Below are 57022 nucleotides of genomic sequence, written 5' to 3' on the forward strand. Positions count from 1 at the left end.
CGTGCGGTCCGGTGGCCGGCGCAGGGGCGTCTGCGGCATGGGCGACGCCGAACATCGCGGTGGCGGCAACGATGGCCGACGCGGCGGCGATCTTCAGTTTGCGCATGGTGTTCACTCCTTTCGATACTGCCGGAATTGGCAGTTTCAGAGTAAGTCATCAGCCAGCCTAACAAGTTGCAAAGTGCAACGGCTGTATTACCCCACGTTACCAGCGCCCGCGTTAGCAACATTCGGAAACGACTCGGCCCGCCTTGCGTCCATTTCCGACGCGTAGCGGGCCGCGTGACAATCGCACGGCACGGCGTACGACGATCAGTTCCCCCGGTTCCTCTCCGTGCCTTTCATGGCAGAGAAGGCGGGCAGGGCGGGGCGGATCAGTCCCACGCGCCGCGTCCGCCCGACACGCTGTAGCGGCCCGCGCCGAACAGGATCACGCACAGGCCCATGAACAGATAGAAGCCCTGCAATTCCAGCGCCCAGCCGCCGGTCTTCGACAGATCGCCCAGTTGGCTCAGGTGAACCAGCGAGAAGGCGACGAGCATGTTGCCCACGACGAGCAGGCCGCCCAGACGGGTGAGCACGCCGAGAATCAGCAGCACCGGTGCGAGCACTTCACCCAGATAGGCACCGTAGGCGAGAAACGACGGCAGACCGTGCGACGTGATCATGCCCTCGATAAAGCCCACACCGTTGATGACTTTGCTGACGCCGTGAAACAGCAGCAGGATACCGAGGGTAAGACGCAGGATCAGTTTGCCGAGATCGTCTCTGGTGCTCTGCATGGTGAAGGCTCCTTCTTGACTCGCGTGTTCGCGTAAGGGGGCTGACGGATTCTAAAGTGGCGCGCTTATCCGTCCAGACGGACAGGGCGTGCCGGCCAAATGGGCACCACTGTATCAAATCGTTACGGCGCTGTCTGCGGGTGCCCCAATGATTTCATGGACATAGCGTCGGAGGCCCATCCCAACGCGATTACAAGCCGTTACTTTTCGGACTGCCGCGTTACACGACGGCTGTCGGCGGGCGGCTCGCCGGCTTCGTTAATCCGCATAAGGACGCAGCAAATTCGCCGGCAATCTCGCCGGCAGGCTCGGTCCCCGTCGAATCTCCGACACCGCTTAATCGCCAAAAGACATAAGGATTCCATCATGAACGTCCGTAAAACCCTGATCCTGAGCGCTGTGACCCTGGCCTTCGGTGGTGTGTTCGCTTCGCAGGCGTTCGCACAGAGCACCACGACCGAAACGTCGCGCGACATCAATCAGCAGCAGCGCATCGAGAACGGCTTGAAGAGCGGCCAGTTGACGACCAAGGAAGCGTCGAGCCTGGAGAAGGGCGAAGCCAAGATCGACAAGATGCAGGCGCACGCCGACAAGACCGGCGACACCGCAGAGCAGAAGGCTCGCATCGCCAACGCGCAGAACAAGGAAAGCGCGAAGATCGAACAGCTCAAGCACAACGATCGCGTGGCGAACCCGACGTCGAAGTCGTCCGAGCGTTTGCAGTCCGATGTACAGCGCAACGTGAATCAGGAAAAGCGTATCGCGCAAGGTCAGGCCGCCGGCACGTTGAACAACAGGCAGGTCGGCAGTCTCGAGAAGGGGCAGGCCCATGTCGACGCCGCCGAGGCCAACGCGGCGAAGAACGGACACGTGGGCGCGGGCGAGCAGGCCGGGGTTCAGCATCGTGAGAACAAGCAGAGCCAGCGCATTCATCAGGACAAGACCAACGGCTAAGCGTTCGGTATTGCCCCTCCCTTCGTAGTCCCCAGCGCCACCCGCCGAGCGGGTGGCGCTGTTGTTTTGCGGCTATCATCGGCGTCACGACGCGGCGCGTTCGAAGTACCGCTGACATGTCCGCCAGACATGTGCCGGTGCTCGGCGTTCGCTGCAACGGGCAACGATAACGTCAGGACGATGGAGGATGGATCAGGATGGAGCTGGTGCAAGCACAGAAGATGCTCGAAGAACTCGTCTCGCCATGGGTGCGGCAGTTGAATCTGCAGATCGAGGCGGTCGGGCCGGAGGAAAGTGAGTTGCGGCTGCCGTTCGACGCGGCATTCAAGCACGGCGGCGGCGTGATCTGCGGGCAGACGTTCATGGCCGTGGCCGATACCGCGATGGTGGTGGCGCTGTCCGCCGCGCTCGGCGGCTTCCAGCCGATGACGACCGTGACGCTCAACACGCAGTTCATGCGACCCGTGACGGACGGCGATCTGCGCGTGATCGCGCGAATTCTGCGTCGCGGCAAGAATCTGGTGTTCGGCGAGATCGAGATTTTCGATGCGCAGGGCAAGATGGCCGTGCACGCGACCACGACCTACGCGTTGCTCTGAGCACGCATTAGACATCCTTCGCCGGGTGACGCGGCAAGCCAGTATCGGGGGACCAGGTGTTCGATCAGATCGTATTTGCCGGCGGCGGGAATCGCTGCTGGTGGCAGGCAGGATTCTGGGAGCGGGTGGCGCGCGACGTGCCACTGCGTCCCCGCGTCATCACGGGCATTTCAGCCGGTGCGGCCACGGCCTGCATGCTGCACATGCGGGCCTCGGACTGGGTGATGGATTACTACCGGCAAGCGCTCGCGAACAATCGGAAGAACGCTTACTGGGGCAATCTGCTGCGGCGCGAGCGGGTGTTTCCGCATTACCGCATCTACCGGCAGGCGCTGCTCGACATCTACGACGGTCAACTGGACAAACTTGCTGCGGGTCCCGAGATTCGGGTGGGCGTGTCGCACATCCCGCGCTGGCTCGGACCTCGCACGGCGACGGCGGCCGGACTGGTCGCTTACAACATCGACAAACATTGGCGTCGCACGCTGCATCCGACGCTCGCACGCAGTCTCGGGTTTCGTCCCGAATTCGTGCGGGCGCAGGACTGCCGGACGACGACGGAGCTTGCCGATCTGATGCTGCAATCGTCCTGCACCCCGCCGTTCACGCCGATCTTGCGACGCGAGGGACGCGCGGTGCTCGACGGCGGCATGGTCGACAACGTGCCTGTCGATGCCCTGGATGCGACGCCGGGGCAAGTCTTGGTGCTGGTCACGCGACGCTATCCGCGTCCGCAGATATTCACGCAGCACCACGGTGGGCAGGACCGGCTGTATGTGCAGCCGTCCGAGCCCGTGCCGATTTCCAGTTGGGATTACACGCGGCCCGAGATGATGGGGCCGGCGTTCGCGTTGGGGCGTAAAGATGGCGAGACGTTTCTGCGGCATCTGGAGACGATGCGATAACTTCGTCGCGTCACCGCTTCACCGTCGGTCGCGTGCCGGGCATTGCACGCAGAGCGCCCGGACGCGGTGGCTGGAACGGGCTGGCCAGACTCAGTGAGCCAAACTCAGTGAGCCAAACTCAGTGAGCCTGACTTGGTGTGCCAAATTCAGTGCGCCAGATTCAGCGCCCGAAGCCGAGCAGTGCGGCGGGGTTCGCGACGTGCGAGCGGTCGCCGTTCAGGAAGTTGACGATGTTCTCGAACGCCACGCGGAAGTACAGTTCGTAGCTTTCGCGCTCCACATACCCGATGTGCGGCGTGCAGACACAGTTCTCCAGACGCAGCAGCGGGTTGCCTTGCAGAATGGGTTCGCTTTCGAAGACGTCGATGGCCGCCATTCCCGGACGCGCCCGGTTCAGCGCGGTAATCAGCGCGTTTTCCTCCACCAGTTCCGCTCGGCTCGTGTTCACGAACAGCGCGGTCGGTTTCATCTGCAACAGGTCTTCGAGTTTGACGAGATGACGTGTCTCGTCGTTCAGACGCAGGTGAAGCGAGAGCACGTCGCTTTGCGTGAAGAGTTCTTCCTTGCTGTTCGCCACGCGCAGGCCGTCGGCGGCAGCGGCCTCGCGCGAGCCTTCACGACCCCACACCATCACTTCCATGCCGAACGCCTTGCCATAACCGGCGACGAGCCGGCCGATCTTGCCGTAGCCCCAGAGGCCGAGCGTCTGACCGCGCAACACCTGTCCGAGACCGAAGTTCGGCGGCATGCTCGACGACTTCAGCCCCGACTGCTGCCAGGCGCCGTGCTTGAGGCTGGAGACGTACTGCGGAATGCGACGCTGGGCGGCCATGATGAGCGCCCAGGTGAGTTCTGCCGGTGCGATGGGGGAGCCGACACCTTCGAGCACGGCCACGCCGCGTGCGGTGCAGGCGTCGATGTCGATGTGATTGCCCGCACGCCCCGTCTGGCTAATGACACGCAGGCGGGGCAGCTTGTCGATGAGTTGTGCCGTGATGGCGGTGCGTTCACGGATCAAAACGAGCACTTCGGCTTCGCCGACCCGGGCGGCGAGTTGCCCGACGCCCTTCACCGTGTTGTTGAAGACCTTGACGTCATGACCGGCCAATAGAGAGAAGCAATCGAGCTTGCGAACGGCATCCTGATAGTCGTCGAGAATGGCAATTTTCATGGCAAAACGTAATCGATTCGGCGCAGAACGACGGCGTTCTGCGCAGACGGAACAATTGTCGGAGCCTGTCCCGCTGGACAGGCCTGCTTGTTCTTGACGTGGGCGGCTCCAGCCGGGACGAGCGCTGCGCCAGCCTTGTTGCGACGCAGCACCGGCGCAATTTATGCGGTGGTATGCTGACGCCTCGTTTTGCATAGTATGGCAGGTGTCCTGGCAACCATGGCGAAACCGCCTAAACACAATGGCGAAAAATCGAACCCACCCCGCAAAAGCAAGTCGGAACCGGTGAGCGAGACGCCTGATGCGCACGTATCGTTGCGCGCGTTGCCCCCTGCCTCCTCATATGTTTCGTGCGTGTCGCCGTGCGCGTCTTCCGATGTTCCGGACGTGTATGGCTTGCACCACGTTCCGTATCTCTGGCGGCCCGAGCCGGCGTGCGCGCAAGCGCGATATGCCGACGATGTGTGCCGGGGCAGTGACGCCCGTCCGGTATCCCCAACCGGATCGGCTGCCCGGCAACGCGCGGTGCCCGCATGGTGCTCTCAAAAAAGGACGGCCGGTGTTCGCACCCACCGGCGCCTGAACGTCCACTTCGATTTCCCGACTTTGCATGGAGACAACCCCCATGACGCAAGCCAGTGTGAGCGCTAATGCGCTCAACGCCTCCTCCTCGTCCAATGTTGCTACGCGTGACCTGCCCGCCTGGGTGCGTCATCGCAAGCTGATCGACTGGGTTTCGCATATCGCGGCCATCACACAGCCGGAGCGCGTGGTCTGGTGCGATGGTTCCCAGGAGGAATACGACCGTCTGTGTGAGCAGATGGTGACCGCCGGCACCATGAAGCGGCTCAATCCCGCCAAGCGCCCCAATTCGTTCCTCGCGTTGTCCGACCCGTCGGACGTGGCGCGCGTGGAAGACCGTACGTTTATCTGTAGCGAGAAGCGTGAAGACGCCGGCCCGACCAATCACTGGATCGATCCGCGCGAGATGCGTACCACGCTCGACGGTCTGTTCCAGGGCTGCATGCGGGGCCGCACGATGTACGTCGTGCCGTTCTCGATGGGCCCGCTCGGCTCGCCGATCGCGCACATCGGCGTGGAGCTGTCCGACACGCCTTACGTCGCGGTGAACATGCGCATCATGACGCGCATGGGCCGCGCCGTGTACGACGTGCTGGGCGACGACGGCGAGTTCGTGCCGTGCGTGCATACCGTCGGCAAACCGCTCGCCGCGGGTGAGAAGGATGTGGCCTGGCCGTGCAACAACACGAAGTACATCGTCCACTTCCCCGAGACGCGTGAGATCTGGAGTTACGGGTCGGGATACGGCGGTAACGCGCTGCTGGGCAAGAAGTGCTTCGCGCTGCGTATCGCATCGAAGATGGGCCGTGACGAAGGCTGGCTCGCCGAGCACATGCTGATCCTTGGCGTGACCTCGCCCGAGGGCAAGAAGTATCACGTGGCGGCGGCGTTCCCGTCGGCGTGCGGCAAGACCAACTTCGCGATGCTGATCCCGCCGAAGGGCTTCGAAGGCTGGAAGGTCGAGACCATCGGCGATGACATCGCGTGGATCAAGCCGGGCAAGGACGGGCGTCTGTACGCGATCAATCCGGAGGCCGGCTTCTTCGGCGTGGCCCCGGGCACGAGCCAGAAGACGAATCCGAACGCCCTGGCGACGCTTGGCGAGAACGTCATCTTCACGAACGTCGCGCTGACGGACGACGGCGACGTCTGGTGGGAAGGCCTGACGGACACGCCGCCGGCGCACCTGATCGACTGGCAGGGCAAGGACTGGACGCCGGAGAGCGCGAAGGAGACGGGTCGCAAGGCGGCGCATCCGAACTCGCGCTTCACGGCGCCGGCATCGCAGTGTCCGTCGATCGACGCCGACTGGGAAAACCCGGCCGGCGTGGCGATCGACGCCTTCATCTTCGGCGGTCGCCGCTCGACGACGGTGCCGCTGGTGACCGAAGCGCGCGACTGGACCGAAGGCGTGTACATGGCGGCGACGATGGGCTCGGAGACGACGGCCGCTGCTGCCGGTCAGCAGGGCGTGGTGCGCCGCGATCCGTTCGCGATGTTGCCGTTCTGCGGCTACAACATGGCCGACTACTTCCAGCACTGGCTCGACACCGGCGCCCATCTCGACAAGACGGGCGCGACGCTGCCGAAGATCTACTGCGTGAACTGGTTCCGCAAGGGCGCGGACGGCAAGTTCGTCTGGCCGGGCTTCGGCGAGAACATGCGCGTGCTCGCGTGGATGCTGGGCCGTATCGACGGCGCGGCGCAGGGTGTCGAGAACGCGTTCGGCATCACGCCGCGTTACGAAGATCTGAACTGGAACGGGTTGTCGTTTACCTCGGCACAGTTCGACGACGTGACGTCGATGGACGATGCGGCGTGGCACGAGGAGCTGAAGCTTCACGCCGAGCTGTTCGACACGCTCAAGCATCATCTGCCGCAAGCGTTGCTCGATACGAAGGCTGACATCGAGCGTCGACTGAAGTCGTGAGTCGTGAGTCGTGAGTCGTGAGACGTTGCGTTGATGGCGCGCCACTCGCACGCCATTGACGACTCGCAACACAATCCCGCCGGGGGCAACATCGGCGGGATTTTTTATTGCCTTGTGAACCTTCCGAAAGGCGCGTCGGCAGCGGCGTCGACCGGTTTTCGATAGTCCTCCGGTGCTAGCATTTCTTTCGTCGTTCGAATGTGTGTTTCGGACGACGTTTTTCGTTTATGCGCAGATGGAGGTGCCCTATGCACATGATGTTGATCGAAGGGATCGATGAGCAGTTGATGCGCTCGATCCGGTCGCGGGCGGCGAAGTATGACCGAACACCCGAGGAGGAAGTGCTGACGATTCTGGCTAACGTGGCCCGCAAGCCGGGATACCGCTCATTCGAAGACGCGCTGATGGCGATACCGAACGTGGGGCTCGATAGCGATTTCGATCGGATCAACTGACATTAAGTGAGGCTGAGGTTGGGATGTATTTGCTCGACACCAATATCGTGAGTGAATATCGCAAGTCCGGCGGCGCTGACGTTGGTGTTCAACGGTTCATGCGACAGGTCAGCGATAGTGGGTCGCAGCGATATCTCTCTGTACTGACGCTGGGTGAGTTGAGACGCGGGGCATGCAAGTTGCGATACCGAAACGACGTTCATCAGGCCGCGCTGATGGAGAACTGGATTGAATCGGTAAAGCATAATTTTGATGGCCGAATTCTCGATATCGATCAGATCGTCGCCGATGTATGGGGACGTATGCGAGTGCCCCATCAGGAACACCCTGTCGACAAACTGATCGCTGCCACCGCGTTGGTTTATCAACTCATCGTCGTCACCCGCAACGTGAAAGATTTTTCCGGCACTGGTGTCGAGGTGTACAACCCTTTCGCGCAGTAGATCCACGCGCGAGAGGTTTACAGCCGGTTCTCTACGGCGAACTTGATCAATTCCGCTTGCCCTTCGATACCGAGCTTGCGTTTGATGTTGAGTCGATGGGTTTCGACCGTGCGCACGGACAAATCCATCTCCAGTGCGATTTGCTTGTTCGCGAGACCGTGCGCGATGCGCGTGAGGATCTCCCGCTCGCGCGGGGTGAGCGAATCGATGGGGGCGTGTGACGTCGATGCTTGTACGACGCGTGCGGCAATCGCTGCGCTGTAGTACGCCTCGCCACGTGCGACACGCTCGATGGCCGTCACGATTTCGTGAGCGGGGGCGTCCTTGAGCACGTAGCCACGTGCCCCAGCGCGTACGGCCTGGCGCACATATTCCGCGTTGTCGTGCATCGACAGAATCAGCACCGCAATGTGCGGAAACTGATCACGAAACTGCGCCGTCAACTCGATGCCGTTCGTGCCGCGCATGCTGATGTCCATCAGCGCGAGATCGGGGGATGACGTCTTGGCGCGCGTGAGAGCTTCCTGCGCGTTGCCCGCTTCGCCGACGACCTGCAAGTTGGGCGAGGCGTCGAATCGGGCGCGCAGCCCGTCGCGCACGAGCGGATGGTCGTCGATCAGCAGGAGGCGGATGGGATGGGTTTGCGTCATTTGCGGGAGGTTGCGCGAAGCGCCGCTTTCATCGCGGCGGGCGTGAGCGGAACCCACGCACTGATGGTAGTGAGGCCGGGCCACGACTGGATGCCGAGTGCACCGCCCACGGCGTCGAGACGTTCGCGCATATTGCGCAAACCGATGCCGTGACGCGGGTCGTGATGTACGTCGGTGACGTCGAAGCCGCGTCCGTCGTCGGCGATCGATAAATGAATGCCGTCGGGCTTGAAGATGAGCAGAATCGAGACTCGTGAAGCGTGCGCATGGCGCTCGATATTGGTCAACGCTTCCTGCGCGATGCGATAGAGCATCGTCTTGATGTTGTCGTCGAGCGCAAGCGCTTCGCCCTCGACGTTCATGTCGACGGGCAGTCCTGCGTGTGAGCCGAACTCACGCGCGAGTTGATCGATGGCGGCGGCGAGACCCAGGTCGTCGAGCATTGCCGGACGCAGCGCTTGCGAAATGCGACGGACCTCGCCGAGCGTGCCGTTCAGCCGTTCGATGGCGACACCGAGGGTGGTGCTCGCCGCAGCGGGAGAGCCGGGCAATCGCATCGACGCGGATTCGAGCAGCAGTTTGACGGAGACGAGCAACTGGCTGATGCCGTCGTGCAGTTCTCGCGAGATGCGTGCGCGTTCGAGCTCCTGCGATTCGACCACCTGGCGCGCAAGCTGACGCAGCTTCGCGTCGGCCGTCTTGAGTTCGGTGATGTTCACGACCAGTCCGCACAGGCCGACGATGGCGAGACACGACGATGCGATGAGCGTGATCCAGATCAGCGTGCGGTCGATGTTCGCTTGGGCGCGATCGTCCGATTCGCGCAGCGTGGCCTCCACGTCGTCAAGGTAAATCCCTGTGCCGATCATCCAGTTCCAGCGCGGCAGGGCGATGACGTAGCCGAGCTTGGGCGTCATTTGCTGACGGGAAGGCTTTTCCCAGGCGTATTGCACGTAGCCGCCCCCGGCGCGCGCGGCGGCGATCAGACGCTGAATCGTGGGGGCACCCGACGCGTCCTTGAGTGACCAGAGATTGTGGCCGACCAGTTCCGGCTGACGCGGATGCATGAGGCTGCGGCCTTCGAGGTCGTAGACGAAGAAGTAGCCGTCCTTGCCGAACTCCATACGCGCGAGCGTGGCGAGCGCAGCTTCGCGCGCAGCGGGCGTGTCGGGGCCGTCGTAGAGCGGCTCGATGGCGTTGCGCGCAAGGCCGACGTAATGCAGCAGCTCGGCCCGCTTGTTGGCCAGCGATGTGGTCTGCACGGCGTCGTGCTGCGCGCGTGAGAGCTCGTTACCCTGGTGTCGCACGGCCAGCGCGATGGCGACCATGGCCAGCGCGACGGGTAGGAGCGACAGGACGAAAAATTTCTGTCGGAGATTCATGGCATTCATTGAGCTTGCAATGCCGCATTACGCAGGTTTCAGCGGACTGACGCGACATGAGGTTACGTAATAGCACGTAGCGTTCCTGCGTAGTTTCGCGCTTGTGGCACGACGGGCAAACGCCAATACTACACGCCGAATCGTGGCCGGGGCTGGCTGCCGTCACACCCCGAAGAGGGAGATGCACAGCGAGCCGATGTAGCGCGCCTCGTTTCGGCATGGACTCACAACGGGTCCACGACGCCCACACGGCGTCACACCAAGAGGCGGAATCGTGCCAAAACGGCGCGGTCCCGGGATTGCTGCCCAGCACACCAATGCGGGCAGTTCCGAGGAGAGACAATGAATCGCATCTGGCAACAACTGCCCTGGGCAGCGGTGGCCGTCGTCGGCGCGTGCGCGCTCGGCACGGTGGCTCTATCGCGCGGCGAAACCGTCAGCGCACTCTGGATCGTGATCGCAGCCATCTGCGTGTATCTGATCGCGTATCGCTTTTACAGCAAGTTCATCGCCACCCGTGTGGCACAACTCGACGGCACGCGCATGACGCCGGCATGGCGTCATAACGACGGTCTGGACTACGTGCCGACCAACCGCTATGTGCTGTTCGGTCACCACTTCGCCGCGATTGCCGGCGCAGGGCCGCTCGTGGGGCCGGTGCTGGCCGCACAGATGGGGTATCTGCCCGGCATGCTGTGGATTCTCGCGGGCGTGGTGTTTGCCGGCGCCGTGCAGGACTTCATGGTGCTGTTCATCTCCACACGTCGCGACGGCCGCTCGCTGGGCGACCTCGTGAAGGCCGAGCTCGGCATGATCCCCGGCGTGATCGCGCTGTTCGGCGCGTTCCTCATCATGATCATCATTCTCGCCGTGCTGGCGCTGATTGTGGTCAAGGCGCTGACCGGTTCGCCGTGGGGCACGTTCACCGTCGGGCTGACGATCCCCATCGCGCTGTTCATGGGCGTCTATACGCGCTTCATTCGTCCGGGTCGCATCGGCGAAGTGTCGATCATCGGCTTCGTGATGCTCATGGCCGCGATCTACTTCGGTCAGAGCGTGCACGACAGCGCCGCGCTCGCGCCGCTGTTCACGTTCGACGGCAAGCAACTCACGTGGATGCTGATCGGCTACGGCTTCGTGGCATCGGTGCTGCCGGTGTGGCTGCTGCTCGCCCCGCGCGACTATCTGTCGACGTTCCTGAAGATCGGCACGATTCTGGCGCTCGCGATCGGCATTCTGGTCGTCGCCCCTGAACTGAAGATGCCTGCGCTCACGCAGTTCGTCGACGGTAGCGGTCCGGTCTGGTCGGGCAAACTGTTCCCGTTCCTCTTCATCACGATCGCGTGCGGCGCCGTGTCCGGCTTCCATGCGCTGATCTCGTCGGGCACCACGCCCAAGCTGCTCGACAACGAAGTCAACGCGCGCTTCATCGGTTACGGCGGCATGTTGATGGAATCGTTCGTGGCGATCATGGCGCTGGTGGCGGCATCGGTGATCGATCCGGGTGTCTACTTCGCGATGAACAGTCCGGCGGCTGTGATCGGCACGACGCCGGAGGCGGTGGCGCAAGTCGTCTCGGGCTGGGGATTCTCGATCACGCCGGACGTGCTGACCGCAACCGCGCAGGCCGTTGGCGAGAACACGATCATTTCGCGTGCCGGTGGGGCACCGACGCTGGCCGTCGGCATGGCGCACATCCTCCATCAGGTGGTGGGCGGTGAAGCGATGATGGCCTTCTGGTATCACTTTGCGATCCTGTTCGAAGCGCTGTTCATCCTGACGGCAGTCGACGCAGGCACGCGTGCCGGCCGCTTCATGCTGCAAGACCTGCTCGGTACGTTCGTGCCGTCGCTCAAGCGCACGGAGTCGCTGCCTGCCAACCTGATCGCTACCGCGCTGTGCGTGGCGGCGTGGGGCTACTTCCTGTATCAGGGCGTGGTCGACCCGCTGGGCGGCATCAATACGTTGTGGCCGCTGTTCGGTATCTCCAACCAGATGCTGGCCGCCATCGCGCTGATTCTGGCGACGTGCGTCCTGTTCAAGCTCAAGCGCGAACGCTTCGCCTGGGTCACGGTCCTGCCGACGCTCTGGCTGCTCGCCTGTACGCTCACGGCCGGCTGGCAAAAGATGTTCGACCCGGACCCGAAGGTCGGCTTCCTCGCCCACGCAGCGAAGTACCAGACGGCGCTGGCCGACGGCAAGCTGCTCGCACCGGCCAAGTCGGTGGCGCAGATGCAGCAGATCGTGTTCAACGACTACGTCGACGCTACGCTCGCCGGTGTGTTCATGTTTGTCGTGGTGGCCGTGGCGGTGTTCGGTTTGCGCACGATTCTGGTCGCACGTCGTGCCAACAATCCGACGGCCAGGGAAACGCCGTTCGAGCCGATGCCGGCAGGCCGTCAGGTCTGACGTCGACGTTCTTGTACAGGAGAGGTCATGCTCGATGAAGTCGGCAAGGTCGGACGATATCTGGGGCAGGCCATGCGGTTGATGGTCGGTCTGCCTGACTACGAGACGTACGTGGCGCACATGGAGGCCACGCATCCGGATCAGCCGGTCATGAGCTATGAAGCATTCTTTCGTGAACGGCAGGAAGCGCGCTACGGTGGCAAGAACGGTGGGCGCTGCTGTTGATCACGAGGGTGGACCCGGTGGTGCCAGGTTCGCGCGGTTTGTCCGGATCGTCTGGATCGGACGAGTCGTCTGATTTGTCCGATGTCCCCGATTCGGCGGCATGATCGATCACCCTTCGATCACGTCGCCGATAAAAAAACGCCTGATGGAGATCCCATCGGGCGTTTTGCTTTTTGCGACGTCATTTCAATGCGGTGCCTGTCGCATCAAGAGCCATCCGCTGGCATCACATCACTTTCGCGCATCGCGCGTTGGCGGCACTGCGACGGTAGCGGTCGAACACTTGGGCCACCACGCGTACCAGCAGGCGACCGGCCGGCAGCACGCGCAGCCCTTGCGCGTCGACGGCGACAAGACCATCGTCTGCCAGATCCACCAACTCGCCGAGTTCGTCTGCGAAGTACGACACGAAATCGATGCCATGCGCTTGCCCGACGGCGCCGAAGTCGAGCGACATGTGACACATGAGGCGCGAGATGACGTCGCGGCGGACGTGATCGTCTTCGTCGAGCTGCACGCCGCGTGCGATGGCAAGCGCGCCCGCGTCGATCGCTTCGTAATATGCCTTCAAGGTCTTCGCGTTCTGCGCGTAGCTGTCGCCGATGCGGCCGATGGCCGACATGCCGACGCCGACGAGATCGCAATCGGCCCGCGTGCTGTACCCCTGAAAGTTGCGATGCAACGTACCGGCTGCCTGGGCGAGCGCAAGTTCGTCATCGGGGCGCGCGAAGTGATCCATGCCGATGTAGACGTAACCGGCATCGGTCAGCCGGGCGATGATCGTTTGCAGCAGCGCGAGTTTTTGCGGCCCGTCGGGCAACGAATCGGGCAGGCAGCGCTGCATCTTGAATTGCTGCGGCAGGTGGGCGTAACTGAACACCGACAGCCGCTCCGGCGCCATCTCGATTACCGCGTCCAGCGTGTTCGAGAACGATGCCGTCGTCTGATGCGGTAATCCGTAAATCAGATCGAAGTTGACGGATTTGAAGCCGCACTCACGTGCGGCCTCCAGTGTGGCTTCGACCAGTGCACGAGGCTGCACGCGGTGAATGGCTTCCTGAACGCGTGGATCGAAGTCCTGCACGCCGATGGACAACCGGTTGAACCCGAGCGCACGCAGCGCACGGATCGACGCGGGCCCCGCGCTACGCGGATCGATCTCGATCGAGTACTCGGCGCTGTCGTCATGAACCATCACGAATTGACGGTCGATGGCGTCGATGAGCGATGCGATCTGTTCCAGCGAGAGGAAAGTGGGTGTGCCGCCGCCCCAATGCATCTGGGCCAGCGTGCGGCCGGCGCCGAGCAGCGATGCCTGTCTGGCGATCTCCGTATGCAGACGCGCCACGTAGGCATCGGCATGGGCGCGATTGTTCGTAACGATTTTTGTGCACGCGCAGTAAAAGCACACCGTGTCGCAGAACGGCACGTGGAGATAGAGCGAAATCGGTTTGCCGGTGCGTTTGGACTGGGCGGCGGCGCGGGCGTAATCGCTGGCGCCGAAGTCGTCGCGGAACTGGAGCGCGGTGGGGTAGGACGTGTAGCGGGGGCCGTTGACATCGTAACGGCCGAGCAGACGGGCATCGAACTGAATCGGCGCGGGCGAGGCGCCGCGCGACTGACAGGTCGACGTGCCGTGGGCGTGTTTCGCCTTGCCGGACCCGTGGGAGGTACAGCCGGGACACGGTTTTCCGGCCTGCGGATCGTCGGGCGCGTTGGCGCAAGGCGTCGACAAAATGGGGATGGAATGCATGACGAGGCCTGTAACAGTCGGTGATATTCGACTCTATCTGTGCACCGAACGGCGCGCCGTGACCTGCGTCAAATTCCCGGCTGGCGGCTTGGCTTGCGCGCGACCAAGGTGCAATTCGACGCAACGGTGCGTAAAACGATGCATCGGAAGGGCGTTTGCGCGTTGTCGTGCGCGTGCGGCATGACTGTCATGCGTCGAAATCATTGCCGCGGCAGGCAATTTTTCGTCGCCTACGGTAAGCTACGCCCTAATTACACTTAGCCTACCGCTTCATCGAAGTCCCCGCCGTGCCGATCGCTTTGGCGGCATGCGCGAGGCTCGCTCCGGACCGTCCGGGGCGGCGGTCCGACCGGCGCTCGCGAGTATGCGCAGCACCGGTATGTCGCCGGTCCGCCCCTACTCGTTGTTGCCGGAACGGCGCGGCAAATCACGACTGGAAACAACATGGACCGTCTGCAATCGATGCGCGTTTTCGTCAAAGTGGCCGATAACGGGAGTTTTGCCCGTACGGCCGCCCAGATGGATCTGTCTGCCGCTGTGGTCACGCGGCACGTCGCGGAACTCGAATCGCATCTCGGCGTTCGCCTGCTCAACCGCACCACCCGCAGCCTGTCGTTGACCGGCGCCGGTCAGGTGTACCTCGAACGCTGCCGGCAGATCATCGACGAAGTCGACGAAGCCGATGCCCTCATCTCCAGCGCCTCACGTGATCCGAAGGGGACGCTGAAGGTCGTTGCCCCTGTCTCGTTCGGCGTGCGCAACCTCGCGCCGCTGGTCAAGAAATATCAGGAATTGCACCCAAAAGTCGTGGTGGACCTCACGCTGACCGACCGCGCCGTCGATTTGGTCGAGGAGGGCTACGATTGCGGGATCCTGCTCACGCGCATGATCAACAGCGAAAGCCTGATCTCGCGGGTACTGGCGGAAACGCGCGTGATGCTGTGCGCCTCGCCCGCGTACATCGCCGAACATGGCGAGCCGGTCACGCCGCAGGAATTGGGCGAGCACGGCGTGCTGGGCCTGCCGAGCGAATTCTGGAGCGACGATCGTGTGTTCGCCGGACCGGATGGTGAAGTCCGGGTACGCGTGCAGAACAAGCTCATCTGCAACAACACGGCGCTGCTGCGTCAGTCGGTGTTGCTGGGGCACGGGATTGCGTTCCTGCCGTCGTATCTCGTGGGGAACGACGTGCGCGACGGCGATCTCGTCGCCCTCATGCGTAACTACTCCCAAACGCCCATCGACGTCTCGCTCGTCTATCCGAGCCGCAAGTATCTGTCGGCGAAGACGCGCGGCTTCATCGACCTCACGGTCGAGTATTTCCGCCAGAACGAAGGCATTTCGGCCGCCGAGCGCTGGGTGCCGCCGAAGCTGTCGTCCGGCGCGCCGGCTGCACCCACGAGCGAAATGCCGGTGTGAGGTGTTGCGTGAGGTATTGATCGCGCCAGATGGCAAAACGGCCACTCCCGTGAGGAAGTGGCCGTTTTTCATTGCCCCGGTGATCCGGGGCGCCATCGCGGTGACGCCAGCGATGGCGGGGTGAGATTTAGAACGGTGCGTCGTCCTCGTCGAAGGCCGCATCGTCGCCCTTGCCGGCAGTGGCCGACTTGGTCGCAGGTTTAGCCTTCGCGGTCGTCTTCTTGGCAGCGGCCTTCTTGGCCGGTGCCTTGGTCGCAGCGGTCTTGGCAGCAGTCTTGCGAGCCGGCGTGGCCTTCTCTGCCGCTTCTCCGTCCTGCTGGCCTTCGTCCGCACCTGCCTTCGCAGCCGTCTTCTTCGGCGCCTTCGCCTCGAATTCGAAGCCGATCTTGCCGTCCTTCTGCTTGGCCAGATATGCCTTGAACGTGCGACCGGTGCGCGACGACTTGAAGTTCGTCAGCAGGTCCGTCTTGCCCTCGGTGAGCAGCTTGTGAATCTGCTCGCGCGAGATTTCCTGCTGGAGAATCACCTTGCCCGACGTGAAATCGCAAGTCTTCGGGTTGGCCACGGCGTTCTCGCACACGTAGCGCATGCCGTGCTCGAACACACGTCCGTTGCACTTCGGGCAATGGCCGACCGGCTCCTGACCCGTGAAGTCCGGCGCTTCGCCGTCTTCGTCGCCGTTGTCCTGGCCGAAGTCGAATTCGAGCTTGTAGCCCATTTCGTCGTCGGGCGAGAGCTTGATGATGGCCGAGAACGGACGTCCCATCTTGCTGCGGAAACCCGACAGCGGACCGATGGTCTTGTTGCGCAGCAGTTCTTCGACTTCCGGAATTTCGAACTGACGTCCGCCCGGGATCTTCGAGATCGAGAAGTTGCAGTTCGTGCAGGCGAAGCGCCGGTAGTTCTCCTTGACCACGCCGCCGCAATGCGGGCACGGCGTGCTGAGCGTCGCGTAGTCGCCGGGGATGGTGTCGGAGTCGTATTCCTTCGCACGCTTGACGATGGTCTGCGTCATTTGGGCGATCTCATGCATGAACTCGTCACGCTTGAGGCCGCCGCGCTCGATCTGCGAGAGCTTGGCTTCCCATTCGCCCGTCAGTTCGGGCAGCGTGAGTTCGTCCACGCCGAGGCCGCGCAGCAGCGTCATCAACTGGAACGCCTTGGCCGTCGGATGCAACTCACGGCCTTCGCGCACGAGATACTTTTCCGTGAGCAGACCTTCGATGATCGCCGCACGCGTGGCTGGCGTGCCGAGACCCTTGCCGGCCATCGCTTCGCGCAGTTCGCCGTCTTCGACGAGCTTGCCCGCGCCTTCCATGGCGGAGAGCAGCGTGGCTTCGCTGTAGCGTGCAGGTGGTTTGGTTTGCAAACCGACCGCCGCGACCTTGTCGACGCCGACCTTCTCGTCCTTGGCGACCGGCACGAGGTTCGGTTGCTCTTCCTTGGCGGCCTTGCCGTCGTCGGCGCCTTCCTTGCCGTAGATGGCGAGCCAGCCGGCCTGCACGAGCACCTTGCCTTCGGTCTTGAAGTGATGACCGACCACTTCCGTGATGCGGGTCGTCACCTGATACTCGGCCGCCGGGAAGAACACCGCCAGGAAGCGTTTGACCACGAGGTCGTACAGCTTCTGCTCCGGCTCGGAGAGGTTCTTCGGCGCCTGGAGCGTCGGGATGATGGCAAAGTGATCGCTGATCTTGCTGTTGTCGAAGATCCGCTTGTTCGGCTTGACCCAGTCCTTGTTCAGGACCTGGTTGGCGAACTGATGATAGTTGTTGCTCTCCTTGAGCACCGCCATCGTCTCTTTGACGGTCTCCAGATAGTCTTCCGGCAGCGCACGGGCATCGGTACGCGGGTACGTCAGCACCTTGTGCTTTTCATACAGCGCCTGCGCCAGACCGAGCGTGTTCTTGGCCGAGAAACCGAAGCGGCTGTTGGCCTCGCGTTGCAGGCTCGTCAGGTCGAACAGCAGCGGCGAGAGCTGGCTCGACGGCTTCGATTCTTCGGTGACGGTGCCATGCTTGCCGCGTACGGCGGCGACGACCGATTCGGCCGCAGCCAGACTCCACAGACGCGAATCGCGCTGCTCGGGGTCGAATTCGTTGCGCTTGAAATTCGGGTCGAACCAGCGGCCTTCATAGAACCCGGCGGCGGCGACGAACTCGGCCTTCACTTCCCAATAGTCGCGCGACACGAACTTGCGAATCTTCTCTTCGCGCTCGACCACGATCGACAGCGTGGGCGTTTGCACGCGGCCCACGGTCGTCAGGAAGAAGCCGCCGCCCTTGCTGTTGAAGGCGGTCATGGCGCGCGTGCCGTTGATACCGACCAGCCAGTCGGCTTCGGCACGGCTGCGCGCAGCGTCGGCCAGCGGCAGCATGTCGCCGTCCGTGCGCAGGCGCGTGAAGCCATCGCGGATCGATTGCGGCGTCATCGACTGGAGCCACAGACGCTTGACCGGCTGCTTCGCCTTCGCGTGTTGCGCGATCAGACGGAAAATCAGTTCCCCTTCACGCCCCGCGTCACAGGCGTTGATCAGGACATCCACGTCCTTGCGCTTGATGAGACGGGTGAGCACCTTCAGACGCGACTCGCTCTTGGCGATCGGCTTGAGGTCGAAGTGCGGGGGAATCACGGGAAGGTTGGCGAAGCTCCACTTGCCGCGTTTGACTTCATAGTCTTCCGGCGCGCCGATTTCGACGAGGTGGCCAACCGCCGACGAGACGACGTAGTCGTCGTTCTCGAAGTACTCGTCATGCTTGGTAAAGCCGCCCAGCGCCCGCGCGATGTCATTCGCGACAGACGGTTTCTCGGCAATGATCAGAGCTTTTGACATGACGTTAAGTAATGTTGAGGGGGTGTCGCCAGGCGACATTCGTTGGCTTTATAACATATAGCCAATCCGGCGTTGCCGTCGGATCGGGCACAAGGCGTGCCTGAAAGCGGCACATCATAAGCGCGTCGCAGGCCGGCGGCAAGGGTGGGGCCGGCCCGGCCGCCGTGGCGCTGTGGCACGGCGTCGCAGCGTTTCCGAATGGGGCGCTGCCTCGTTCCGGCAGGTGCTATCGGGCACCGGAACCGGTCGCCAGGACGGCTGCCGCCATCCGTCACACCGCCGTCAATCAGCAAGCAGGTGCTCGCGCAGCGCCGGTGCGACCACCGTAGCGTCGCCCAGTACGCCGGCGTCGAGCATTCGCTCCAGAATGCCGATGGCCGGCAGCACGGGGCCGAAGAAGCGGGCCTGTCCGGCGGACTGGGGGGCGTCCTGAATCAGCAGCGTCGGAAAGTTCTCGATGTCGTGGTCGTCCAGCCAGTCGGCGTGCGTTTCGATATCCACCCAGACGAAACACCAGTCGGGATGCTTCGCCGCCAGTTGCTCGAACGTCTGCGCGTATTCACGGCACGTGCCGCACCACGCCGCGCACAGGCACGCCACCAGACGCGGGTTGCCATTGGCCAGCGCAGCGGCAAGCGCGGGACGGTCGGCGACGGGATCGAAAACGGGCATGGTGTCGGGGTATCGGTTCCGGGATTGGGGGGGCGGGCAGGGCGCTCATGCAGCCTCTCGCCGGACGAAGCGGCCACCGGGCAGACGGCCGATGCGGCCGTCCAGCTCAAGCACGCCGAGCTGCGACAGCACGGCCGCGACGCTCAGTCCGGTGCGCTCACACAGGGTGTCGGCGCTGACGGGATCATACCCCAGCGCTTCCAGAACTGCTGTCGTGGCCGGCGCCGTCGGCTCGGGGGACGTGATGGGGTGGACAGGCGGCACGCCCTGCGACGCAATGCCCATGGCTTCCAGGACATCGTCGGGGGAGGTGGCCAGCGTCGCGCCGTCCCGGATAAGCACATGGCAGCCCCGGCTCTGCGGCGCGTGGATGGAGCCCGGGACGGCGAGCACGTCGCGTCCCAGTTCGCCCGCCAGACGCGCCGTGATGAGCGATCCCGACTGCGTCGTGGCCTCGATGACCACCGTGCATCGCGCGAGCGCGGCGATGAGCCGGTTGCGGCGCGGGAAGTGCTCGGGCCGGGGCGGGGTGCCGACAGGGAACGCAGAGAGCACCAGCCCGCGCGCTGCGATCTGCTCGGTCAGTGCGCGGTGACGCGCCGGATAGACGACGTCCGCGCCGGTGCCGATGACCGCACATGTGCCGCCTGCCGTGTCGAGCGCGCCTTCGTGCGCTGCTGCGTCGATCCCGGCAGCGAGCCCCGAGACGACCGTCACGCCGGCGTCGCCCAGCACGCGGGCGAAATGCCGGGCGTTGTCGCGGCCCTGCGGGGTGGCGCGGCGGCTGCCGACCAGCGCTGTCGCGCGCGCTCCGGCGGGACCCGCACGATTCGCGAGTCCGGCGTCGCCCCGGCAGTACAACATCGGCGGTGGGTCGCCAAGTGTCAGCAGCGCACGGGGATACGCCGCCTCGGACAACGTGACGACGGCACATCCCGGGCGATCGGCCCATTCGAGCGTAAGGGCGATCTGCGCGTGAAGTTCTGGCGATGTTCGCGCCAGCAGGCGTGCCGCGACGTCCACCGGAACGACATCCGTCAATGCGGCGCGTGAGGCGCCGAAGATCGCGGCGGGCGGGCCGAATGCCGTCAGCAAACGGCGCACCGCAGCGGGCGGCACGCCGGGCGTATGACACAGCCGCAGCCAGTCCTTGATTTCCTCGCGATCGGCGCCGATCTGCGAGTGGATGCGGGGATCAGCCCCTGAATCAGCCGCCGCGTGTTCCCGTGCGGACGTCGAATCGAAGGGCGTGACGCTGGCGTCGATTCCGACGCAGGGAAGGCCGGTAACGTCGACGGGGCGGGCATTGCCGACGGCCGGGGCCGTTTCGACCGCCAGCATCGGCGGGAGCGCTATGCTAAAATTTTTCATCATCCGGTAAGCATTGACCGGGGGGCCAGAGCAGGCGAAGCGCGCGACAGCGTTTCGCCACGCACCCAGCCATCGCAAGATTGTGCGTTGGCGGCGGCCCGTGAGGCAATGCGGCGAATTCCCGTTTTCATCATGGCATTACTACCCATTCTTCAGTATCCCGATCCGCGTCTGCACAAGGTGGCCAAGCCGGTCGCCGAGGTCGACGACCGGATCCGTCAGCTCGTCAAGGATATGGCCGAGACCATGTACGACGCCCCCGGCATCGGCCTCGCCGCCACGCAGGTCGACGTCCACGAACAAGTCATCGTGATGGACCTCTCGGAAACGCGCGACGAATTGCGCGTGTTCATCAACCCGAAGATCGTCTGGCGCAGCGACGAACAGAAGGTCTACGAAGAGGGCTGCCTCTCCGTGCCGGGCATCTACGACGAAGTCGAACGTGCCGATCGCGTGCGCGTGGAGGCACTCGACGAGAAGGGCGAGAAGTTCGTCATCGACGCCGACGACCTGCTCGCCGTGTGCATCCAGCATGAGATGGATCACCTCAAAGGGCGCGTGTTCGTCGAGTACCTCTCGCCGCTCAAGCGCAACCGCATCAAGTCAAAGATGAAGAAGCAGGCCGAGCGCGCCTGAGCGTCTTCCGACCTTCTTCCGCCTTCTTCCCGCCTGAAAGGGCCGCCCGCCGTGGGCGCGCCCGGTAAAGTCCTCTATACTTGCAGCGCTCGCGGGCCATGCGCCCGCCTTCTGCTGCTGCGACGGGGCGTCTCGAACGTCTGCCGTCGGGCCAAACTCCCGACTGTCTGCCGAGATGTCCATCGCTACCCATACGTCACCTGCGCCAGCTTCATCCGCCTCGTCGTCTGCGTCCCGTACCCGCACGATCTTCTGGCTGAGCGCAGCGCTCCTGTTTGCCTTTCTGCTCGCCGGTCTGTTCGACCGCGATCCGTGGAAAGCCGACGAGCCGTATTCGGTCGGCATGGTGCTGAACTTCTTCCGCGGGCACGACCTGATCGTGCCGCGCGTGGGCGCCGACCCCTTCGTGGAGAAGCCGCCGGTCATGTACTGGACGGGCGCGTTGTTCGCCCGGCTGACGTCCGGCGCGCTGCCGGTCTTCCAGGGCGCGCAGATCGCCGTGCTCGTGTGGCTCGTCATCGCGGTGCTCTGTGTGGGACGTCTGGCACAGCGACTGCACGGCACTGACCGGTTCAACTGGCTCGCGCCGATGCTCATGGTCGGCAGCTTCGGCGCCATCGAAAACATCCACAAACTGACGGCAGACGTGCCCCAACTGGCCGGGGCCGCACTCGCACTGGCCGCGCTGGCGCGTCTGGCGAGAGCCGAGAACGCCGCGCGCCTGTGGGGCCTGCTGTTCGGCACGGGCGCGGGGATCGCGTTCCTCAGCAAGGGGCTGCTGGTGCCGGGCGTGCTCGGGCTGACCGCGCTGGCCGTGCTCGTTCTGCCGGCCTATCGCACGCGCCGCTATGCGGCAGCGCTCGGCTGGGCGGTGCTCGCGTCACTGCCGTGGCTGATCATCTGGCCGGTGCTGTTCTGGCACGCTTCCGAGCCGCTGTTCATCGAGTGGTTCTGGGATAACAACTTCGGACGTTTCTTCGGGTTCGTCCATCTCGGCGGTGAGCGCAAGTCGTACTGGAACGACGTGACGAGTCTGCTGGGGCTGACCTTCCCTGCGGGCTGGCTCGCAATCGGTGCGCTGGTGGCGCAGTTGCGCCTGGGCGGCGTGCGGCGCTTCGTCGCCGAGCGCCCCGAACTCGCCATGCTGTGGCTGTATGTCGCGCTGTTCGTACTGACGCTGGTGGTGTCGTCGGCCATCCGCGATATTTATATGTTGTCGCTGTTCCCCGCGATCGCGGTGCTGGGCGCGGGCGTGCGTCTGCCGTCGTGGCTGGAGAAGACGTGGTCCGGCGTGGCGCTTGTCCTCATGAGTGTTCTGGGCCTTTTCCTCTGGGTACGCTGGGGCTTGCAACTGACCGGCAATGGTCATGTCGCGGCCGGTCCGATCGGCAAATGGCTGCCGCTCGACTACGTGATGCCGTTCTCGCCGGGTCTGGTGCTTGCGGCACTCGTCATCGCCGGATTGTGGGTAACGGCCATCGTGCGTCGCCGTCAACTCGGCGCGCTGGTCTTCGGATTCGCTGGCCTGTTGTTCGTGTGGGGCACGCTCTCGACGTTGTTGCTGCCCTGGGTCAACGAGGCACGTAGCTATCGCACGCCGTTCGCGGCCCTCGGTGAGGTGCTGGCAAAGGCGCCGAAGACGGTTGCTTCCGAAGCGAGCACTTGCGTCGGATCGTTCAATGTCGGCGAATCGGAGCGCGGCATGCTCGACTATTTCATCGACGTGCGTCCGGTGCAGTTGACGAGTCTGGCGGAGGCGCCGCGCTGCGGCAGGTTGCTGGTGCTCGACAAGGCCAACGCCCGCATTTCGGTGCCCGGTGGCTGGCAGGAAATCTGGCAAGGCGGACGCGCAGGCGATACGAACGAGCGTTTCCGGGCCTTCGTCCGGTCGGCTGCGCAGGGTGCCGTGACGGCTGCCCAGTAAGCCGACGCCGACCGTTCGTTCGCGCCCATCCAAGTATTCAGGCTGTCCGCAGGAGGAAGTCCATCATGACGCTTCGCATCGTTTTCGCCGGTACGCCGGAATTTGCACAAACCGCGCTCGCCGCCATCGATGCTGCTGGCTTTTCTGTGGAGTTGGTGCTCACTCAGCCGGATCGTCCTGCTGGACGAGGAATGAAGCTGCAAGCCAGTCCGGTAAAACGTTACGCGCAGGAACACGGCATGCCGGTGGCGCAGCCGCCGTCGCTGCGACGCAACGGGAAGTATCCGGAAGTCGCGTCGGCGGCGATCGACCAGTTGCGCGCGCTCGCGCCGGACGTCATGGTCGTGGCGGCCTACGGCCTGATCCTGCCGCAGGAAGTCCTCGACCTGCCACGCTATGGCTGTCTGAACATTCACGGGTCGTTGCTGCCGCGCTGGCGCGGCGCGGCGCCGATCCATCGCGCCATCGAGGCGGGCGACGCCGAGACCGGCATCACCATCATGCAAATGGACGCCGGCCTCGATACGGGCGCGATGATCCTGCGCGAAGCCGAGCCCATCGGGCCGGAAGACACCACGGCCACACTGCACGACCGCATGGCGGCGCTCGGCGGCAAGCTGATCGTCGAGGCCCTGCAACAACTCGCACGCGACGGCCACCTGCCGTCCGAGGCGCAGCCCGAAGCCGGGGTGACCTACGCCGAGAAGATCGCCAAGCAGGAAGCGGCGCTCGACTGGCACAAGTCGGCCGAGGTGCTGGCCCGTCAGGTGCGGGCGTTTGACCCGTTCCCCGGTGCGTTGGGCACCGTGCACGACACGCCGGTGAAGCTGTGGCGCGCCAGCCCGGTTGCAGGCAAGCCGGGGGTGACGCCGGGCACGGTGCTGGAAGTGAGCGCTGACGCCATCGTGATCGCCTGCGGTGAAGGCGCGCTGCGCGTGACCGAATGCCAGAAGCCGGGCGGCAAGCGCCTGCCGGTGCGCGAGTTCCTCGCCGGGTTTGCGTTGGCGGCGGGTGATGTCTTTACGTCGGGCGCATCGCGTTGAATTTATTGGGATGACGGCGTTCTGGACATCAAAACAGTACGAAAATGGCGTAAAACGTCGTTGAAGTCGCGTTGAATCGCATCGAACGTCTGAAAAATGCCCGGCTGGACACGTCAGGCGTTGAATTTTCGGGATGCGCCGCCATCTAACGCCCGAGGACACGCAAAGTGCGTGACTTCTTGAGGTCATCAAGAATTTGCAGAGGAGAACACCATGTTCAATTGGATGAAGACCACCCTGCTGATGGCGGCCATCACCGCGTTGTTCATGGTGGTGGGCGGCATGATCGGCGGCAAGCAGGGCATGATGCTCGCGCTGGCGTTTGCGCTCGCGATGAATTTCTTTTCGTACTGGTTCTCGGACAAGATGGTGCTGCGCATGTACAACGCGCAGCAAGTCGACGAGACCAGCGCACCGCAGTTCTACAACATGGTGCGCGAACTGGCGCAGCGTGCCGGACTGCCGATGCCGAAGGTGTACCTGATCAACGAGGACGCCCCGAACGCATTCGCCACCGGCCGCAATCCGGAGAACGCTGCCGTGGCGGCGACGACCGGGATTCTGCGCGTGCTCTCCGAGCGAGAGCTGCGCGGGGTGATGGCGCACGAGCTGGCGCACGTGAAGCATCGCGACATTCTCATCTCGACGATTTCCGCGACGATGGCCGGTGCGATTTCCGCGCTTGCGAACTTCGCCATGTTCTTCGGCGGGCGCGACGAGAATGGTCGTCCGGCCAATCCGATCGCCAGCATTGCGGTGGCGATTCTCGCGCCGCTGGCCGCGTCGCTGATCCAGATGGCGATCTCGCGTGCCCGTGAGTTCGAAGCGGACCGGGGCGGTGCCGAGATCTCCGGCGACCCGCAGTCGCTGGCGATGGCGCTCGACAAGATTCATCGTTATGCGCAGGGCATTCCGTTCGATACGGCCGAGCAGCATCCGGCCACGGCGCAGATGATGATCATGAATCCGCTGTCCGGCGGCCGTCTCGCCAATTTGTTCTCGACGCACCCGGCGACGGAGGAACGCGTTGCGCGTCTGATGGAGATGGCCCGCACCGGGCAATATCCCGTCTGATATCCTGTCGCCCGACAGCCGTCCGATAGTCCTCATGCCCGCCGTCGCGCGGGCATGTTCGTTTTCAGAATGCCCATGCCGCAACCGAGTCTGCCCACCGAATCCCTCGCCTACGCGCTGCAACGCGCCGCTCAGGCCGTCGAATCCGTCCAGAAGGGCACCGCTTTGCCGCAGGCGCTTGCACAGGCGACCGTCCAATGCGCACCGACCGTGCGCGCCGCTACGCAGGATCTCGCTTACCGCGCCGTCCGGCGTCTGGGTAGCAGCCGGGCGCTGCTCGCGTTGCTCGTCAAACCGACGCTTCAGGCCCGCGTGCGCGACATCCTGCTGTGCGCTCTCGCGTTGCTGCAAGACGAGCCGGACGGCGCGGCATACACCGAATTTACCGTCGTCGATCAGGCCGTCGAGGCCATTGCCGCGCAGCGTCGCACCGTGGCGGCCAAGGGGCTCGCCAATGCGGTACTGCGACGCTTTCTGCGCGAACGTCGCGAACTGATGGCAGCCATCGCCTCGCAACCCGAAGCCCGCTGGAACTACCCGGCGTGGTGGATCGATACCGTGCGCGCAGCCTACCCGGATCAATGGGAGACGTTGCTGAGCGCGGGCGACAGCCGGGGTCCGATGACGCTGCGTGTGAATACGCGTCGCGTCAGCGTTGAGGCGATGCGCGCGAATCTGGCTGCCGCGGGCATGGACGCGGAGGTTATCGGTCCGGTCGCGCTGCGTCTTGCGCAGGCCGTGCCGGTGGATCGCCTGCCGGGTTTCGCCGACGGCTGGGTGTCGGTGCAGGATGCGGGCGCGCAACTGGCGGCGCCTCTCGTGCTTGGCGAGCACCCGCGCGCCGGCATGCGTGTGCTGGATGCCTGCGCGGCGCCGGGCGGCAAGACCGGTCATCTGCTGGAAATGGCGGACGTTCACGTCACGGCGCTCGAATCCGATCGCACGCGAGTGCCGCGCATCTACGAGAATCTCGAACGTCTGGGGCTGGAAGCCGACGTGCGTATCGGCGACGCGGGCACCCCGTCGAAGTGGTCGGGCGGCGGTTGGGACGGCGTGCCGTTCGACCGGATTCTGGCGGACGTGCCGTGCTCGGCCGCCGGTATCGTGCGTCGCCATCCGGACATTCGCTGGCTGCGTCGCGAGGCCGACATCGCCGCGCTCGTCGAGGAGCAACGTCGCATTCTGCTGGCCCTCTGGGAGACGCTGGCCGTAGGCGGCGAACTGATCTACGCGACGTGCTCCGTCTTTCCATCGGAAAACGAACAACAAGCGCAATGGTTTGAACGGGTTCGCGCAGATGCGGTACGATTGGACGCTCCCGGGCAACTGCTGATGACGCCCGGCGGTGCCCACGACGGCTTCTACTACGCTCGTTTCCAGAAACGGTGACATTTTCCCAACGGCTACTGGCCTGCCTGCTGCCGCTGCTGCTGAGCGTCTTCGCGCTCGGCTATGCGGCACCCGCGCGCGCCGAAAACGATATCCAGGTGCGCGAGGCCCGGCTAGAACCGTCCGACGGTGGCTGGACGCTCGACGCACGCTTTGCCTTCGAGCTCAACAGCAGTCTCGAAGACGCCGTCAATCGTGGCGTCTCTCTGTACTTCACGACAGATTTCGAACTCACGCGCTCGCGCTGGTACTGGTTCGACGAGAAGGTCGTGAATACGTCGCAAAGCGTACGGCTGTGGTTCCAGCCGCTCACGCGTCAGTACCGTGTCTCCAGCAATAACGGCAACAGCAACAGCGGCGGTCTGCAACTCGGCTTCGGCTCGTTGCGCGAAGCCCTCGCGCTGGTGCGCAACGTCAGCGGCTGGCGCGTGATCGACAAGGGCGTGGTCAAGCCGGGCACGCAGTATCAGGCGTCCGTGCGCATGCGTCTGGACAATGCCCTCATGCCCAAGCCGTTCCAGATCGACGCCGTGAACAACCGCGACTGGAACCTCAGTTCGGACTGGGTCCGCTTCCTGTTCTCTCCGGCACAACCGTCGGCGGCGGCGAGCCTCTCGTCACCGACGCCGCCGTTGGCGGCCACGGTGTCGATGCCTGTGTTGCCCTCCTCGCGTCTGTCGCTCGCGCCGCCCGGCACGTCGACCGGCGGCGGCTTGTCGGGACTGACGGCGACGACCATGCCCGAGACGCCGAATGCCGCCTCCGGGCCGACGGGCAAGTTGCCGCTTGCCTTCAACGCGGCGGTGCCGCCCGGAGCGACCCGTGTCAAATAACGGCGGCGGCCTGCTCAAGCACATCGTCATTCGCACGCTGATCGTCACGATGGCGCTGGTCGCCATCGGTCTGTTCGGCCTGCTGGCGCTCGCGTCGGCCAATACCGAATTCTTCGACCGCTACTACTCGCTGCTCTACACGGCGAACATTGCGGTCGCGATCATCTTCGTCTTCATCGTCGGTGCGCTCGTCTGGATCATTCTGGTGCGCTTGCGTCAGCGGCGCTTCGGCACGCGACTGCTCGCCAAGCTGGCGATCTTCTTCGCGCTGGTCGGTGTGCTGCCCGGCGGCATCATTTATCTGGTGTCGTTGCAGTTCGTCTCGCGCAGTATCGAATCGTGGTTCGACGTGCGCGTGGAGACCGCGCTCGATTCCGGCCTCGAACTCGGCCGCGCCATTCTGAACAACGGGCTGTCGGATCTTGGCGCGAAGGCGCAACTGGTCGCGGACAATCTGGCGTCGAGCGGCGACAAGGGCGGCACGCTCACGCTGCTTCGCATGCGCGACCAGTTCGGTTTGCAGGACGCGACTATCGTCGACGGTAACGGGCGCGTGCTGGCGTCCGCCTCGGGTAACTTCAATGCGCTGGTGCCGGACCTGCCGACACCGCTCATGCTGCGTCAGGCGCGCGCACAGTCGCGCGGTTACACGGCGATCGAGGGCGGCAGCGAAGGGTACGACAGACACGAAGGGCACGATCAGCTTCGCTGGCGCGTGGTGATACGGGTGCCGTCGAGCTACACCTCCTCGTTGCAGGACGACGAGCGGTTCCTGCAGGTCACGCAACTGGTGCCCACCAATCTCGCGCAGAACGCCGAGGCGGTGCAGAACGCCTACCGTGAATATCAGGAGAAGGCGCTCGGCCGCACCGGTCTGCGCAAGATGTACATCGGCACGCTCACGTTGTCGCTGTTCCTGGCCACGTTCGTCGCAATGATGCTCGCGCTGGCGCTGGGCAGTCAGTTGGCGCGTCCGCTGTTCCTGCTCGCGCGCGGCACGCAGGAAGTGGCGGCGGGCGACTTGTCGCCCAAGGGCGAAGTGCGCACCAACGACGAACTCGGCTTCCTCACGCAGGCGTTCAACGCGATGACGCGTCAGTTGTCCGATGCGCGCGCCACGGTCGAGCGCAACCGGCTTGCGCTCGAAAGCTCGAAGGCTCACCTGGAAAGTATTCTGTCGAGCCTGACGGCGGGCGTGTTCGTGTTCGATCGCGACTTTCGTCTGACGACGGCCAACGCCGGCGCCGAGCGCATCTTCAAGCAAAGTTTTCAAGGCGAACTGAACCGCTCGCCGGCACATATCCCGGCACTGGTAGAGTTCGGTGAAACGTTGCGGCGCGCGTTCGCCGATCGCGATGCCAACGCCGACCTCGGTCCGGGCGGGCACTGGCAGCAGCAAATCGGCCTGACGTTGCCGGGCGAGACTGATGGGGTGACGCTGCTGGTGCGCGGCTCGCATCTGCCGGAGCCGATGGTGGCCGTGGCCGGGGTGCCCACGCGCGCGGGCGGCGGGTATGTGGTGGTGTTCGACGACATCAGCGACGTGATCTCGGCACAGCGCTCGGTGGCGTGGGCCGAAGTGGCGCGACGTCTCGCGCACGAGATCAAGAATCCGCTCACGCCGATCCAGTTGTCGGCCGAGCGCTTGCAGATGAAACTGTCGGACAAGCTGCCGCCGGCCGACGCCGAGGTGCTGCGCAAGGGCGCGACGACCATCGTCAATCAGGTGGCGGCGATGAAGCGCATGGTCGACGATTTCCGCGACTACGCGCGGCTGCCGCCGGCGATCATGCATCCGTTGCAGATCAACGAGCTGATCGGCGAGGTGCTGACGTTATACGGCGTGGACGAAGGGCGCGGCACGATTCGGCCGTACCTCGATGCGGGGCTGCCGGAGATTCGCGGAGACTCGACGCAATTGCGGCAGGTTATCCATAATCTGCTGCAGAATGCTCAAGATGCCGTTGGCGGAACCGAAAACCCTCTTATCACGGTGGAAACGAAGACAGTAGAATACGCAGGAACGGATGTGCACCCAGGTGAACCGAAGCGCACGGCAGTGCGTCTGACGATCACGGACAACGGGCCGGGTTTCCCGGCGCGCATTTTGACCCGCGCCTTCGAACCCTACGTGACGACCAAGGCGAAGGGCACCGGCCTCGGGCTGGCGATGGTCAAGAAGATCATCGATGAGCATCAGGCGCGCATCGATATCCGTAACCGACCGTTGCCCGAGGGCGAAGGCAGTGCAGGTGCACAGATTTCGATCTTGTTTACTCAATTGGCTGACGACCAGGAACTGCCGCGCAACAAGCCGGCAGAACACACGAAGGTAGCGTAAATGGCAACCATTTTGGTGGTGGATGACGAAATGGGGATCCGGGAGCTGCTCTCGGAGATTCTGAGCGACGAGGGGCATGTCGTGGAGGTGGCGGAGAACGCGCATGAAGCGCGCGTGTTCCGCGCCGCACACACGCCCGACCTCGTGCTGCTCGATATCTGGATGCCCGATACCGACGGCGTGACCTTGCTCAAGGAATGGGCGGCACAGCAGTTGCTGACCATGCCCGTGATCATGATGTCGGGACACGCGACGATCGACACCGCCGTCGAGGCGACCAAGATCGGTGCGCTCAATTTCCTGGAGAAGCCCATCGCGCTGCAAAAGCTGTTGCAGGCGGTGGAGCAGGGACTGGCGCGCGGCAAGCGTGAAGCTTCCGGCGGCACGGCCGGCGCCTTCGACGCCGACGACGATGCGCTCGACACGGGCGTGTTCGGCGAGAGCGAGACGCGTCACGCGAGCGCAGGGCTGAACGGCACGGCGTCGCATCACGTGCCGCTCGGCGCGAACGATGCCGATGGCGTGAGCGGCGTTGCCGGGGTGGGCATGTCGGCCGACATCTCCTTCGACGTGCCGCTGCGCGAAGCCCGCGACGCCTTCGAGCGCGCCTACTTTGCCTACCATCTGGCCAAGGAACACGGCAGCATGACGCGCGTAGCCGAGAAAACCGGACTGGAACGCACGCATTTGTATCGCAAGCTCAAGCAACTGGGCGTCGAACTCTCCAAGAGCAAGACCTGATGAATACGGCGACACGACGCGCTACGGCGCGCCGTCATGCCGCTTTCGCGCAGATTTTTCAGTGAAATGAAGATAAGGGCTTGCACAAAGCGGATTCAGTCTCTATAATCGCTTTTCTCTTGGCCCGGTAGCTCAGTTGGTAGAGCAGCGGATTGAAAATCCGCGTGTCGTTGGTTCGATTCCGACCCAGGCCACCAAATTCGAAGGGCTTGCGCATATCGCAAGCCCTTTTTGCGTTTGAATCAAAACGCTGCCCGATGATGGGTATAACGGCCCGGCGATAGCGACGCGGGGCAACGCGGTTCAAAATCGCGTGACATATCCCGCACGCGGGTTGCCCCGGAGGGTCCGGCAGGGCCGTATCGCTTGGTATCCGATGGCAGCCGCAAGCGCGTGCCCCGGCCCTAATCGCCTACTGTCCCGACGTCACGAAATTCCGGCGTCCCGACGACCCGGCGGCGAGGGCGCTACTGCTAGCGCATGATCATGACGACAAGCACCGATTCCGCTCTGGTTCTGTTCTCCGGTGGACAGGATTCGACCACCTGCCTCGCGTGGGCGCTCTCGCGCTATGCGCGCGTCGAGACCCTGGGCTTCGATTACGGACAACGCCACAGCGTGGAGCTGGAGTGCCGCACCGACGTGCTGGCCAAGCTGCGTGAGCGTTTTCCGCAATGGGCGCCGCGTATGGGCGACGATCACATGATCGATCTGTCGATTCTCGGCCAGATCAGCGAGACGTCGCTCACGCGCGAGACCACGATTGCGATGGCGGCCAACAACCTGCCCAACACCTTCGTGCCGGGCCGGAATCTGCTGTTCCTGACGATTGGTGCGACCATAGCGTATCGACGCGGCCTGCGCGTGCTGGTCGGCGGCATGTGCGAGACGGACTTCTCGGGCTATCCCGACTGCCGCGACGACACCATGAAGGCGCTCCAGGTCGCGCTCAATCTGGGCATGGACCAGCGCTTCGTGGTCGAGACGCCGCTCATGTGGATCGACAAGGCCGACACGTGGCAGATGGCGCAGGACCTGGGCGGCGACGTGCTCGTCGAGACCGTGCGCGAAGACACGCACACGTGCTATCTGGGCGAGCGCAGTGTGCTGCATGCCTGGGGCTACGGGTGCGGCGAATGCCCGGCATGCCAGTTGCGCCAGCGTGGCTATGAGCAATGGCGCGCGCGCAGTCACGCACAATAGTCGAAAAAACGGATAGTTACCCCCCATCGAGACAGTCGAATCGAGCGCATCATGACGTACGCGGTAAAGGAAATCTTCTACACATTGCAGGGCGAGGGCGCGAATGCCGGACGCCCGGCGGTGTTCTGCCGGTTTGCGGGTTGCAACCTGTGGACGGGACGCGAAGAAGACCGTGCCGAGGCCGTCTGCCAGTTCTGCGACACCGATTTCGTCGGCACCGATGGCGAGAACGGTGGCAAGTACCGCACGCCGGCCGAACTGGTCGCACAGATCGTGGCGTTGTGGCCGCAAGACGATCGTGCGCATCGATTCGTGGTGTGCACGGGCGGTGAGCCGCTGCTTCAACTCGATGCACCGCTGATCGACGCGCTGCACGCCGAAGGTTTTCGTATCGCGGTGGAAACCAATGGCACGCAGGTCGTGCCCGACGGCATCGACTGGGTTTGCGTGAGCCCGAAGGCGGATGCCGAAATGGTCGTCACACGTGGCGACGAACTGAAAGTCGTGGTGCCGCAGGATCGTCAGCGTCTGGCCGATTACGAAGCCCTCGACTTCACGCATTTCTATCTTCAGCCGATGGACGGCCCGCTGCGCGACACCAACACGAAGCTGGCGATCGACTACTGCAAATCGCATCCGCGCTGGTCGCTGTCGATGCAGACGCACAAATACCTGAATATTCCCTGAGCCGTTGCTGTGATTACGATTACCCGGAAACTCGAATTCGATGCGGGCCACCGCATTCCCGATCACCGAAGCCAGTGCCGCAACCTGCACGGGCATCGCTATGTGCTCGAAATCACGCTGGCGGGCGAAGTGAGCCGCGAGAGCGGTGCGTCCGACAACGGCATGGTGATGGACTTCGCCGACGTGAAGGCGCTCGCCAACGAACACCTCGTGTCCGTGTGGGACCACGCGTTCCTCGTCTACGAAGGCGATACCGCTGTGCGCACCTTCCTCGAGACGATGCCCGATCACAAGACCGTCGTGTTCGATCGCGTGCCGACCGTCGAGAATCTGGCCGCCGCCGCATTCGACAAGCTGAGTCACGTGTTCGACGCTCACTATGGTCGTGACCTGCGCCTCGTGCGCCTGCGTCTGTACGAGACGCCGAACTGCTGGTCGGAAGTGACGGCCTGAGTTTGCCGGGGCCTCTTGCCTGATCTCGCCGGCGCCATCGTCGATGGCCCTGTCCGGCTTGGGACGACGCCCGACCTGAGACGGATCCGATACTTCGTCCGCGAAAGCGACGGCCGCCGATGAATGCATGACCGAAAGTGCCAACCCGCCAGATCACATGTCTGGCGGGTTTTTCTTTTTCGGAGAGGTCATGACAAGAGTTTCAATGTCCGCCGTGATGGCACGGGAGGAGCGCACGAGCATCCGGTTGTTCGCCGTGCGTCGCATCGATTCGCAGGAGAACCTGTGCTCGCTGGAGGGCGTCGCCAATCGGCAGGACTTGCGCGGTGCCGAGACGCAGGCGCCACGTCGTGTGCAGCGACGGCATGACGCGTTGCGCGCAGATATCGTGAGTGTGCGGGCCCTGCGAGCGCCGGGAGGTGTGGGCGGCTCGGGCGGCGTGGCCGCCGTCGCACCGACGGCGCCCGAAGCGGTCGCCGACACGCGCCCGCGCGCCGGACGCCCTGGTCGTCCCAATCGCCCTTGTGGCGATCCACCCCCGCCATACGCCCCTCCAGGCTGCGAGCCGGAGGCATTGGCGTCGTGTGCGCCCCCGCCGTATGTGGCGTCCGGTGCCGTTCAGGTGAGCGGCTGGATGTTGCCACCGCCGCGCTATTCGCGACCATCGCTCGACTGGTATCTGCGCGAAGGGCATCCACGCTCGGATGTCTGACGCGATGCGTTTGCCCCGCATGGGGTCGCCGCAGACCGTGGGAGGTTGACCCGGGCAGGCGGCGCTTTCGGGGCAGGAGATGGCAACGCAGCACGCTCGGCCGGACGACGCGCTATGATGCGGCTGGCATGACATCACCGCTCCATTCGTCGATCCGAGACGAGACACCCGATAACACGAAGGGGGACCTACCTATGAAGACGCTGCTGCGCGGCCTGCTGACCGCATTCCTGTTCACCGTTTTCGCCGTGCCGGCGACGTCGGCATTCGCGGAAGACAAGGTCGTGTATCACATCAACGACGCGGAGCACCAGGCGCTGGCCGGTCTGCGCAACATCCGCAACCAGCTTGATACCGTGCCGGACACCAAGATCGTGGTCGTGGCGCATTCGCAGGGGGTCGACTTCCTGATGGAGAGCTACAAGGACGCGGCGACCGTTGGGCCGCTCATCTCGGCGCTGCACGCGCGTGGCGTCAAGTTCGAGGTGTGTGAGATCACGCTCAAGCAGCGCAACCTGAAGAAGGACCAGTTCGTGCTCGACGCCGACTTCACGCCGTCGGGCGTGGTGGAACTCACGCGTCTGCAACAAAAGGGCTACGCCTACATCAAGCCGTAAGCCCGGCACTTGCTGTGCACCGAAACCCCGGCCCGCGCCGGGGTTTTTGCATTTTGGGAGAGGGGAGGCGCGTTCCGGGCATGGCCATGCCCGGTCCCGGCAAGAGCTTTTTGTTTGGCGCACAATAGGCGCAAGCCCGTTCCCGGAGATGCCCCCATGCGACACGCCGTCCTACCGTCTTCCGCCCTGCGCCGGTTGCTCGCCGGTACCGCCCTCGTGCTCACCGGGGTGGCGTGCGCACCGATCCCCTACGCCGTGGCCGCCGCACAGGCGCCGGCGCAGGCGCTGACCGATCAGGCCGTGCATCACTACGAAGCCGGGCAGCAGACACAGGCGCTTGAGGAATTCCGCCGGGCGGCCGAACAGGGCAACCGGCTTGCGCAATTCGATTACGCGATGATGCTGCTCAACGGCGAAGGCGTGAATGCCGACCCGGACGGTGCGGTGCACTGGCTGGAACGTGCCGCCAGCGCGGGCATGACGCAAGCGCAGTACGTCTACGCCAAGATGTTCGACGACGGGTACGTCGTCGGCAAATCGATCCCGCAGGCGAACCTCTGGTACGAGAAGGCTGCCAAGCAGGGCCACGTGCAGGCGCAGGCGGCCATCGCCAACGAGTACTTCATCGGACGTGGGGTTCCGAAGGACTACAAGACGGCGTTCAGTTGGTACGAAAAAGCCGCGCGCGGCGGCGATCTGCCGTCGCAATACATCGTGGCGAGCTACTACGAGCGCGGCTACGGCGTTGTGACCCCTGATATCGAGCGCGCCCGCCTGTGGTACGGGAAGGCGGCGGCCCAGGGCGATGTCGCGGCGCAGGGCAAGCTCGACGCCATGAACCGCGAGCGCACCCAGCACGCCGCACCCGACGCTAGCCAGGCCCCGACGAAGTAGCCCAACGGCGGCCGCAAAACATGATCGCCCTCATTCATATTGCGAAGAATCCCATCATGAATCGCCGATAGCCGGTCGGTATTCTCAACCTCAACGAATTCATTGTTGAGGAGCGCGAACGACGAACATTGCCAGGGCCGATGGAAGCGCCGGCATTGCACGCTCGCGAAGAGATGATGGAAGCAGACACCCACCCCGCAGAGACCGACAGCCACGCGAGCGGCGCCGTGTTGCGTCTGCTGACGGGGCCGATGCGTGGCTGCGAGTTCTCCCTCTCGCCTGGCATCACGCTCTTCATCGTCGGTCCGAGCGACCCCGCGTTCGACCGTGGCTGGCAAACGGAAATGCCGCCCAACGCCATCTACGTACCGATGGACGGCGATGGCGGCGACAACTTCGAGGTGCTGGTCGACGATGCCGGGCGCGAAGGTCTGTTCATCCGTGTCCTCAACGAAGGGGCGGGTGCTGAAGTCGCCATCGACGCCACGCAGATCGCTCGTATGGGCGACGTGCGCGTCGGGGTGAAGCGCGTCGACGACGCATGGTCCGACGACGTGCAGCGCAGCCTGTGCGCCGATGCGCGTCTGGACGACACCATCCATCCCGCCGCACGACAACGCCGTCGCTGGACACGCGCGCTCGTGTCGTGCGCCGCGCTCTTGCTCCTCATCGGCGGCGTTTACTACTACCGGCAGTCGGAGCCACAGCGGCAGGCACAGGGCGTCTCGGAGTACCTCGAATCGCTCGGCGGACGTGCCACCGTCTTGCCCGGTAACGACGGCCGCATCTACGTGCTGACCGAAGATCGCGAAGAGCGCAATGCGCTGTCGCGCGCGCTGGGTGCCGATGTCGTCAAGCGCGAGCGGCTGGAGCTCATGGCGCTGGACGAAGAGAACGCGCGCATCACGCAGTGGATCGATGCGTCGCGCACCGACGTGCTGTATTTCAAGCTCTCGCTCGAAGATCCCGCGACGCCGGAGTTGTGGATCAACCGCAGGCAGAGCGGCATTTCCGAGACGGAGATGACCCGCTTCCGGGCGGCGCTGCTCGAGAAGATTCCCTATGCCCGGCGCGTGAGCATCACGCTGCACGACGAAAACGAGGCGAGCGGCGAAGCCGAAGACGCGCTCAAGCGCCAGATGGTGCCGTTCTTGCGCACCGATACGCCCGAAGGCGTGACGTTTCACATCAGCTCCGAACTCGACGACGTGCAGTTGCGCCGGCTCTACGGCTTCATGCAGACCTTCGAGAAGCGCTGGGGCAAGCGTCTCGTGCACTTCAACATCGATTTGAAAGACGACTGGACCGCGCAGCAATCGTATGCCTACGGCTCGGCGTCGTATGTGAAGGAAGGGCCACATCAGTGGCGATTCATTAACCGGCAGTAATAGTACTAATGGAGACAAACCGATATGGCCGAAATTATCCCGATGTCCAACGACAACTTGACGCTTCTGGAGGAGATTTCCACCAGTTTCAACGGACCGGTCAATGAACTAAAGACGCGTATGGAGAAAGCGTTGGAAGACGTCAAGAAAGACCCGACGGATTCTGCATCGATGGCGACATTCCAGGCGGCCATGGCGGCCTACACGTCGCTGCGCGCAGGCCAGTCCGGCACCATCAAGTCGCTTAAGGATGCGGTGCAAGGGGTTGTTTCCAAGTTTTGACGACACTGTCGTCGCTCGCCATCTCAGGAGGTTGCCATGTCGTTCGATCCTTCGCTGTCGCCGATCTCTGCGTTGCATAAAACCACGCCTTCCGTGCTTGCCGCAGACCCAGGCGCGGGCGAATCGCTGGAGTCGCGTTTTCTGAACGCGCTGGCCAATACGTCGGCGGGGTTTGAGGCAAACCGCGCCGACATCGTCAACGCCGCGACGAACCTCGATCCTACCGATACGGCGAGCGCGATCGCGTTGCAGACACGACTGGCGGACTACGGCATCGGCGTGTCGATGGTGGCGACAATGGCACGCAAGACGGTCGGCGCCGTGGAGGCGTTACTGCGGTGAAACTCCGGAACGTCTTCCCTCTCGTCGTGGTGTTGTTTCTCATGGGCTGTCGCAAGGCCGAGACATTGCTAAGCGCGCTCGACCAGCAGCAGGCCAACGAAGTGGCCGCCGTGCTGTTACGCCACGACATCGAGACGCAGAAGATCGATGGAGGCAAGGCGGGGTACACGATCACCGTCGATGCGGCGGATTTTCCGCAGGCTGTCGACTGGCTCAAGACCTACGATCTGCCACCGCGCCCGCGCATGGAGATCGCGCAGATGTTCCCGCCTGACTCGCTCGTGGCGTCACCTCGCGCGGAACGCGCGCGACTCTACTCCGCCATCGAGCAGCGTCTGGAGCAATCCGTTCGGCTGATGCAGGGCGTGCTCGCCGCGCGCGTGCACGTGAGTTACGACGTGGACGGTCAGAACGGCGAGCCGACGAAGACCAGCCCGCACATCTCGGCCGTGGTCGTGTACCAGAGCGGTGCGAACGGCACGGAGCTGATCAACGACATCCGGCGATTTCTCAAGAACAGCGTGGACGATCTTCGCTACGAGAACATCTCCGTCGTGCTGTCGCAGCAACCGGCAACGCTCGGTGCGCGCGCGCCCATGCCGCTTGCGATGCCGCACGCCGACGAGCGTCCGCTCTGGCCTTATCTGGCGATTGGCACCGCGGTGCTGTTTCTCCTCGCGGTCGCCGCGCTGGGGGCTCGCATGCGGGCATCGCGTCCTGGGTGGCCACGACGGGCCGACGCGCCCGAGACGAAGGAGGGCTGACCATGTCGCTCAAGCCCACGCCCGGCCTGCACGAATCGCAGAGCGCCATCGCGGTGTGCTGGCGCACGATGATGTTCGACCCGGCGTCGTACATCCATGCGGCGCGCTTCGTGTATCCGGGGCAGTTCGCGTCGCCCCGTCAGCGCGCCGTCATCAACGAGATGCTGATCGCGGGGTTCCGGCTCGACAGTCATTGGCCGTTCGACCAGATCGGGATCGTGGAGCGGCCTTGGGTGCTGAACTGGCGTTTGCTGCCTCAGGTGGCCTATCTGATGGGTTGTCAGGCGCGCAAGGCAAGTCTGTGCCGGCGCGCGGCGTTGCTTCGGCTGCCTGAGTGGGCGTATGCGTACGCCAAGTTGCCCGTGCTCGACGCCATGCCGTCCGTGAGCACTGCGCCACCGTCGCACGAGGAGCTGACGGCCGAAGGTTTCGTACGTCTCATGGCGCTTGGCGCCACGTTGCGCGAACCGCTTCGTCAACGTTTGCCGTTGCTGTTTCCTCCCATCGATTCGTACGCCGCAGACGTGCCTGATGCGCTCGACGTCCGACTGTTCGTGACTGCTTTGCAATATGCCAAGAAGCATCCCCATTCCCCCCCGGACACCCGTCATTGATGGCGTGATCGTCCCGAGGGACCAATTGGTTCGCGGGGTGACGCGTACGCGTGTCGACAACGACATTCGTCATTGGGCCCGGCGACGTGTGACCGAGTCGCAGCGCGAGATCGACGCACAGCGTCGGCAGGCGATGCGCGAAGGGTACCGGGACGGGATCGCGGCGGCGCTGGAAGACGTGGTGGCGCACCTGATGCGCACCGAGGCGCTGTGCGAGCAGTGGCGCGCCGGGATGATCGGTCAGATGCGTGAGCTGCTCGGCGCGGCAACGCAGCATCCGGAAGCCTTGCTTGCGGCGCTCGACGACGCGATGCACACGTTTGTCGACAAGGCGGGCATGCCGTCGGACGTGCCGATCACCGTGGTGATGCCGGTGCGGCTCAAGGCGCGGCGCGAAGACATCCGCGCGCGTATCGAGGCCGTCTGTCGTGCGCCGTTGACGCTCGAATTCCGGGCGAAGGGCGAAGGCATTTCAGTGCAGCGCGCCGGAACTGCGATCGAGTACGACCCGCAGAACTACGCCGCGCGCGCGGAGGCGGCGCTGGACATCGACCCGCGTGTGCCGCGGGCCGACCTGCACACGCTGCTCGCGTCGGCGCTTGCGTCGCTTAACGAACGCCTGGACGAATTGAACGCGCTGAACACACTGAACACGCCGAACGCCGTGATGGCAATCAGCACCCCAACCGCGATGGAGGACGAGGATGACGAGCGCTATTGATGCACTGACGACCCTGTCGCCTGCCCCTGCCGACGAGGAGATCCGGCCGCTGACTCTGGCGCAACGCGTGCAGGAAATGCGGGCCTCCGAAATGCGGACCCGCGATGTCGAACCGCTGGCGCAACGTCCCGCTCCGATGCATTCCCCGGGCGCTGAAGGCGAAGACGGTGGCATTGGGACCGACGGTAGCGACGGCAGTGACGGTAGCGATGAGATCGACCTCGCCACCGAGTGGCAGAAGCTCTTCAACAGGCTGATGGTGCTGGAGTGGTTCGACGGTTGGCTCGATCGCATCGAGGAAACGGTCGACGGCGGGAACAGCGACAGCTGATACGACAGCCGACGCGACGCATGCCGAATGCACGCCGGATGCGCGTCAGGTCGGGCGAAACAGAGGAACCGTCGGGTGCCGACGGGAAGTGAGGTGGGCAATGAGAAGTTTGGAAATCATGGAAGACGCGCAGGCGCTGGGCGCGAACCAGCCGCTCGCACTGGCGTGCGACGGCGTGTGGTTCGTCTGCTCGCCGCCGTCCACGCGAAGCCTGTTGCTCGAACTGCAACCTGCCGGTAACGGTAGTAGCGCAGGGGCGACACGGCTCGAATTGCCGCCCGACTACTGCGGGCTTCTGATGCTCGGCAAAGGCGCGTTGCTGGTCAGAGGCGGCACGCTGCACTACCACCGCATGCATTGCGATGTGCTCGTCAAGCTGCTGGCGTTCATGGACGAAGCGCACGCCACGGGCACGGACACGCCGGACAACCACCGGCGTAATGCCGTGCCTGCGTTGCATCGGGTGCCGGTGCGCGCGCCGTGGGGGGATCGTCGTCAGTGCGAGCTATGGTTCCTGAGCCAGATCGCCGCGCCGGGCGAAGGCTTTCGCACGATGCTCGACATGCTGCGCCGCTGCGAGTCCTACGACCTGATCCGTTTTCTGCTCACGCGCGCGCCCACGGGCGGCACCCTGCGCCATATGTGCACGAAGTACGGCGTGTCGTATTCCCACTTCCGGCGGCTATGCCGAGGTGCGCTCGGCGAGTCGGCCAAGATCGCATTGCGCGACTGGCGCATGGCGCGCTCGATGCTGGAAGTCGCGCAGTGCAACGACAGCTTCACGGAGATCGCGCTGCGTAACGGGTACGCGTCGTCGTCGCATTTCTCAACGGAAATCAAGGAACTGATCGGCATGTCGCCGACCAGTGCCGCTGGCGCCTTGCGAACGTTGGCTCGATGAAGAAAGCGATTGACATCGCCTGCGTACTGATGGTCGCCACCGTGTCGAACGCCGCCGACGCGTCGTGGGCCATGGCGCTATCCTCTGCCGGTTCGCTCGATGGCACGCCACCGACGCAGACGCAAGCGAGCGTCGGCACCGTCGTGCCGCCGCAGGCACCGCCTCCGCAGGCACCGCCTCCGCAGGCATCTCAAGTGCCGCCGCAAGTGCCACCGTCACAGGCGCCGCTGCCGATCGCGCAACCGCCGTCGAAGTCGCTGCCGCAGGGGCCGGCCGCGCGGGGCGGCTATGTGGCGCGCAACGACAATCTGCGCGAGTTCTTTGCGGCGCTGTCGCCTTCTCTCGGCCGCCCCGTGATCGTCAGCAATCTGGCGGCGAAAAAGCAGGTCTCGGGAGACTTCGACCTGTCGAACGCCCGCTCGCTGCTCGAGACGATGGCGACGAAGCTTGGACTCATCTGGTATCACGACGGACAGTCGATCTTCGTGTACGACGCCTCTGAGATCCGCAACGCCACCATCTCGATGACCTACTCGTCGCTAGGCGATCTCGAATCGTATCTGCGTGATGCGGGGCTCTACGACCGCCGGTATCCGATTCGGGGTAAACCGGGCAACAAAGTGTTCTATGTCTCCGGCCCGCCGGTGTTCGTCGATCTGGTGCTCGCCGCAACGCGCTCGATCGATCGCGCGATGGTCAGCGACATTCCAGCCGCCGGTCCCGATCAGATCGGCGTGGTGCGCATGGATAACGCGTTCGTGTCGGACCGCACGTATCAGATGCGCGACGAGAAGATCGTGATCCCGGGCATGGCGTCGGTGATCACGCAACTGGTGCAGCCACCGCGCAGTGCGGCGGGCGGCATCGTTCCCCCGTCCACGCAACTGCCGTTGTCTCCGCAAGAGGCGCGTAGCGGCGCTTCGCCCTCGCCACTGCCGCCGCCCGTACCGGGGCTGGGTTCGCCTGCTGCGCTCAACCCTGCCTTACCGCCTGCGGCGCTGAACGCCGAGAACGCGCCGACGCATGGCCGCGTCATCGTGCAGCCGTACCCGGCGGCTAACAGTCTGCTCGTGCGTGGCACCGCCGAGCAGGTCGAGCGCGTGGAGCGGCTCGTGTCGCGGCTCGACTCTCCGCGCCGCCATATCGAGCTGTCGCTCTGGATCATCGACGTACGCAAGGAGGCGCTCGACTCGCTGGGTGTCGATTGGTCGGGCGGCGTGAACCTCGGTTCGCACCTGGGCGTGCTGCTCAACGCGACCACACCGGTCAGCACGCTGGACGGCGTGCGTTTCCTTGCGTCGATTCAGGCGATGGCGTCGAGCGGAGACGCGACGGTGGTGTCGCGTCCGGTCATCCTCACGCAAGAGAACATTCCCGCCCTGTTCGACGGCAGCCAGACGTTTTATGTGCCACTTGAAGGCGAGCGCACCACGGACCTGCGCAGCGTCACCTACGGCACGATGATCAGCGTGTGGCCCCGCTTTGCCGGTCGCGACGAAATCGAAATGACGCTCAACATCGAAGACGGCACGAGCGCGCCCGGCAACCAGGGCGAGGACAAAAGCAAGTACACGGTGCTGCCCACGGTGTCGCGCACCCGCATCAGCACGGTGGCGCGCGTGCCGCAGGGCAAGAGCCTGCTCATTGGCGGATTCACGCGCGACAGCGGCGACACGGTCGAGAAGAAGGTGCCGCTGCTCGGCGACATTCCGTGGCTGGGCCGCGTGTTTCGCTACAACAGCACATCGCAGAACAACAACGTTCGCGTGTTCCTGATTCAGCCGCGCGAGATCGATGGGCCGATGACGCGCGATGCGAGCGATATCGCCGGTGACACCATTGCGACCTTGCCTTACCCAATCCACGGCGAATCGAAAGAGCTCCGCCGCGCGACCGGCCTCGACGCCCCTGAGCCGACACCCGCCGCCAGCAAGAACACGAATGCTGTACCGGGCGCCGCGCCTGCGGGCAATGGCGTGCGGAATCTGCCGGCGCCTCGCGTCGAGTCGTCGGCGCACACACCCGCCTCATCCCTTTCGTCGGGCGCCCCCGAAGCGCCGGTGGCGCGCGACGATTCCACCCTTCATCACACGGGAGTCGACCGTGGCCAGTCTTGATGTCATCCGGCCGTCGCCGTCATCATCGTTTTCGGAATCCGCTGCCAGAACGTCTTCGGGCCGGCAGCGCGCCACGAGAACGGCGGACGACGACGACGGTCCCCACCGCCTGCTCTCTGGCGGGCCGGTCGCCGATATCCGCCGCGCGGCGGAGTCGAGCGACGAAATGTCCTCCGCGCTGGCACAGTTCCGTCTGCGCGCGAACCGCAAGGAAGAGAACCGTGGCATGGCGCAGAGCTATGACTACATTCTCGAAGAAGACGCACCGAACAAGATTCGCGAGATTCTGGGTGCGTCGTGGGTGTCGGCCGAGGAGTTGACGCGTCTGTTACGTGAGGCGTTCGACGACATCAGCGACCGTTGGGTTGCCTTGCAGGCCCTGGCCACCCAGCACAAGACGCTGCGTGCGGAGCAGCAACTGGCGCTGGAAGTCGTTATCGCCGAGGCACAGGCCGCGCCGCCCGAAGAGATTCGCGCGCGCAAGGCAGGCGTGCATTGTGCGATCAAGGCCCGGCTGGTCGGACACCAGATGGCGCTCGACTTCGCCCCGAACCTGCTGCGCGCCGCCTACCGGAGCTTCCTCACGACCGAGGCGCCGGACATCGAGCTTTACCAGACGTGGATTTCCGGCTTTGGCTTCGAGCGGCGCGAACAGGTGCTCATCTTCATGGAAGGCGCCATCGTCGACGACATGCGCGCGGAAGACCCCAGCAGTACGCCGCCGCAATTCGCTTCGTCGCTGGAGCGACTGGGGACGCTGCGCCGCCTGCGCACCTGCGAACACAGCTTCGTGCTCCACGTGAGCCGGAGTGCGCTGGCCGCACCGTTCAATGCGAGCGAGCGCGACTGGCTGCATTTCCTGCTGGTGGTCCTGACCGACGCCATGGGGCTCGACGAGTCGCTGCGATACACCATGGGTGTCAACGCGCTACTACGCGAGAACGGCGATCACGCGCGGCTCATCAATCTCCTGCTGCTCGCCTGTCAGCAGCTGCCGGGTGAGCCGTTGCAGACACAGGACAACCGCGACACGCTCCTCGGCGGACTTCGAGATCTCGGTGGCGCGGCCTATGCCCGTGAAAGCAGCGCTCGTGCCGTCGATCCGACGTCGCGGCATCGCCGGAGTGTGTAATGCCCGCAGCGTTGCTCAACGACCTGCGGGGTCGTCCCGAGATCGTCATTCTGATTTTGATGTCGTGCGTGATCGCCATGCTGGTGATCCCGCTGCCGACGTATCTGGTCGACTTTCTCATCGGCACCAACATCACGATCTCCGTGCTGCTCTTTCTCGGAGCGTTCCACATCGAGAGGATTCTGAACTTCTCGTCGTTTCCCTCGATGTTGCTCATCACCACGCTGTTCCGTCTCGCGTTGTCGATCAGCACCACGCGTCTGATCCTGATCGATGCGGACGCGGGCAAGATCATCGATTCGTTCGGACAGTTCGTGATCGGCGACAGTCTGGCCGTGGGCTTCGTGGTGTTCGCCATCGTGACCATCGTGCAGTTCATCGTGATTGCGAAGGGCTCGGAGCGCGTGGCGGAAGTGGCGGCGCGCTTCTCGCTCGACGGCATGCCGGGCAAACAGATGAGCATCGATGCCGACGTGAAAGCCGGCACGCTCGATAACGACGGCGCACGCGAGCGGCGCAGTGTGCTGGAGCGCGAGAGCCAGTTGTACGGCTCGTTCGACGGCGCGATGAAGTTCGTGAAGGGCGATGCCATTGCGGGCATCGTCATCATCTTCGTCAACCTGATCGGCGGCATCATCGTCGGCATGACGCAGCGGGGGATGGAGCTGAGCGGCGCGCTCACGACCTACACCACGCTCACCATCGGCGACGGACTCGTCGCGCAGATTCCGGCACTGCTGATCTCGGTCGCTGCGGGCTTCGTCGTCACGCGTGTGAATGGCGAGGCCGACAACATGGGCCGCACGATCGTCAGCCAGTTGATGGGCAACCGCTTCGTGCTCGGTGCCACGGCGTTGCTCACGCTAGTGATCGGTACGCTGCCGGGGTTTCCGTTCCTGACATTCTCGCTGCTGTCCTGCCTGCTGGCGTTCGCATGCTATTTCGCCAAGCCGACGCCGCACGCGAAAGCGGGGGCAGCGGGCGCGTCCGGCAAGGCGGGCGCCACCGATGCCTCCGGGAAAGCCCGGAAGCCGGGGGCGAAGGCCGACAATTCGCTGGCGTCGATCGACAACCTCGATAACGTCGCGCCGTCGACGGCGCCGCTGGCCATCATGCTGCCGTCGGCGCAGGTCGCGGCGTTCGAGGCGGCGACGTTCGCACAACGCGTGCGAAGTCAGTTCTTCACCGACTTCGGTGTGCATCTGCCAGACCTTCTGTTGCAGGGCTCTCCCACGCTGGATGACTCGCGCGCGGCGGTCTACATCAACGAAGTGCGCGCCGACGAGTTTGTCATCTTCTACGAGCGGGTGCGTATCGACGCCTACACCAGCGAGATCGCCTCGCTCGATTTCCAGCCGGTCTTCTCGGGGCCGGAGCGCGGTCGATGTGCATGGGTGACGCCCCAGCAGGGCGAGACCCTCAAGGCAATGGGGCACGTCACGCACCTGCCCGCCGACGAGCTCTACCAGAGTCTGGCGGTGCTGCTCACGCGTCACGCCAACGAGTTTTTCGGCATTCAGGAAACGAAGAAAATGCTCGACCTCGTCGAGCAGCACTATCCCGATCTGGTCAAGGAAGTGCTGCGGCATGTGGCGTTGCAGCGTGTCTCGGAGATTCTTCAGCGTCTGGTGACGGAGCGCATTTCCGTGCGCAACATGAAGCTCGTGATGGAGGTGCTCGCCATGTGGGCGCCGCGCGAGAAGGACGTACTCAATCTCGTCGAGCACGTGCGTGGCGCGCTCGGTCGCTACATCTGCAACAAGTTCCTGCGCAATGGCGAGTTGCGCGTCGTCATGCTGTCGGCGGAAGTGGAGGAGAGCGTGCGGCGCTCGATTCGTCAGACAGCGGGCGGCGCCTTCGTGAACATGGACCCGAAGGATGCGGAGACGCTGCTCGACCGTGTGGCGCTGGCGCTGGACAGCTCCGGGCGGGCTCACAAGGACATCGTGCTGCTGGCATCCGTGGACGTTCGACGGTTCGTGAAGAAGCTGGCGGAGACGCGCTTTCGCGATCTGGAAGTGCTGTCGTTCGGCGAGCTGGTCGACGGCGTATCCGTCAACGTCATCAGCACGATCTGAGGCGGGCGACGCATGCCTGAGGGGAAACCATCAATGGATCAACCGCCGCTCGTCAGACAACTGTCGCTGATCTCGCGCATTGCCGGGCATACGGCCGAGGCGTGCATTCCCGGTGTGGCGATCGGTGAGATCTGCGAGATTCGCCGTACGTGGCGCGAACCCGAAGTCGTGGGGCAGGCGCAGGTCATCGCGGTGCACGACGACCGCGCGATTCTCAGTCTGTTCGCCGCGACGCAGGGTTTGTCGTGCGACTCGGCGTTGTTGCCCACGGGACGGCAGGCGACCTGCCGTCCGAACGATGCATGGCGCGGGGCGGTGCTCGATGCCAGCGGCGGCATCGTCGACCGTATCGATGACGGTGACGTCACCACGTCGGGTCCGGCGAGTCTGACGGGTCAGACGAGTTCGACGGCGGTCGAGCGCGCGCTGCTCGCCCCGGCACTGCCTTACGAACATCGTGTGGGGGTGGCCGAGGGGCTGCATACCGGCCTGCGCGCCATCGATGCGCTCATGCCGTGCGGTATCGGGCAGCGCGTGGGCATCTTCGCCCCGGCAGGTTGCGGCAAGACATCGTTCCTCAGTGCGTTGATGGCGGGGGTCGAGGTGGACACGACCGTCATTGCGCTGATTGGCGAGCGCGGGCGCGAAGTGGTCGAAATCGTCGACGAGTTGCGCGCGTCGCCCGGGGCCAATCGCTGCGTCGTGATCTTTGCGACGTCGGACGCCCCGGCGGTCACGCGTCGCAACGCGGCCTTGCTGGCCACGACCGTGGCCGAGCACTTCCGCGATCAGGGACATCGCGTGGCGTTGTTCGTCGACTCGCTCACGCGTTACGTGCGCGCCTGCCGCGATCTTGCGCTGGCGACCGGCGAGCTGCCGATGCGCGCGGGCGTGCCGGCGTCGGTGTACACCAGCCTGCCGCAACTGCTGGAGCGCGCGGGCGCGTCGAAGCGCGGCAGCATCACCGCGTTCTACACCGTGCTCATGGAAGACGAAGAGATGCCCGATCCGATGGTCGAGGAGATCCGCTCGATCCTCGACGGGCACATCCATCTGAGTGCGCAACTGGCGCACCGCAGCCACTACCCGGCCATCGACGTGCTGCGCAGCGTGAGCCGGGTGGCGACACGCGTCGCGACAGCGGATCACATCCGTGCGGCCGGTCGGTTACGTGCGTGGCTGGCACGTCTGGAAGCGTTGCAGACGCTCGTCGATCTGGGGGAGTACCGCCCCGGTGTGAACGCGCAGGACGACGAGGCGATGGATGCCAGGCCGCGTATCGAAGCGTTCCTGCAACAGGGCAAGGGCGAGTGGTCGTCCGCCGACGAGACGCTGGGGAAGCTGTATGAAATCGTGGGCTGACGCGCGACGCTTCGGTCGGGGGGCACTGGAGATGAAGCAGATGCAGGAGCGCGAGTTGCAGGACATCTCGATGCGGGACGCGGAACTCGCCCAAAAGCACGGCGAACTCGAAGGGCAGCGTAACGCCATCCTCACGTTGATCGCTTCTTCGAAGCCCTCGCAACTCGAATCCGATATGAGGGGTATACGGGGCGGCATGCGCACGACGGCCATGCTGCGCCAGCAGGTGCGCGACATCGAAGTGAAGATGTCGACGCTCGCGGAGTCGCGCGAGCAGCTTGAGACCGATCGAGAACTTACCGAAGCCGAGTGGCGACGCTGGTGGCGAAAGGAAACCAAGTACGCGCGCCTGAGTAAAACGTTGCGCCGGGACGCTCACAAGCGTCAGGTGCATGTCGAGTACACAGAACTTGAGGAGCGTCAGTCATGGAGCCCATGATCGGAGCGTGGATGTACGCCAGACCGGTGAGCCCGACGGAGGACGACGCGCAGCCGTCCAACGACAAATCGCTCGAAGATCGACTCGATGGCGAACTTCGCCGACGTCGATCGGACCGACGCGAGCGCGACGCGAGTCCCGGTGGCGCGCCGGTCGGGCTGACGCCGATCCCGCCTGTGCCGCCGGAACCGACGCGTCCGGTAGCCGGACACGGGAAGGGGCCACCGGAGGAAGACGCGCATATGGTCTCGACGGCACGCGATGCCGACGATGCGCAACGCGCCGGGCGCCATCGCCGCGCCAACGTCGATGGTGCCGTCAGGCAAGCGTTCGCTGCGGCGCAGATCGCAGTGCAGCGTCTGGCGAAGACGTCTACGGATGGGCGCGAGATCTTCGCCTTTCAAGGTGTGCAGGACAGTGTGAGCAATGCGGCCACGACCGCTGCCGTCGATACCAAAGACATCGCCCGTACCCCCGCGAGACAAGACGTACCTACGGCGCGCGACGCCATCACGCCGGCGGTGACCCGACCCGACGGGGCGAGTGCGTTGTCGCACCGCCCTGCAAATCACGCGGGGGAGCCGGGACGGCCGCAGGCAGATGTCGTCTCCATGCCCGCAGAGGCCGCAGCGGTGTCGAATGGCAGCGCGCGACGACAAACACGGCGCGGCGCTGCCGATGGCGAGCCATCGGGCGCACTTGCGCACGCGTCGGCGTCGCATCGCCCTTTGCAGGCGAGCGCTGTGCCGTCATCGCAAGCCCCGCCGCCGAGAACGCCGGGATCGGGCGCACATGGGCAGGCAGCCGGTGCCGCCGCGCAGGTGCCGGTGCGCGGCGACAGCATGCGCTACGCGTTCGGGAGTTGGGGCAAAGGGCATTTCGTCAATGTGCAGGTGGTACAGGTGGACGGACGAAGCGGGTTCGTGCTGGGGGCGTCCGACGCGATGGTGCAACGTCGTCTTGCCTCGGCGTTGCCGGCGAGCGGGGCTGTCGGGTCGTCAGGCGCCTCAGGCGATTCAGACAGTCCCGAAAAGATGAGCGTGCGCATCGTCGAAGCCCTGCCGCATTCGGACGACATGCGCGACGAGGAGTCGGAATGCTGAAACTGCGGCGTATCGACGAAGACCTGGCGCGTCTCGATGCCGCCGCCGAGGCGTGGCGCGCCCGGGGTTGGCAGGCGACGCTCGAACATCTGCCGCGCATGGGTTCCTGGATGCGGGTGCAGGACACGGCGCGCACCTGGCAGGGATGGGTCGAACCGGGGATGTGGCTTGAAGGCGTGGCACACGAACTCGCGTCGCTCGCGTGCTGTGCGGATTCGGAGCAACTTGCGGCCCGTTTGTTCGCCGTCACGGCAAACCCGCTGAATCTGCCGATGCCGGAACTTCGTTACGACATTCTCGACGTGGGGGCGCCGGTCGACGGCAGCGCGCTGCCCGACGTCAGGCTGCTGCGGGTGCGGGCAGCCGAATGCCCCGTCTGGCTCGCACGTGTGCCCGACGTCAATGCCGGGCTACCGCTGGATCTGTGCGGCGTGCGGTTCCCGCTCGACGTAGAGGTCGGCCGCAGCCGCGCGCGCCTTTCGACGCTGCGTCAAGTGCGGCGCGGCGACGTGCTGATCGTGCGCGATGCACAGCGTCGGCTGAGTTGCGCGGGCCGGATCATCGGCGGTTATCAACAGGAAGAGGGAAGCGCGATGCTGGAAACCTATTTGCATGACGATATCGATGACATGGCGCCGGGCGGCGGGCCGACCTATGACGACGCGGCCTACGGCGGTCATGACCAGCAAGTGCAACCTGCGCTCGCGCTGCCCTTCGAGCAACTGCCGGTCGAACTGGTGTTTGTGCTGCAACGGCAACGCATGACGCTCGCCGAACTCCAGCAACTTGGCCGCACCCGTACGTTCGCTTTGCCAGCCGGCGCGGAGCAGCGAGTGGAGGTGCGGGTCAACGACACGTTGCTCGCGCGTGGTGAACTCGTGCAGCTCGACGGGCGGCTCGGCGTCGAGATCTCCGAGTGGCTGATGGCGTCGAACGACCTGCGCCGCCTGGACGACACGAGTGCCGCCGATGGCGCACGCGCCATGATGGACCCGCGCCATGTGGAGTGACGTGCCGGCCATCGGCGTACTGAGCTTCTTTACGTTATTGCCGTTTCTGATCGCGTCGGGGACTTGCTTCGTCAAGTTCTCCATCGTCTTCGTGATGGTGCGTAACGCGCTCGGTCTGCAACAGGTGCCGAGCAACATGACGCTGAACGGCGCGGCGTTGCTCATCTCCATTTTCGTGATGCTGCCGGTCGCCACAGCGGTGCTCGATGCCTATCAGGCGAACCCCGTCAATTTCTCCGATCCGAACTCGGTGCGGCGCTTTCTCGACGACGGCCTCAGCCCCTATCGCGACTACCTGCTGAAGTACGCCGACCCGCAACTCACGCAGTTCTTCGCCCGTCAGGAAATGAGCCGGGACGGTGCGGACGTACCGATCGATGCGTCGGCGCCGTCGATCTTCGCGTTGTTGCCCGCCTACGCGCTCACCGAGATCAAGAGCGCTTTCACCATCGGCTTCTACCTTTATCTGCCATTCGTGGTGGTCGATCTGGTGGTCTCTAGCGTGCTGCTCTCGCTGGGCATGATGATGATGAGTCCGGTAACGATCTCGGTGCCCATCAAGCTGATTCTTTTCGTGGCGATGGACGGCTGGTCGCTGCTGTCGCAGGGGCTGGTTCGCCAGTATCTGCCGTGAGGACACTACGGCATGGATAACCTCATCTTCGCGGGCAATCGCGCCCTCTATCTCGTGCTGATTCTGTCGGCCGGGCCGGTCGCCGTGGCGACGCTCGTCGGCGTGACCGTGGGTCTGCTTCAGACCGTGACACAGGTGCAGGAGCAGACGTTGCCGTTCGGCCTGAAGCTACTCGCCGTATCGATGAGTCTGTTCCTGCTCGCCGACTGGTATGGCGAGACGCTGGTGGCCTTCGGTGCGTCGATGATGCAACTCGCCATGACGGGCAAGTCCTGAGATGGATCTGACGCTCGTCTTCGAGCACCACGACGGGATTCTGGCCACGGCGATTGCCTACGCGCGTGTGGCGCCGACGGTGTTTCTGCTGCCGATACTCAACGGGAACGTGCTGGCCGGCGTGGTGCGCACCGTGGTTTCGATGTGGATCGCCGTGGGGGTCTGGCCCTACCCCTACGGTGCACCGCTCGCGCTCGACGTGCCGGTGTGGGGAGTGCTGCTGCGCGAGGCGTGCGTCGGCCTGCTGATCGCCGTGGCCGTCGCCTTTCCGTTCTGGGTGTTCCACGCGCTGGGCGCGTATATCGACAATCAGCGCGGCGCCACGCTCAGCAGCGTGATCGACCCGGCGAACGGCATCGATACGTCGGAGCTGGCCGGGTTCTTTCAGTGGTTCGGCGCCGTGATCTACCTGCACCTCGGAGGCATGCGCCTGCTGCTCGAAGTCCTCGCGAGCAGCTATCGCGTATGCGAGCCGTTCGCCGGATGCACGTTGTCTGCTGCACGCGTGCATGGGCTTCTGGATGCGCTGGTCGGCCACGCGATTGCGCTGTCGGCGCCGGTCGTCGCGGCGCTGTTCCTGTCCGAACTGGTGCTGGGTCTGCTCTCGCGCTTCGCACCACAGGTCAATGCGTTTGCCTTGTCGCTCACGATCAAGAGCCTGATCGCGTTCACGATCCTGCTGATCTATTTCTCGGCGACATTGCCGGACGCACTGGTCGCACGCTTCATGCGCCCCGAAGACGTCGTGCGCTGGCTCTCGCCGGTGGTGGGGTCATAGCGGCATGGGTGAGAAGACAGAGAAGCCGACACAGAAGCGGCTTCGCGACGCAGCGAAGAAAGGGCAATCGTTCAAGAGCAAAGAGCTGACGATGGTCACGCTCGTGTTCGTCGGCCTGATTTACGCGTTCTCGACCGACCCGCTGATCTGGCTGATGCAGGAATACCGCCAGGTGCTCGCAGACGGTCAGTTCGCCAATCCGCAGGCCTTCGCTGTCAGGTTGTTCAAACACGGGCTGGAGGCATTCCTGCCTGTGCTGCTCGTGTGCATCGTGGCGGCTGTGTTGCCCACGCTGCTTCAGACCGGTTTCGTCTGGGCGAGTCAGGCGCTCAAGCTCAATCTGGGGGCGGTGAATCCGATGCAAGGGGCGAAGCGCATCTTCAGCATGCGAACGCTCAAGGACTCGATCAAATCGGTGCTCTATCTGCTCAGCTTCGGCGCGATCGTCGTGGCGCTCTGGAGCAGCGCGAAGGGACTCCTGTTTGCGCAGATTCACATGAGCCCGGCCGGCGTCGGGGCCGCCTGGGTCGAACTCGTGATGAAACTGATATGGATCGCGCTGGTGTGCGTGGTACCGATAGCCGTGCTCGATGCGATGGTGGAGTTCTGGCTCTTCATGCGCGAGCAGCGCATGGAGCGGCACGAAGTCAAGCGTGAGCAAAAGGACTCTGACGGCAATCCCGAGATCAAGCAGAAGCGTCGCACGCTGCACTCCGAGTTGCTCTCGGAAGCCGTGAAGTCCGATGTGCGGGATTCGCGGCTGATCATCGCCAACCCGACGCACATCGCCGTGGGCATCTACTTCCGGCCCGACATCGTCGCGCTACCGTTCATCTCGGTCATGGAGACGAACGCACGGGCGCTCGCCGTGCGTCGATACGCGCAGTCGCAGGGCGTGCCGGTCATCGGCGACGTGGCCCTCGCGCGTCGCCTGTACCGCACCCATCGGCGCTACACCTTTGTCTCGATCGAGGAGATCGACGCCATCATGCGGCTGCTCGTCTGGCTGGAAGACGTCGAGCGGGCAGGGATGCACGACGAGAGCGAAATTGAGGAAAAAACTGAAGAAGCGGAAGACGCGAGCAAGGAATTGCCCCATTCCGCAGGGTCTTCGGCGCGCGACGCCGTGAGCCAGGATGAAGCCCCGGCTGGTGGGCCGCCCAGCCCGGTCGGCCCCCTCATGAATCATAGGGGCCGATGGCGATGAAATTCCATGATGGACACGGCGTTCTATAGAACACTTTTTGGAAGTCTCCCAAAGAGTGCATTGCTTAAATGCTAGTTACGGGATGCCAGCGATGGCGGCAAGCGACGCGAGGTAGCCCCGGCCTTCATGAACACAGACCACCAGGAGGAGCGATGGTACATCGGGACATGCGTGACCTCTGGCGGTCGCACGACGTGGGTGCATTGACGTATCGGAGCGAGACCCACGAGCACAGCGAGGTACCCGCAACGGCATGCCTGCGCACGATGGCGCGCGAAGCCTTCGCCGGCCTTCGCGAAAAGCTTCGGGCCGATGGCACGGTGTTGCCAGCCGAACATGAACTGTTTCCCGACGCGGCGTTAGCGGGCGTCTCGACAGTCATACCGCCGGGCCGGCTCGCGCACGCATCGATATGTGCCGATGAGGTCTCGATCCGGGCAAGTCTGAGTGACGCTGCGCGCCGTGCGGTCGCAGCACATGGGCGCGCCCGGACAGCGTTCGGGCGCAGTCAGGAGCGAGCGATGCAGGCCGATCTGGTCGTCGCCGAGATTCAACTGGTGCTCGACATTCTCTCGCCGCGAGACCCGCAGTACGCGCGTGCCAGCCAGAAGCGCCACGTGGCACTCGCCGAAGCGCGCGAGGCCGCTGCGCAGGCCGACGACGACTATCGATGGATCCGGGCGACGGTGGTGGAGCCGTGGATTCTGTTTCTGGCAGCGCTGCCCGCCTGTACTCACGCCGCATCCGCCGTCGTTTCCCACGCACCCTCCGCCGTCTCTCGGGAGGCATCGACGGCTCGCCTGCCGAATGCCCGCAGTGGTCGTGCCGGTCATGGTGTTCACGGTGTTCACGACGGCTATGTCGGTCACGGCAGCGAGAGCGGCCAGAGCGGACGTCGTGAACCCCGCGCATTCTGGGGTCGCTCGTTGGCGGGGCGCCGCCGGGGACCTGTGTCCCGGCTCGCATTTATTCCAGTCACTCGACTGGCAGACAGAAGATTGACCCGTTTTCGGGTATCGGAAGGAGGTAATTCGATGACACAAGCGGCAATGCAAACGGATACGGACGAGGGTCGCGTCACAAGCGCGATCTGGAATGCCGTCGTCGCCGGCGCCAGTCTGAAGGACATTCATGGGATTCCGAGCGAAACCATGGACGGCCTCTACGCACACGCCTACGACTTCTACAGCAACGGTCAGCTGACGCAGGCAGAAGCCTTCTTCCGCTTCCTCTGCATCTACGACTTCTACAACCCCGAATACATCGTCGGTCTTGCGGCAGTGTGCCAACTGAAGGAGGAGTATCAGAAGGCCGTAGATCTCTACGCGATGGCGTTCGCCGTCGGAAAGAACGACTACCGACCCGTGTTCTACGCGGGCCAATGTCAGATGATGATGCGCAACCGCGCACTCGCGCGCGAATGCTTCGGACTCGTGTGCGAGAGCAGTTGCGATGCCGATCTGCGCACGAAGGCCAAGGCGTATCTCGACGCGATCGGTGCAGAAGCCGAAGAGAAGACCCCCGGCGACAAGGAGGCCGCATGAGTATCGCGATTTCCCCGGCCAGCGTCCCGTCGTCCATTCTGGGTCCCGATGTCGAGCCGGATGCCGGTGGTCCCGACGCCATGGACAAGACGCCGCCCGCCTTGCAGTTCGACATGAACACGATCGTCAAGAAGATCATCGACGACATGACGTCGAAGCAGAATGCGCCCTCCGAGAACAACGCCGGTGCGCCCGACCTGAAGCCCCCGCCGAACGATTCACGTGCGAATCTGACCTATCTGCTCAGCCAGTTGACGCAGTTGTTCAGCGACGCGTCGCTGGGCGACCTTCAGACCCGGCTGAAGCAATTGGAGGTGGAAGCGGCGGCGCAGCAGGCGCTTGCCGAGCAAAGTCAGGCGGAGTTCGACAAGGCGGTGGCCGATGCGGCGGATGCCCTCGCCGCGTACGAGTCCGCACTCGAAGCCCTCACCAGCGCGAAGCAGGCGCTGGATCAGGCGAAGCGCAATCTCGAGACTGCCAAAGCCGCACTCGATGCCGCCACCCCCGGCACGCCCGAATACGACGCCGCGAAGCGGGCCTTCGACGCAGCGAAGTCTGCATACGACGTTGCCGAGGGCAAGCTCGATAGCGCCAGACAAGACGCCACCAAGGCCAACGACGTCGCAAAAGACGCGGTGAAAAAGGCCGACGACCTGCTGGGCAAATTTCTCGGCAATCCGTCACTCGGCGGTATCAACAACAACGTCGCCAACGACAAGCAACAGGAGAACATGAACCAGCTTGTCTACCTGATGGCCCAACTCGCGAAATTGCTGGGCGACAGCGCGAACGACGCGATTCAGGAAGACATGAAGTTCTTCGAGACGCTGCGTCAGGCTCGTGAAGCCGACCTCGTCAAGAAGAATGAGGAATACGAGGCGCAGGTCAGGAAGGCCGAAAAGATGAACCGGATCTTCGGCATCTTCGGCAAGATCTTCGGTGCCGTGCTGGCAGTCGTGGGCGTGGTCGGTGCGGTGTTCACCGGCGGGCTGAGTACCACGATGACGGTCATCGGCGTGGGTCTGATGGCCGATTCGATCATGGGCGCCACCACCGGGTTTTCGCTGGTCGGCGAAGCGCTCAAACCGTTGATGACCCACGTCGTCCAACCGCTAGCCGAGCAGATCGGCAAGTTCGTCGGCTCGATGCTCGAAGAACTGGGTGTCGCGAAAGATACGGCGGAACTGGTCGGCAACATCATCGGTGTCGTGGTGGCCGCCGTGGCCGTGATTGCCGCCGTCGCAGTCGCCGTAGTGGCAGGCGGGGCGGCAGCGGCCACGCAGATGGGCAAGGCGCTCGGCACGCTCGTGGGCGACGTCGTGAAAAAGATGGTGCCTGAACTCCTGCGCGAGGCCGGCTCGGCAGGCGCGCGAATGCTATCCCAGCGGCTGGCCTCGGCAATGGCGCGCATGGGCGTCAAGGAAGGCAACGCACAGATGCTGGCCAATACGCTGCGCCAGTTTCTGGCCGCAGGTGAGCTCGGACTGGCGGGGACGCAGGCCGCCGGCAGCGTGGTGACGGGGACCTACGAGAAGCAGGCGACCGACACGATCGCCGACATGATGGTCTCGCAGGACTCGCTCGACAAGCTCACGGACTCGGTGAAGCAGTCGTCCGACCGGTTCGCGGCCGCGCAGAACATCGTCTCGCAACTCATTTCCCAGATGTCCGATGCTGGCCGGGTCCAGCAGGAGACGCAACGCTTTGTGATGAACAACGTACGCGCTTGAATGTAAGGAGCCAATCATGAACATTCTCGAAGTCCATCATCAGCCGGTCGCGGTGGCGCCGGAAACCCTGAACTCCCCGAAAGATCCGCAACGCTCGCCGGCCCTTCTCTATAACGTCTTCAGCCCGGATGCCGAGGTCGACGACGACGACGACGCGCAGCGGCCGTCGCTCATGAACCCGCCGCCGGACGCCAACCGCAAGGACGCCACTGACTGGCTCAAGGAGCAGGGCAGCGACATGCCGGGAACGAAGGACAAGCCTTCGCCTCGCGGGGGCAGTCTGATCTCCGAGGATGCGATGTTGCTGTCGCAGTTCTACGCGTTCTTCCAGAAGGCTTACGAGAACTCGCTGAAAATGCGCAACACCATCGCGCAGGTCAACACGCAGTCCGTCATCGCCACGGCCAATGCACTTAAGGAGCAGGGCATGGCGCAAATGATGGGCGGTATCTCCGCTGGTGTTTTGCAGGGGGCGATGGCGGGTGCGGGAGCGTTCCAGAGCATGAAAGGTATTTCCGCCGAGCGGCAGGCATTGAAGATGCAGACGCCTAAGCCGGATACCCCGCCCACGTCGACCGTGGCCAATACCCCGGAAGGACCGGCGCCGGACGCGCCGCGCAGTAACGTCAACGCTCAGGCTCCGGACGATGCGCCACCGCCGCCGCGTACGGATGCCACCGACGACACGCCGGATGCGCCGCCGCCCCCGACGTCGCAAGAACCGACGCCGGACACCACGCCCGCCACGTCGGCGGACGGCCCGAGCGCCGAGGAAATGAACCTGTTGGGTCGACGCAAGAGTACTCAAGGCGCGGCGTTCACCATGCTTGCAGCCCCAACCGGCGGGCTAGTCGACGGCACGGCACGGTACGCGTCGGCGCTCGCTCAGCAGGATCAGAAGCTCTCCGACAGCGGCGCGCAACTGACCAAAGACGGTGTCAACAACCTTCAGGATCAGGCGAACAAGGACAACACCCTGATTGTCGAGATGCTGCGTGCGCTCGAGAACGTCAATCAGGCGAAGGTCAGTTCGGCCGCCGCCATTGCCGGAAACCTGCGCGGCTGATGCCCGCGACACTCCAAAGGACGAATTGATGACGAGAATCGGCGAGGAGAACCAGATCCCCTGGTATCTGCTGAACAACGTGAGCGACGTGGCGCCCGTATCCGAGGAGGTCGAAGAGAAC

The 57022-nt window shown here is 64.2% G+C and carries 54 protein-coding genes, 1 tRNA gene and 1 pseudogene (2 of these 56 running past the window's edge); 47 read left to right on the forward strand and 9 right to left on the reverse strand.

Going from position 1 to position 57022, the window contains the following annotated elements; translation table 11 throughout:
• Together PCA20602_RS07740 and PCA20602_RS07745 are read right to left on the reverse strand one after the other, a co-directional pair.
• Positions 1-106, reverse strand: partial view of a Spy/CpxP family protein refolding chaperone gene (locus PCA20602_RS07740; protein ID WP_150720730.1) — the 5' end (the start) only. 464 nt of this gene lie to the left of the window's left edge; only the first 106 of its 570 coding nucleotides appear in the window; its start codon is at positions 104-106; its stop codon lies beyond the left edge, outside the window.
• A gap of 268 nt (positions 107-374) precedes the next feature.
• A complete protein-coding gene (locus PCA20602_RS07745) occupies positions 375-782 on the reverse strand; it encodes a DoxX family protein (protein ID WP_069340553.1) in 408 nt (135 codons plus the stop codon).
• Between the two features lie 366 nt (positions 783-1148).
• On the opposite strand from PCA20602_RS07745, the gene PCA20602_RS07750 reads away from it, so the two are divergent.
• From PCA20602_RS07750 to PCA20602_RS07760, 3 genes are all read left to right on the forward strand, one after another.
• Complete coding sequence (locus tag PCA20602_RS07750) at positions 1149-1736, forward strand: hypothetical protein (protein WP_150720731.1); 588 nt, start codon at positions 1149-1151, stop codon at positions 1734-1736.
• Between the two features lie 197 nt (positions 1737-1933).
• Positions 1934-2335 carry a PaaI family thioesterase gene (locus PCA20602_RS07755; protein ID WP_069340555.1) on the forward strand — a complete coding sequence of 134 codons (402 nt, stop codon included), beginning with the start codon at positions 1934-1936 and terminating at the stop codon, positions 2333-2335.
• A 56-nt stretch (positions 2336-2391) separates the two neighbouring features.
• Entirely contained in the window at positions 2392-3240 is an 849-nt protein-coding gene (locus PCA20602_RS07760; protein WP_150720732.1) for a patatin-like phospholipase family protein, read from the forward strand.
• A 160-nt stretch (positions 3241-3400) separates the two neighbouring features.
• Here the strand turns inward: PCA20602_RS07760 and PCA20602_RS07765 are convergent, their stop codons facing one another.
• Entirely contained in the window at positions 3401-4411 is a 1011-nt protein-coding gene (locus PCA20602_RS07765; RefSeq protein ID WP_069340557.1) for a D-2-hydroxyacid dehydrogenase family protein, read from the reverse strand.
• Positions 4412-5036: 625 nt separating this feature from the next.
• Here PCA20602_RS07765 and PCA20602_RS07770 point away from each other — a divergent pair.
• The 3 genes from PCA20602_RS07770 to PCA20602_RS07780 all read left to right on the forward strand — a co-directional run bounded on the left by PCA20602_RS07770 (position 5037) and on the right by PCA20602_RS07780 (position 7821).
• Entirely contained in the window at positions 5037-6923 is a 1887-nt protein-coding gene (locus PCA20602_RS07770) for a phosphoenolpyruvate carboxykinase (GTP) (protein WP_246182080.1), read from the forward strand.
• A 248-nt stretch (positions 6924-7171) separates the two neighbouring features.
• Positions 7172-7378 carry a DNA-binding protein gene (locus tag PCA20602_RS07775; RefSeq protein ID WP_150720733.1) on the forward strand — a complete coding sequence of 69 codons (207 nt, stop codon included), beginning with the start codon at positions 7172-7174 and terminating at the stop codon, positions 7376-7378.
• A gap of 23 nt (positions 7379-7401) precedes the next feature.
• Positions 7402-7821, forward strand: a complete 420-nt coding sequence (locus PCA20602_RS07780) for a type II toxin-antitoxin system VapC family toxin (protein WP_150720734.1) — start codon at positions 7402-7404, stop codon at positions 7819-7821.
• 17 nt (positions 7822-7838) lie between these two features.
• Here the strand turns inward: PCA20602_RS07780 and PCA20602_RS07785 are convergent, their stop codons facing one another.
• Positions 7839-8471, reverse strand: coding sequence for a response regulator (locus PCA20602_RS07785; RefSeq protein ID WP_150720735.1), 633 nt, complete (start codon positions 8469-8471; stop codon positions 7839-7841).
• Positions 8468-9853: a cache domain-containing protein gene (locus PCA20602_RS07790; RefSeq protein WP_150720736.1), complete on the reverse strand. Its 1386-nt coding sequence runs from the start codon at positions 9851-9853 to the stop codon at positions 8468-8470. The genes PCA20602_RS07785 and PCA20602_RS07790 overlap by 4 nt, the downstream gene beginning before the upstream one ends.
• Before the next feature lie 342 nt (positions 9854-10195).
• On the opposite strand from PCA20602_RS07790, the gene PCA20602_RS07795 reads away from it, so the two are divergent.
• Together PCA20602_RS07795 and PCA20602_RS07800 are read left to right on the forward strand one after the other, a co-directional pair.
• A complete protein-coding gene (locus PCA20602_RS07795) occupies positions 10196-12262 on the forward strand; it encodes a carbon starvation CstA family protein (protein ID WP_150720737.1) in 2067 nt (688 codons plus the stop codon).
• Positions 12263-12289: 27 nt separating this feature from the next.
• Positions 12290-12487: a YbdD/YjiX family protein gene (locus PCA20602_RS07800; RefSeq protein ID WP_150720738.1), complete on the forward strand. Its 198-nt coding sequence runs from the start codon at positions 12290-12292 to the stop codon at positions 12485-12487.
• A gap of 226 nt (positions 12488-12713) precedes the next feature.
• Here PCA20602_RS07800 and hemN read toward each other — a convergent pair whose 3' ends face one another.
• On the reverse strand, positions 12714-14240 hold the full coding sequence (gene hemN, locus PCA20602_RS07805; protein WP_150720739.1) for an oxygen-independent coproporphyrinogen III oxidase: 1527 nt from the start codon (positions 14238-14240) through the stop codon (positions 12714-12716).
• 444 nt (positions 14241-14684) lie between these two features.
• On the opposite strand from hemN, the gene PCA20602_RS07810 reads away from it, so the two are divergent.
• Entirely contained in the window at positions 14685-15659 is a 975-nt protein-coding gene (locus PCA20602_RS07810) for a LysR family transcriptional regulator (protein ID WP_069340564.1), read from the forward strand.
• Between the two features lie 127 nt (positions 15660-15786).
• Here PCA20602_RS07810 and PCA20602_RS07815 read toward each other — a convergent pair whose 3' ends face one another.
• The 3 genes from PCA20602_RS07815 to dprA form a co-directional block, all read right to left on the reverse strand.
• A complete protein-coding gene (locus PCA20602_RS07815; RefSeq protein ID WP_150720740.1) occupies positions 15787-18492 on the reverse strand; it encodes a DNA topoisomerase III in 2706 nt (901 codons plus the stop codon).
• 282 nt (positions 18493-18774) lie between these two features.
• Complete coding sequence (locus PCA20602_RS07820) at positions 18775-19164, reverse strand: thioredoxin family protein (RefSeq protein ID WP_150720741.1); 390 nt, start codon at positions 19162-19164, stop codon at positions 18775-18777.
• Positions 19165-19209: 45 nt separating this feature from the next.
• The gene (gene dprA / locus PCA20602_RS07825; protein WP_150720742.1) at positions 19210-20505 is read right to left on the reverse strand and encodes a DNA-processing protein DprA; all 1296 of its coding nucleotides are present in this window, start codon (positions 20503-20505) and stop codon (positions 19210-19212) included.
• 162 nt (positions 20506-20667) lie between these two features.
• Here dprA and def point away from each other — a divergent pair, with 162 nt between their 5' ends.
• From def to PCA20602_RS08010, 38 genes and pseudogenes are all read left to right on the forward strand, one after another.
• Complete coding sequence (gene def, locus PCA20602_RS07830) at positions 20668-21171, forward strand: peptide deformylase (RefSeq protein ID WP_069340613.1); 504 nt, start codon at positions 20668-20670, stop codon at positions 21169-21171.
• 175 nt (positions 21172-21346) lie between these two features.
• Positions 21347-23095, forward strand: coding sequence for an ArnT family glycosyltransferase (locus tag PCA20602_RS07835; RefSeq protein ID WP_150720743.1), 1749 nt, complete (start codon positions 21347-21349; stop codon positions 23093-23095).
• 65 nt (positions 23096-23160) lie between these two features.
• The gene (fmt, locus tag PCA20602_RS07840) at positions 23161-24138 is read left to right on the forward strand and encodes a methionyl-tRNA formyltransferase (protein WP_150720744.1); all 978 of its coding nucleotides are present in this window, start codon (positions 23161-23163) and stop codon (positions 24136-24138) included.
• A 213-nt stretch (positions 24139-24351) separates the two neighbouring features.
• A complete protein-coding gene (gene htpX / locus PCA20602_RS07845) occupies positions 24352-25212 on the forward strand; it encodes a zinc metalloprotease HtpX (protein WP_069340568.1) in 861 nt (286 codons plus the stop codon).
• A 75-nt stretch (positions 25213-25287) separates the two neighbouring features.
• Positions 25288-26601, forward strand: a complete 1314-nt coding sequence (rsmB, locus tag PCA20602_RS07850; RefSeq protein WP_150720745.1) for a 16S rRNA (cytosine(967)-C(5))-methyltransferase RsmB — start codon at positions 25288-25290, stop codon at positions 26599-26601.
• Positions 26598-27194, forward strand: a pseudogene (locus PCA20602_RS25990) (DUF4390 domain-containing protein); the annotation flags it as partial. The gene rsmB and the pseudogene PCA20602_RS25990, both read left to right, overlap by 4 nt.
• Positions 27195-27483: 289 nt before the next feature.
• Entirely contained in the window at positions 27484-29775 is a 2292-nt protein-coding gene (locus tag PCA20602_RS07860; RefSeq protein WP_281354651.1) for a sensor histidine kinase, read from the forward strand.
• Positions 29776-30516 carry a response regulator gene (locus tag PCA20602_RS07865; RefSeq protein ID WP_150720748.1) on the forward strand — a complete coding sequence of 247 codons (741 nt, stop codon included), beginning with the start codon at positions 29776-29778 and terminating at the stop codon, positions 30514-30516. It begins immediately after the preceding gene.
• A 121-nt stretch (positions 30517-30637) separates the two neighbouring features.
• Positions 30638-30713, forward strand: a tRNA-Phe gene (locus PCA20602_RS07870).
• 283 nt (positions 30714-30996) lie between these two features.
• The gene (queC, locus tag PCA20602_RS07875) at positions 30997-31719 is read left to right on the forward strand and encodes a 7-cyano-7-deazaguanine synthase QueC (RefSeq protein ID WP_150720749.1); all 723 of its coding nucleotides are present in this window, start codon (positions 30997-30999) and stop codon (positions 31717-31719) included.
• A 51-nt stretch (positions 31720-31770) separates the two neighbouring features.
• Positions 31771-32406, forward strand: coding sequence for a 7-carboxy-7-deazaguanine synthase (gene queE, locus PCA20602_RS07880; RefSeq protein WP_150720750.1), 636 nt, complete (start codon positions 31771-31773; stop codon positions 32404-32406).
• A 12-nt stretch (positions 32407-32418) separates the two neighbouring features.
• Entirely contained in the window at positions 32419-32859 is a 441-nt protein-coding gene (gene queD, locus PCA20602_RS07885) for a 6-carboxytetrahydropterin synthase QueD (protein ID WP_411829204.1), read from the forward strand.
• A gap of 190 nt (positions 32860-33049) precedes the next feature.
• Positions 33050-33571: a hypothetical protein gene (locus PCA20602_RS07890; RefSeq protein WP_150720751.1), complete on the forward strand. Its 522-nt coding sequence runs from the start codon at positions 33050-33052 to the stop codon at positions 33569-33571.
• Positions 33572-33765: 194 nt separating this feature from the next.
• Positions 33766-34188 carry a DsrE family protein gene (locus PCA20602_RS07895; protein WP_069342998.1) on the forward strand — a complete coding sequence of 141 codons (423 nt, stop codon included), beginning with the start codon at positions 33766-33768 and terminating at the stop codon, positions 34186-34188.
• Between the two features lie 156 nt (positions 34189-34344).
• Positions 34345-35082 carry a tetratricopeptide repeat protein gene (locus PCA20602_RS07900; RefSeq protein WP_150720752.1) on the forward strand — a complete coding sequence of 246 codons (738 nt, stop codon included), beginning with the start codon at positions 34345-34347 and terminating at the stop codon, positions 35080-35082.
• Positions 35083-35258: 176 nt separating this feature from the next.
• Complete coding sequence (locus tag PCA20602_RS07905; protein WP_174980896.1) at positions 35259-36470, forward strand: PrgH/EprH family type III secretion apparatus protein; 1212 nt, start codon at positions 35259-35261, stop codon at positions 36468-36470.
• A gap of 24 nt (positions 36471-36494) precedes the next feature.
• Positions 36495-36752 (forward strand): type III secretion system needle filament subunit SctF, encoded by a 258-nt coding sequence (sctF, locus tag PCA20602_RS07910; RefSeq protein ID WP_150720754.1) that lies wholly within the window; start codon positions 36495-36497, stop codon positions 36750-36752.
• Positions 36753-36788: 36 nt separating this feature from the next.
• Complete coding sequence (sctI, locus tag PCA20602_RS07915) at positions 36789-37094, forward strand: type III secretion system inner rod subunit SctI (protein WP_150720755.1); 306 nt, start codon at positions 36789-36791, stop codon at positions 37092-37094.
• The gene (locus tag PCA20602_RS07920) at positions 37091-37858 is read left to right on the forward strand and encodes an EscJ/YscJ/HrcJ family type III secretion inner membrane ring protein (RefSeq protein ID WP_150720756.1); all 768 of its coding nucleotides are present in this window, start codon (positions 37091-37093) and stop codon (positions 37856-37858) included. Before sctI ends, PCA20602_RS07920 begins: the two co-directional genes overlap by 4 nt.
• A gap of 2 nt (positions 37859-37860) precedes the next feature.
• On the forward strand, positions 37861-38472 hold the full coding sequence (locus PCA20602_RS07925; RefSeq protein ID WP_150720757.1) for a type III secretion apparatus protein OrgA/MxiK: 612 nt from the start codon (positions 37861-37863) through the stop codon (positions 38470-38472).
• 37 nt (positions 38473-38509) lie between these two features.
• Positions 38510-39193, forward strand: a complete 684-nt coding sequence (locus PCA20602_RS07930) for a hypothetical protein (RefSeq protein ID WP_150720758.1) — start codon at positions 38510-38512, stop codon at positions 39191-39193.
• Positions 39177-39524 (forward strand): hypothetical protein, encoded by a 348-nt coding sequence (locus PCA20602_RS07935; protein WP_150720759.1) that lies wholly within the window; start codon positions 39177-39179, stop codon positions 39522-39524. The genes PCA20602_RS07930 and PCA20602_RS07935 overlap by 17 nt, the downstream gene beginning before the upstream one ends.
• Positions 39525-39624: 100 nt before the next feature.
• Positions 39625-40425 (forward strand): helix-turn-helix domain-containing protein, encoded by an 801-nt coding sequence (locus tag PCA20602_RS07940; RefSeq protein ID WP_217432388.1) that lies wholly within the window; start codon positions 39625-39627, stop codon positions 40423-40425.
• Positions 40422-42542 (forward strand): type III secretion system outer membrane ring subunit SctC, encoded by a 2121-nt coding sequence (gene sctC, locus PCA20602_RS07945; protein ID WP_150720760.1) that lies wholly within the window; start codon positions 40422-40424, stop codon positions 42540-42542. The genes PCA20602_RS07940 and sctC overlap by 4 nt, the downstream gene beginning before the upstream one ends.
• On the forward strand, positions 42529-43674 hold the full coding sequence (sctW, locus tag PCA20602_RS07950; protein ID WP_281354641.1) for a type III secretion system gatekeeper subunit SctW: 1146 nt from the start codon (positions 42529-42531) through the stop codon (positions 43672-43674). The genes sctC and sctW overlap by 14 nt, the downstream gene beginning before the upstream one ends.
• Positions 43674-45752 carry an EscV/YscV/HrcV family type III secretion system export apparatus protein gene (locus tag PCA20602_RS07955; RefSeq protein WP_150720762.1) on the forward strand — a complete coding sequence of 693 codons (2079 nt, stop codon included), beginning with the start codon at positions 43674-43676 and terminating at the stop codon, positions 45750-45752. Before sctW ends, PCA20602_RS07955 begins: the two co-directional genes overlap by 1 nt.
• A 33-nt stretch (positions 45753-45785) precedes the next feature.
• A complete protein-coding gene (locus PCA20602_RS07960) occupies positions 45786-47114 on the forward strand; it encodes an EscN/YscN/HrcN family type III secretion system ATPase (protein ID WP_150720763.1) in 1329 nt (442 codons plus the stop codon).
• Entirely contained in the window at positions 47098-47553 is a 456-nt protein-coding gene (locus PCA20602_RS07965; RefSeq protein WP_174980899.1) for a hypothetical protein, read from the forward strand. Before PCA20602_RS07960 ends, PCA20602_RS07965 begins: the two co-directional genes overlap by 17 nt.
• Positions 47541-48656 (forward strand): SpaN/EivJ family type III secretion system needle length determinant, encoded by a 1116-nt coding sequence (locus PCA20602_RS25560; RefSeq protein ID WP_174980901.1) that lies wholly within the window; start codon positions 47541-47543, stop codon positions 48654-48656. The genes PCA20602_RS07965 and PCA20602_RS25560 overlap by 13 nt, the downstream gene beginning before the upstream one ends.
• Positions 48650-49666 (forward strand): YscQ/HrcQ family type III secretion apparatus protein, encoded by a 1017-nt coding sequence (locus PCA20602_RS25565; protein WP_174980903.1) that lies wholly within the window; start codon positions 48650-48652, stop codon positions 49664-49666. The genes PCA20602_RS25560 and PCA20602_RS25565 overlap by 7 nt, the downstream gene beginning before the upstream one ends.
• On the forward strand, positions 49656-50300 hold the full coding sequence (locus tag PCA20602_RS07975) for an EscR/YscR/HrcR family type III secretion system export apparatus protein (protein ID WP_150720766.1): 645 nt from the start codon (positions 49656-49658) through the stop codon (positions 50298-50300). Before PCA20602_RS25565 ends, PCA20602_RS07975 begins: the two co-directional genes overlap by 11 nt.
• Before the next feature lie 12 nt (positions 50301-50312).
• Positions 50313-50576 (forward strand): EscS/YscS/HrcS family type III secretion system export apparatus protein, encoded by a 264-nt coding sequence (locus tag PCA20602_RS07980; RefSeq protein ID WP_150720767.1) that lies wholly within the window; start codon positions 50313-50315, stop codon positions 50574-50576.
• 1 nt (position 50577) lies between these two features.
• On the forward strand, positions 50578-51354 hold the full coding sequence (sctT, locus tag PCA20602_RS07985; RefSeq protein ID WP_150720768.1) for a type III secretion system export apparatus subunit SctT: 777 nt from the start codon (positions 50578-50580) through the stop codon (positions 51352-51354).
• Between the two features lie 4 nt (positions 51355-51358).
• Positions 51359-52561, forward strand: coding sequence for an EscU/YscU/HrcU family type III secretion system export apparatus switch protein (locus tag PCA20602_RS07990; RefSeq protein WP_150720769.1), 1203 nt, complete (start codon positions 51359-51361; stop codon positions 52559-52561).
• A gap of 152 nt (positions 52562-52713) precedes the next feature.
• On the forward strand, positions 52714-54105 hold the full coding sequence (sicA, locus tag PCA20602_RS26185) for a type III secretion system translocator chaperone SicA (protein ID WP_281354642.1): 1392 nt from the start codon (positions 52714-52716) through the stop codon (positions 54103-54105).
• Positions 54102-55835: a type III secretion system translocon subunit SseC family protein gene (sctE, locus tag PCA20602_RS08000; RefSeq protein ID WP_174980905.1), complete on the forward strand. Its 1734-nt coding sequence runs from the start codon at positions 54102-54104 to the stop codon at positions 55833-55835. The genes sicA and sctE overlap by 4 nt, the downstream gene beginning before the upstream one ends.
• Positions 55836-55851: 16 nt before the next feature.
• Positions 55852-56901: an IpaC/SipC family type III secretion system effector gene (locus PCA20602_RS08005; protein WP_150720771.1), complete on the forward strand. Its 1050-nt coding sequence runs from the start codon at positions 55852-55854 to the stop codon at positions 56899-56901.
• Between the two features lie 28 nt (positions 56902-56929).
• Positions 56930-57022 carry the beginning of an IpaD/SipD/SspD family type III secretion system needle tip protein gene (locus PCA20602_RS08010; RefSeq protein WP_150720772.1) on the forward strand. Its footprint extends 1068 nt past the window's final position, so 93 of the gene's 1161 nt are visible here — the first part of the coding sequence; its start codon is at positions 56930-56932; its stop codon lies beyond the right edge, outside the window.

The organism is Pandoraea capi, from assembly GCF_902459735.1.
GTDB lineage: Bacteria > Pseudomonadota > Gammaproteobacteria > Burkholderiales > Burkholderiaceae > Pandoraea > Pandoraea capi.

Excerpts from the sequence above, each read along its gene's own strand:
- PCA20602_RS07745 (WP_069340553.1), bottom strand. The coding sequence starts at position 782 with ATGCAGAGCACCAGAGACGATCTCGGCAAACTGATCCTGCGTCTTACC.
- PCA20602_RS07750 (WP_150720731.1), top strand. The coding sequence starts at position 1,149 with ATGAACGTCCGTAAAACCCTGATCCTGAGCGCTGTGACCCTGGCCTTC.
- PCA20602_RS07755 (WP_069340555.1), top strand. The coding sequence starts at position 1,934 with ATGGAGCTGGTGCAAGCACAGAAGATGCTCGAAGAACTCGTCTCGCCA.
- PCA20602_RS07765 (WP_069340557.1), bottom strand. The coding sequence starts at position 4,411 with ATGAAAATTGCCATTCTCGACGACTATCAGGATGCCGTTCGCAAGCTC.
- PCA20602_RS07770 (WP_246182080.1), top strand. The coding sequence starts at position 5,037 with ATGACGCAAGCCAGTGTGAGCGCTAATGCGCTCAACGCCTCCTCCTCG.
- PCA20602_RS07775 (WP_150720733.1), top strand. The coding sequence starts at position 7,172 with ATGCACATGATGTTGATCGAAGGGATCGATGAGCAGTTGATGCGCTCG.
- PCA20602_RS07780 (WP_150720734.1), top strand. The coding sequence starts at position 7,402 with ATGTATTTGCTCGACACCAATATCGTGAGTGAATATCGCAAGTCCGGC.
- PCA20602_RS07785 (WP_150720735.1), bottom strand. The coding sequence starts at position 8,471 with ATGACGCAAACCCATCCCATCCGCCTCCTGCTGATCGACGACCATCCG.
- PCA20602_RS07790 (WP_150720736.1), bottom strand. The coding sequence starts at position 9,853 with ATGAATCTCCGACAGAAATTTTTCGTCCTGTCGCTCCTACCCGTCGCG.
- PCA20602_RS07795 (WP_150720737.1), top strand. The coding sequence starts at position 10,196 with ATGAATCGCATCTGGCAACAACTGCCCTGGGCAGCGGTGGCCGTCGTC.
- PCA20602_RS07800 (WP_150720738.1), top strand. The coding sequence starts at position 12,290 with ATGCTCGATGAAGTCGGCAAGGTCGGACGATATCTGGGGCAGGCCATG.
- hemN (WP_150720739.1), bottom strand. The coding sequence starts at position 14,240 with ATGCATTCCATCCCCATTTTGTCGACGCCTTGCGCCAACGCGCCCGAC.
- PCA20602_RS07810 (WP_069340564.1), top strand. The coding sequence starts at position 14,685 with ATGGACCGTCTGCAATCGATGCGCGTTTTCGTCAAAGTGGCCGATAAC.
- PCA20602_RS07815 (WP_150720740.1), bottom strand. The coding sequence starts at position 18,492 with ATGTCAAAAGCTCTGATCATTGCCGAGAAACCGTCTGTCGCGAATGAC.
- PCA20602_RS07820 (WP_150720741.1), bottom strand. The coding sequence starts at position 19,164 with ATGCCCGTTTTCGATCCCGTCGCCGACCGTCCCGCGCTTGCCGCTGCG.
- dprA (WP_150720742.1), bottom strand. The coding sequence starts at position 20,505 with ATGCTGGCGGTCGAAACGGCCCCGGCCGTCGGCAATGCCCGCCCCGTC.
- def (WP_069340613.1), top strand. The coding sequence starts at position 20,668 with ATGGCATTACTACCCATTCTTCAGTATCCCGATCCGCGTCTGCACAAG.
- PCA20602_RS07835 (WP_150720743.1), top strand. The coding sequence starts at position 21,347 with ATGTCCATCGCTACCCATACGTCACCTGCGCCAGCTTCATCCGCCTCG.
- fmt (WP_150720744.1), top strand. The coding sequence starts at position 23,161 with ATGACGCTTCGCATCGTTTTCGCCGGTACGCCGGAATTTGCACAAACC.
- htpX (WP_069340568.1), top strand. The coding sequence starts at position 24,352 with ATGTTCAATTGGATGAAGACCACCCTGCTGATGGCGGCCATCACCGCG.
- rsmB (WP_150720745.1), top strand. The coding sequence starts at position 25,288 with ATGCCGCAACCGAGTCTGCCCACCGAATCCCTCGCCTACGCGCTGCAA.
- PCA20602_RS07860 (WP_281354651.1), top strand. The coding sequence starts at position 27,484 with ATGGCGCTGGTCGCCATCGGTCTGTTCGGCCTGCTGGCGCTCGCGTCG.
- PCA20602_RS07865 (WP_150720748.1), top strand. The coding sequence starts at position 29,776 with ATGGCAACCATTTTGGTGGTGGATGACGAAATGGGGATCCGGGAGCTG.
- queC (WP_150720749.1), top strand. The coding sequence starts at position 30,997 with ATGATCATGACGACAAGCACCGATTCCGCTCTGGTTCTGTTCTCCGGT.
- queE (WP_150720750.1), top strand. The coding sequence starts at position 31,771 with ATGACGTACGCGGTAAAGGAAATCTTCTACACATTGCAGGGCGAGGGC.
- PCA20602_RS07890 (WP_150720751.1), top strand. The coding sequence starts at position 33,050 with ATGACAAGAGTTTCAATGTCCGCCGTGATGGCACGGGAGGAGCGCACG.
- PCA20602_RS07895 (WP_069342998.1), top strand. The coding sequence starts at position 33,766 with ATGAAGACGCTGCTGCGCGGCCTGCTGACCGCATTCCTGTTCACCGTT.
- PCA20602_RS07900 (WP_150720752.1), top strand. The coding sequence starts at position 34,345 with ATGCGACACGCCGTCCTACCGTCTTCCGCCCTGCGCCGGTTGCTCGCC.
- PCA20602_RS07905 (WP_174980896.1), top strand. The coding sequence starts at position 35,259 with ATGGAAGCAGACACCCACCCCGCAGAGACCGACAGCCACGCGAGCGGC.
- sctF (WP_150720754.1), top strand. The coding sequence starts at position 36,495 with ATGGCCGAAATTATCCCGATGTCCAACGACAACTTGACGCTTCTGGAG.
- sctI (WP_150720755.1), top strand. The coding sequence starts at position 36,789 with ATGTCGTTCGATCCTTCGCTGTCGCCGATCTCTGCGTTGCATAAAACC.
- PCA20602_RS07925 (WP_150720757.1), top strand. The coding sequence starts at position 37,861 with ATGTCGCTCAAGCCCACGCCCGGCCTGCACGAATCGCAGAGCGCCATC.
- PCA20602_RS07935 (WP_150720759.1), top strand. The coding sequence starts at position 39,177 with ATGACGAGCGCTATTGATGCACTGACGACCCTGTCGCCTGCCCCTGCC.
- PCA20602_RS07940 (WP_217432388.1), top strand. The coding sequence starts at position 39,625 with ATGAGAAGTTTGGAAATCATGGAAGACGCGCAGGCGCTGGGCGCGAAC.
- sctC (WP_150720760.1), top strand. The coding sequence starts at position 40,422 with ATGAAGAAAGCGATTGACATCGCCTGCGTACTGATGGTCGCCACCGTG.
- PCA20602_RS07955 (WP_150720762.1), top strand. The coding sequence starts at position 43,674 with ATGCCCGCAGCGTTGCTCAACGACCTGCGGGGTCGTCCCGAGATCGTC.
- PCA20602_RS07960 (WP_150720763.1), top strand. The coding sequence starts at position 45,786 with ATGGATCAACCGCCGCTCGTCAGACAACTGTCGCTGATCTCGCGCATT.
- PCA20602_RS07965 (WP_174980899.1), top strand. The coding sequence starts at position 47,098 with ATGAAATCGTGGGCTGACGCGCGACGCTTCGGTCGGGGGGCACTGGAG.
- PCA20602_RS25560 (WP_174980901.1), top strand. The coding sequence starts at position 47,541 with ATGGAGCCCATGATCGGAGCGTGGATGTACGCCAGACCGGTGAGCCCG.
- PCA20602_RS25565 (WP_174980903.1), top strand. The coding sequence starts at position 48,650 with ATGCTGAAACTGCGGCGTATCGACGAAGACCTGGCGCGTCTCGATGCC.
- PCA20602_RS07975 (WP_150720766.1), top strand. The coding sequence starts at position 49,656 with ATGTGGAGTGACGTGCCGGCCATCGGCGTACTGAGCTTCTTTACGTTA.
- PCA20602_RS07980 (WP_150720767.1), top strand. The coding sequence starts at position 50,313 with ATGGATAACCTCATCTTCGCGGGCAATCGCGCCCTCTATCTCGTGCTG.
- sctT (WP_150720768.1), top strand. The coding sequence starts at position 50,578 with ATGGATCTGACGCTCGTCTTCGAGCACCACGACGGGATTCTGGCCACG.
- PCA20602_RS07990 (WP_150720769.1), top strand. The coding sequence starts at position 51,359 with ATGGGTGAGAAGACAGAGAAGCCGACACAGAAGCGGCTTCGCGACGCA.
- sicA (WP_281354642.1), top strand. The coding sequence starts at position 52,714 with ATGGTACATCGGGACATGCGTGACCTCTGGCGGTCGCACGACGTGGGT.
- sctE (WP_174980905.1), top strand. The coding sequence starts at position 54,102 with ATGAGTATCGCGATTTCCCCGGCCAGCGTCCCGTCGTCCATTCTGGGT.
- PCA20602_RS08005 (WP_150720771.1), top strand. The coding sequence starts at position 55,852 with ATGAACATTCTCGAAGTCCATCATCAGCCGGTCGCGGTGGCGCCGGAA.